General features: G+C 41.9%; 51 protein-coding genes, 1 tRNA gene, 6 pseudogenes and 1 other annotated feature. Of the genes and pseudogenes, 55 read left to right on the plus strand and 3 right to left on the minus strand.

The window, feature by feature from the left end; translation table 11 throughout:
* Positions 1-191: 191 nt before the first annotated feature.
* The 10 genes and pseudogenes from JCM19038_RS17910 to rsmI all read left to right on the plus strand — a co-directional run bounded on the left by JCM19038_RS17910 (position 192) and on the right by rsmI (position 7,051).
* Complete coding sequence (locus JCM19038_RS17910) at positions 192-380, plus strand: sigma factor G inhibitor Gin (protein WP_052361949.1); 189 nt, start codon at positions 192-194, stop codon at positions 378-380.
* Between the two features lie 180 nt (positions 381-560).
* Positions 561-1,322: pseudogene (locus JCM19038_RS21360) on the plus strand (aminotransferase class I/II-fold pyridoxal phosphate-dependent enzyme); the annotation flags it as partial.
* Positions 1,298-1,843 carry a hypothetical protein gene (locus JCM19038_RS21365; protein WP_052361953.1) on the plus strand — a complete coding sequence of 182 codons (546 nt, stop codon included), beginning with the start codon at positions 1,298-1,300 and terminating at the stop codon, positions 1,841-1,843. The pseudogene JCM19038_RS21360 and the gene JCM19038_RS21365, both read left to right, overlap by 25 nt.
* Before the next feature lie 9 nt (positions 1,844-1,852).
* On the plus strand, positions 1,853-2,497 hold the full coding sequence (tmk, locus tag JCM19038_RS17920; protein WP_042420608.1) for a dTMP kinase: 645 nt from the start codon (positions 1,853-1,855) through the stop codon (positions 2,495-2,497).
* 75 nt (positions 2,498-2,572) lie between these two features.
* Positions 2,573-2,902, plus strand: a complete 330-nt coding sequence (locus JCM19038_RS17925) for a cyclic-di-AMP receptor (RefSeq protein ID WP_042360968.1) — start codon at positions 2,573-2,575, stop codon at positions 2,900-2,902.
* A 24-nt stretch (positions 2,903-2,926) separates the two neighbouring features.
* Positions 2,927-3,913, plus strand: a complete 987-nt coding sequence (holB, locus tag JCM19038_RS17930) for a DNA polymerase III subunit delta' (RefSeq protein WP_042420609.1) — start codon at positions 2,927-2,929, stop codon at positions 3,911-3,913.
* Positions 3,914-4,729, plus strand: coding sequence for a stage 0 sporulation family protein (locus tag JCM19038_RS17935; protein ID WP_042420611.1), 816 nt, complete (start codon positions 3,914-3,916; stop codon positions 4,727-4,729).
* A gap of 28 nt (positions 4,730-4,757) precedes the next feature.
* Complete coding sequence (gene yabA / locus JCM19038_RS17940) at positions 4,758-5,117, plus strand: DNA replication initiation control protein YabA (RefSeq protein WP_042420614.1); 360 nt, start codon at positions 4,758-4,760, stop codon at positions 5,115-5,117.
* A 76-nt stretch (positions 5,118-5,193) separates the two neighbouring features.
* The gene (locus JCM19038_RS17945) at positions 5,194-6,264 is read left to right on the plus strand and encodes a GIY-YIG nuclease family protein (RefSeq protein WP_042420616.1); all 1,071 of its coding nucleotides are present in this window, start codon (positions 5,194-5,196) and stop codon (positions 6,262-6,264) included.
* Positions 6,215-7,051: a 16S rRNA (cytidine(1402)-2'-O)-methyltransferase gene (gene rsmI, locus JCM19038_RS17950; protein ID WP_042420617.1), complete on the plus strand. Its 837-nt coding sequence runs from the start codon at positions 6,215-6,217 to the stop codon at positions 7,049-7,051. Before JCM19038_RS17945 ends, rsmI begins: the two co-directional genes overlap by 50 nt.
* A gap of 69 nt (positions 7,052-7,120) precedes the next feature.
* Here the strand turns inward: rsmI and JCM19038_RS17955 are convergent, their stop codons facing one another.
* Positions 7,121-7,423: an AbrB/MazE/SpoVT family DNA-binding domain-containing protein gene (locus JCM19038_RS17955; protein WP_042360973.1), complete on the minus strand. Its 303-nt coding sequence runs from the start codon at positions 7,421-7,423 to the stop codon at positions 7,121-7,123.
* A 256-nt stretch (positions 7,424-7,679) separates the two neighbouring features.
* Positions 7,680-7,968 (plus strand) — a binding site (T-box leader).
* 49 nt (positions 7,969-8,017) lie between these two features.
* On the opposite strand from JCM19038_RS17955, the gene metG reads away from it, so the two are divergent.
* The 19 genes and pseudogenes from metG (at position 8,018) to JCM19038_RS18050 (ending at position 26,352) form a co-directional block, all read left to right on the plus strand.
* On the plus strand, positions 8,018-9,985 hold the full coding sequence (gene metG, locus JCM19038_RS17960) for a methionine--tRNA ligase (RefSeq protein WP_304412591.1): 1,968 nt from the start codon (positions 8,018-8,020) through the stop codon (positions 9,983-9,985).
* Between the two features lie 69 nt (positions 9,986-10,054).
* The gene (locus JCM19038_RS17965) at positions 10,055-10,831 is read left to right on the plus strand and encodes a TatD family hydrolase (protein WP_042420621.1); all 777 of its coding nucleotides are present in this window, start codon (positions 10,055-10,057) and stop codon (positions 10,829-10,831) included.
* Entirely contained in the window at positions 10,828-11,379 is a 552-nt protein-coding gene (gene rnmV, locus JCM19038_RS17970; RefSeq protein WP_042420623.1) for a ribonuclease M5, read from the plus strand. Before JCM19038_RS17965 ends, rnmV begins: the two co-directional genes overlap by 4 nt.
* Positions 11,379-12,254: a 16S rRNA (adenine(1518)-N(6)/adenine(1519)-N(6))-dimethyltransferase RsmA gene (gene rsmA, locus JCM19038_RS17975; RefSeq protein WP_042420677.1), complete on the plus strand. Its 876-nt coding sequence runs from the start codon at positions 11,379-11,381 to the stop codon at positions 12,252-12,254. Before rnmV ends, rsmA begins: the two co-directional genes overlap by 1 nt.
* 41 nt (positions 12,255-12,295) lie before the next feature.
* Positions 12,296-13,167: pseudogene (gene yabG / locus JCM19038_RS25630) on the plus strand (sporulation peptidase YabG).
* Between the two features lie 252 nt (positions 13,168-13,419).
* The gene (veg, locus tag JCM19038_RS17985; protein WP_042360976.1) at positions 13,420-13,671 is read left to right on the plus strand and encodes a biofilm formation stimulator Veg; all 252 of its coding nucleotides are present in this window, start codon (positions 13,420-13,422) and stop codon (positions 13,669-13,671) included.
* A 128-nt stretch (positions 13,672-13,799) separates the two neighbouring features.
* Positions 13,800-13,982: a small, acid-soluble spore protein, alpha/beta type gene (locus tag JCM19038_RS17990; protein ID WP_081831894.1), complete on the plus strand. Its 183-nt coding sequence runs from the start codon at positions 13,800-13,802 to the stop codon at positions 13,980-13,982.
* 162 nt (positions 13,983-14,144) lie between these two features.
* A complete protein-coding gene (gene ispE, locus JCM19038_RS17995) occupies positions 14,145-14,999 on the plus strand; it encodes a 4-(cytidine 5'-diphospho)-2-C-methyl-D-erythritol kinase (protein WP_042420625.1) in 855 nt (284 codons plus the stop codon).
* Between the two features lie 68 nt (positions 15,000-15,067).
* Entirely contained in the window at positions 15,068-15,895 is an 828-nt protein-coding gene (gene purR, locus JCM19038_RS18000) for a pur operon repressor (protein WP_042420627.1), read from the plus strand.
* 22 nt (positions 15,896-15,917) lie between these two features.
* Positions 15,918-16,294 (plus strand): annotated as a pseudogene (locus JCM19038_RS18005) (RidA family protein).
* A 253-nt stretch (positions 16,295-16,547) separates the two neighbouring features.
* On the plus strand, positions 16,548-16,841 hold the full coding sequence (gene spoVG, locus JCM19038_RS18010; protein WP_042420629.1) for a septation regulator SpoVG: 294 nt from the start codon (positions 16,548-16,550) through the stop codon (positions 16,839-16,841).
* Between the two features lie 150 nt (positions 16,842-16,991).
* Positions 16,992-18,365: a bifunctional UDP-N-acetylglucosamine diphosphorylase/glucosamine-1-phosphate N-acetyltransferase GlmU gene (gene glmU, locus JCM19038_RS18015; RefSeq protein ID WP_042420631.1), complete on the plus strand. Its 1,374-nt coding sequence runs from the start codon at positions 16,992-16,994 to the stop codon at positions 18,363-18,365.
* 19 nt (positions 18,366-18,384) lie between these two features.
* The gene (locus tag JCM19038_RS18020; RefSeq protein ID WP_042420632.1) at positions 18,385-19,329 is read left to right on the plus strand and encodes a ribose-phosphate diphosphokinase; all 945 of its coding nucleotides are present in this window, start codon (positions 18,385-18,387) and stop codon (positions 19,327-19,329) included.
* A 141-nt stretch (positions 19,330-19,470) separates the two neighbouring features.
* A complete protein-coding gene (locus JCM19038_RS18025) occupies positions 19,471-20,118 on the plus strand; it encodes a 50S ribosomal protein L25/general stress protein Ctc (protein ID WP_042420634.1) in 648 nt (215 codons plus the stop codon).
* A gap of 87 nt (positions 20,119-20,205) precedes the next feature.
* The gene (gene pth, locus JCM19038_RS18030) at positions 20,206-20,766 is read left to right on the plus strand and encodes an aminoacyl-tRNA hydrolase (RefSeq protein WP_042420636.1); all 561 of its coding nucleotides are present in this window, start codon (positions 20,206-20,208) and stop codon (positions 20,764-20,766) included.
* Positions 20,767-20,829: 63 nt separating this feature from the next.
* Complete coding sequence (locus tag JCM19038_RS18035) at positions 20,830-21,060, plus strand: anti-sigma-F factor Fin (RefSeq protein WP_042420638.1); 231 nt, start codon at positions 20,830-20,832, stop codon at positions 21,058-21,060.
* A 71-nt stretch (positions 21,061-21,131) separates the two neighbouring features.
* Positions 21,132-24,683: a transcription-repair coupling factor gene (gene mfd, locus JCM19038_RS18040; RefSeq protein WP_042420640.1), complete on the plus strand. Its 3,552-nt coding sequence runs from the start codon at positions 21,132-21,134 to the stop codon at positions 24,681-24,683.
* 199 nt (positions 24,684-24,882) lie between these two features.
* Entirely contained in the window at positions 24,883-25,422 is a 540-nt protein-coding gene (gene spoVT, locus JCM19038_RS18045) for a stage V sporulation protein T (protein ID WP_042420641.1), read from the plus strand.
* A gap of 267 nt (positions 25,423-25,689) precedes the next feature.
* Positions 25,690-26,352, plus strand: coding sequence for a GntR family transcriptional regulator (locus tag JCM19038_RS18050; RefSeq protein ID WP_042420643.1), 663 nt, complete (start codon positions 25,690-25,692; stop codon positions 26,350-26,352).
* A 37-nt stretch (positions 26,353-26,389) separates the two neighbouring features.
* Here JCM19038_RS18050 and JCM19038_RS18055 read toward each other — a convergent pair whose 3' ends face one another.
* Together JCM19038_RS18055 and JCM19038_RS18060 are read right to left on the minus strand one after the other, a co-directional pair.
* Positions 26,390-27,583, minus strand: coding sequence for an MFS transporter (locus JCM19038_RS18055; RefSeq protein WP_042420644.1), 1,194 nt, complete (start codon positions 27,581-27,583; stop codon positions 26,390-26,392).
* A 212-nt stretch (positions 27,584-27,795) separates the two neighbouring features.
* A complete protein-coding gene (locus JCM19038_RS18060; protein WP_042420647.1) occupies positions 27,796-29,388 on the minus strand; it encodes a glutathione ABC transporter substrate-binding protein in 1,593 nt (530 codons plus the stop codon).
* A gap of 103 nt (positions 29,389-29,491) precedes the next feature.
* Between JCM19038_RS18060 and mazG the strand changes: the two genes are divergently transcribed.
* The 26 genes and pseudogenes from mazG to lysS all read left to right on the plus strand — a co-directional run bounded on the left by mazG (position 29,492) and on the right by lysS (position 50,362).
* Entirely contained in the window at positions 29,492-30,991 is a 1,500-nt protein-coding gene (mazG, locus tag JCM19038_RS18065) for a nucleoside triphosphate pyrophosphohydrolase (protein ID WP_373903348.1), read from the plus strand.
* The gene (locus tag JCM19038_RS18070; protein WP_042360990.1) at positions 30,992-31,252 is read left to right on the plus strand and encodes an RNA-binding S4 domain-containing protein; all 261 of its coding nucleotides are present in this window, start codon (positions 30,992-30,994) and stop codon (positions 31,250-31,252) included.
* Between the two features lie 129 nt (positions 31,253-31,381).
* The gene (gene yabP / locus JCM19038_RS18075) at positions 31,382-31,687 is read left to right on the plus strand and encodes a sporulation protein YabP (RefSeq protein ID WP_042420649.1); all 306 of its coding nucleotides are present in this window, start codon (positions 31,382-31,384) and stop codon (positions 31,685-31,687) included.
* A complete protein-coding gene (gene yabQ / locus JCM19038_RS18080; RefSeq protein ID WP_052361956.1) occupies positions 31,684-32,250 on the plus strand; it encodes a spore cortex biosynthesis protein YabQ in 567 nt (188 codons plus the stop codon). Before yabP ends, yabQ begins: the two co-directional genes overlap by 4 nt.
* Positions 32,251-32,295: 45 nt before the next feature.
* On the plus strand, positions 32,296-32,715 hold the full coding sequence (locus JCM19038_RS18085; protein ID WP_042420651.1) for a septum formation initiator family protein: 420 nt from the start codon (positions 32,296-32,298) through the stop codon (positions 32,713-32,715).
* 101 nt (positions 32,716-32,816) lie between these two features.
* A complete protein-coding gene (locus JCM19038_RS18090) occupies positions 32,817-33,218 on the plus strand; it encodes a S1 domain-containing RNA-binding protein (protein ID WP_042420653.1) in 402 nt (133 codons plus the stop codon).
* A 168-nt stretch (positions 33,219-33,386) separates the two neighbouring features.
* Positions 33,387-33,463, plus strand: a tRNA-Met gene (locus tag JCM19038_RS18095).
* Positions 33,464-33,763: 300 nt separating this feature from the next.
* The gene (gene spoIIE / locus JCM19038_RS18100; RefSeq protein WP_052361958.1) at positions 33,764-36,253 is read left to right on the plus strand and encodes a stage II sporulation protein E; all 2,490 of its coding nucleotides are present in this window, start codon (positions 33,764-33,766) and stop codon (positions 36,251-36,253) included.
* Positions 36,254-36,327: 74 nt separating this feature from the next.
* Complete coding sequence (locus JCM19038_RS18105; RefSeq protein WP_042420655.1) at positions 36,328-37,068, plus strand: VWA domain-containing protein; 741 nt, start codon at positions 36,328-36,330, stop codon at positions 37,066-37,068.
* Positions 37,028-38,008, plus strand: a complete 981-nt coding sequence (locus JCM19038_RS18110; protein WP_042420657.1) for a hypothetical protein — start codon at positions 37,028-37,030, stop codon at positions 38,006-38,008. Before JCM19038_RS18105 ends, JCM19038_RS18110 begins: the two co-directional genes overlap by 41 nt.
* A 24-nt stretch (positions 38,009-38,032) precedes the next feature.
* Positions 38,033-38,791 carry a threonine/serine exporter family protein gene (locus tag JCM19038_RS18115; protein ID WP_042420659.1) on the plus strand — a complete coding sequence of 253 codons (759 nt, stop codon included), beginning with the start codon at positions 38,033-38,035 and terminating at the stop codon, positions 38,789-38,791.
* 16 nt (positions 38,792-38,807) lie between these two features.
* Positions 38,808-38,999: a threonine/serine exporter family protein gene (locus JCM19038_RS25180; RefSeq protein ID WP_307190063.1), complete on the plus strand. Its 192-nt coding sequence runs from the start codon at positions 38,808-38,810 to the stop codon at positions 38,997-38,999.
* A complete protein-coding gene (locus JCM19038_RS25185; RefSeq protein ID WP_307190064.1) occupies positions 38,974-39,249 on the plus strand; it encodes a threonine/serine exporter family protein in 276 nt (91 codons plus the stop codon). The genes JCM19038_RS25180 and JCM19038_RS25185 overlap by 26 nt, the downstream gene beginning before the upstream one ends.
* Positions 39,233-40,195, plus strand: a complete 963-nt coding sequence (tilS, locus tag JCM19038_RS18125) for a tRNA lysidine(34) synthetase TilS (protein WP_042420661.1) — start codon at positions 39,233-39,235, stop codon at positions 40,193-40,195. Before JCM19038_RS25185 ends, tilS (JCM19038_RS18125) begins: the two co-directional genes overlap by 17 nt.
* Before the next feature lie 17 nt (positions 40,196-40,212).
* Positions 40,213-40,611 carry a tRNA lysidine(34) synthetase TilS gene (tilS, locus tag JCM19038_RS18130; protein WP_152549509.1) on the plus strand — a complete coding sequence of 133 codons (399 nt, stop codon included), beginning with the start codon at positions 40,213-40,215 and terminating at the stop codon, positions 40,609-40,611.
* Between the two features lie 35 nt (positions 40,612-40,646).
* Positions 40,647-41,189: a hypoxanthine phosphoribosyltransferase gene (hpt, locus tag JCM19038_RS18135; protein ID WP_042420665.1), complete on the plus strand. Its 543-nt coding sequence runs from the start codon at positions 40,647-40,649 to the stop codon at positions 41,187-41,189.
* A gap of 66 nt (positions 41,190-41,255) precedes the next feature.
* Positions 41,256-43,313, plus strand: coding sequence for an ATP-dependent zinc metalloprotease FtsH (gene ftsH / locus JCM19038_RS18140; protein WP_042420666.1), 2,058 nt, complete (start codon positions 41,256-41,258; stop codon positions 43,311-43,313).
* Positions 43,314-43,447: 134 nt separating this feature from the next.
* Positions 43,448-44,215, plus strand: a complete 768-nt coding sequence (locus JCM19038_RS18145; RefSeq protein ID WP_042420669.1) for a type III pantothenate kinase — start codon at positions 43,448-43,450, stop codon at positions 44,213-44,215.
* Between the two features lie 21 nt (positions 44,216-44,236).
* Complete coding sequence (gene hslO / locus JCM19038_RS18150) at positions 44,237-45,112, plus strand: Hsp33 family molecular chaperone HslO (protein ID WP_042420671.1); 876 nt, start codon at positions 44,237-44,239, stop codon at positions 45,110-45,112.
* Between the two features lie 93 nt (positions 45,113-45,205).
* Positions 45,206-46,135, plus strand: a complete 930-nt coding sequence (gene cysK, locus JCM19038_RS18155) for a cysteine synthase A (protein WP_042361002.1) — start codon at positions 45,206-45,208, stop codon at positions 46,133-46,135.
* Positions 46,136-46,248: 113 nt separating this feature from the next.
* Positions 46,249-46,837, plus strand: a pseudogene (locus JCM19038_RS18160) (aminodeoxychorismate/anthranilate synthase component II).
* 14 nt (positions 46,838-46,851) lie between these two features.
* Positions 46,852-47,696 (plus strand): annotated as a pseudogene (gene folP / locus JCM19038_RS18165) (dihydropteroate synthase).
* Complete coding sequence (folB, locus tag JCM19038_RS18170) at positions 47,689-48,048, plus strand: dihydroneopterin aldolase (protein WP_042420673.1); 360 nt, start codon at positions 47,689-47,691, stop codon at positions 48,046-48,048. The pseudogene folP and the gene folB overlap by 8 nt, the downstream one beginning before the upstream one ends.
* Positions 48,045-48,578: a 2-amino-4-hydroxy-6-hydroxymethyldihydropteridine diphosphokinase gene (gene folK / locus JCM19038_RS18175; protein ID WP_042420675.1), complete on the plus strand. Its 534-nt coding sequence runs from the start codon at positions 48,045-48,047 to the stop codon at positions 48,576-48,578. Before folB ends, folK begins: the two co-directional genes overlap by 4 nt.
* Positions 48,530-48,745, plus strand: a complete 216-nt coding sequence (locus JCM19038_RS18180; RefSeq protein ID WP_042361400.1) for a helix-turn-helix domain-containing protein — start codon at positions 48,530-48,532, stop codon at positions 48,743-48,745. Before folK ends, JCM19038_RS18180 begins: the two co-directional genes overlap by 49 nt.
* A 102-nt stretch (positions 48,746-48,847) precedes the next feature.
* Positions 48,848-50,362, plus strand: a pseudogene (lysS, locus tag JCM19038_RS18185) (lysine--tRNA ligase).
* Positions 50,363-50,587: the final 225 nt, after the last annotated feature.

Genomic DNA, 50,587 nt, shown 5'->3' on the forward strand with positions numbered 1-50,587 from the left:
TTTTTTTAAAGGGAGCTTCTTTTTATTATCTATACAGGCACTTTTATTGATTTTTAACCATAGACTAAATTAATGGGCTCTGATTTAACGTCTTTTTATTATAAACAGCACTCTCATACCTTTGACTAAGTATATTTCTATGAATTTAGGAAACACTAAGATCGAATACGGTCGTAAAGGGAGAGATGGAGATGAGGATTTCAAGACAAGAGTGCGGGGTTTGTAAACATGAGTCCGTTCAAGGGATGTACTTAATGTCCATGTGGCTTTGCAAAGACTGTGAAAGAGCAATTGTAGAGTTAGAGATTGAAGATGCGAGTTATCAATGGTATGTGGAACAGTTACGTAAAAGCAAGATGAACCTGCTGTTGACTCATTAATGAGCTCACTTCTAACTTTGTTATAATGAAAATGATAACGTTGTAGGGGAATGTCCAGGAAATGATGAATACGAAGTCTACACCTTTACTTGATCATCTGGTACAACATGCTAATATCGATCCGATTTCTTTGCATGTGCCTGGTCATAAAAATGGGAAGTTAACACAAGGACCTATCAAAAGTATTACGAGACGATTATGAGGCTTGATCAAACCGAGTTGCCTGGGTTTGATGATTTACATGCACCTATCGGTGTGATCCAGCAAGCAGAAAAGCTGACGGCAGAGCATTATCAAACGGGAGCGTCAATGTTTTTAGTTGGAGGCTCTACGGTTGGGAATTTGGCGATGTTGTCAGCATTTTGTCTTCCAAGGGTTCCTGTCATTGTGCAACGAGACGTACACCAATCAATCATACATGGATTAGAGATGATTGGTGTCGACGTTGTATTTGTTAGTCCTACGTTTGATGAGCAAACGGGACTTTCTAAAGGTGTGTCTTTACAAACACTCACTGCAGCGATTGATGCTTATCAAGAGGCCGAGGTTGTTGTTCTTTCATCACCGAGCTACTTTGGGAATGTTGGCGAGATTGAACGTGTTGTTCAGTATGCAAAAATGAACAACAAAAGAGTCCTCGTTGATGAAGCCCATGGCGCTCATTTACATAGTGATGAACAGTTTCCATTATCATCTTTGAAAGCAGGTGCGGATGTTGTTGTACAATCGGCACATAAAACGTTACCAGCATTAACGATGGGTGCGTATTTACACGTACGAAACAAAGATGATGAGCAAAGAATTCGACCGTGGTTACGACGTTTTCAATCAAGCAGCCCATCTTATGTGATTATGGCGTCGTTAGATGCTGCAAGAGCTTATGTTGCAGAGGTTGGTTCTAAAGAGCTGCAAGGAGATTGTGGGCGTTTCATGATGAATTAAAGGTAAGACTTCCTAAAGATACATACGTACGAAATGAGGACCCTTTAAAGCTCGTATTACGAGCACCTGAACAGCTTACAGGTTTACAGTGGGAAAAGGTGCTTCAAAAACAACAAATTTATGTTGAGTTAAGTGACCATGACTATGTTTTACTTTTTCTTCCTCTACACTTGGGAGCTGAAGAAGCGATGGATTTAAAAAACCGTCTCATTCATGCGTATGCGGATCAACGAGTGGCGATAAAAAAACGTCAAATCCCTTATTATCCAACGTATACACGTGCAACAATTGAGAAAGCGTTCTTGGTTGATCATGACGTTAAGTTATGTTCAATGGAAGTTTCAGTAGGTGAGATTATTGCAGAGAACATTGTTCCATATCCACCTGGAATTCCTTTGTTTATTGCTGGAGAAACCATTGATGCTAAACGATTGCGTTACTTATTAGAATGGGTCAGTCATGGTGGTAAGTTACAAAATGAAGAACATGTTAGAAACGGACAAGTTCTTGTTCGTAAATAGAGGTGAACGATGAATCAATCAGGTTTATTTATTACATTTGAGGGTGGCGAAGGAGCAGGGAAATCTACAGTCCTTCAAGTGGTTGCAGAACAATTGCAACAAAAGGGGCATTGTGTAGATACAACGCGAGAACCTGGTGGTGTCGCACTTGCAGAGAAGATTCGGCACTATTTGTTAGACGATCAAACGATTGAAGTTGAAGCACGAACGGAAGCATTGTTGTTTGCGGCTGCAAGACGACAACATCTAATCGAGCGTATACTTCCAGGCTTGAAAGGCGGGAAGATTGTTCTTTGTGATCGCTTTGTTGACAGTAGCATTGCGTATCAAGGTGCAGCACGTGGCATTGGTGTTGAAGAAGTCCGACAAATTAATGATTTTGCTATACAAGGAAGAATGCCTGACATCACTTTGCTTTTTGACTTACCAGTAGAAGTTGGACAAGCGAGGATTCACGGTAATGCAAGGGAGACGAATCGTTTAGATGATGAGAAGGTTGATTTTCATTTAACAGTGAGAAAAGCTTACCTTGAACTTGCGTCACAAAACAATGAACGGTATCGTATCATAAATGCAGAAGCGCCTATTCGTTCAGTTATTGAAGAAGTGACTCAAGTGATTGAGGACTTTATCGTCAATAAAAACAGAGACTAGTTTTTGTTGACGTCATCCAGTATGATTAAGACAGTTAAAAATACGTAATGATCTATTGCAAAGGGGGAAACGGCTGTGAAATTAATTGTATCCGTTGTTCAAGATAAAGACAGCAACCGACTATCAACAGCGCTTGTAGAGAACGATTATCGAGCTACGAAACTTGCGTCAACAGGTGGATTTCTTCGGGCAGGGAATACGACGTTCCTCATTGGAGTTGAAGATGAACAAGTAAGTGACGTATTAGACATTATTAAAGAGAATTGTGAAAGTCGTGAACAGCTCGTTGCACCTGTTTCTCCAATGGGTGGCAATGCAGATTCTTATGTTCCTTATCCGGTAGAAGTACAAGTTGGTGGAGCAACAGTATTCGTATTGGACGTCGATCAATTTGAACAGTTTTAATGATTAAGAGGAGGGCGCTCATCAATGAAATGGGAACAACTGCAAACGAGGCAACCTGTCGTTGCTAAGTTGCTCCGACATGCGGTCGTAAGAGAGCGGCTTCCTCACGCATATATATTTGAAGGCGAAGATCGTTCTGAGCAAGTATCAGCGGCTTCGCTCCTTTGTCGTGCCTTTTTATGCCAAAAAGATGCGATTGACAAGCCGTGTGGAGAGTGTAGTGATTGCAGACGTGTAGAATCTGGAAATCACCCTGATGTGACATCGATTAAGCCTGACGGTCAATCGATTAAGAAGCATCAAGTCGAACGACTTCAAAAAGAGTTTACGTACAAAGGAATGGAGTCGGTTCGAAAAGTTTACATCATTGAGGAAGCCGATTTAATGACCGCAAGCGCGGCGAATAGCTTGCTTACGTTTCTTGAAGAACCCGAAGGAGAGACGTTAGCAATTCTAATAACGTCAAACTTACATTTTTTGTTACCTACGATCGTATCGAGGTCTCAAGTGTTAACATTTGCCCCATTGTCTGAAGTTGAACGACAGAAAGTTTTTCAAAACGAAGGGGAAACCGAAGTGCTTGCAGCAATCAAAGCAAGGATTCGTGAAATTCCAGCAGATATTCCTGAAGAAGAGCGGTCAACGTGGATTGTACACGGGCGCCAGGTAGTGATACAATTGGCGGAAGAGGTTTTATTACGACCTCGTCAAGCAAGGCTTTTTTTACAAGAAAAATGGCACGTCCATTTTAAAGATAGGAACCATATTGAGACGGGGCTAGACCTTATCCTATTCTGGTACCGAGATGTACTTTATACAAAGTGGAACAGAGAAGATCTTGCGTATCCAGATCAGTTGGAACGACTACGCACCGAGGGTCTGCATCGTTCAGAATTAATGCTTGCGGCAAATATGAAAGCTGTTATAGAAGCGAAACGATATTTGTCCGCGAATGTTAACCCACAACTGATCATGGAGCGTCTTTTGTTCCGAATTCAGGAGGGATCATAATTGCACCAAGTGATTGGGGTTCGTTTCAAGAAAGCAGGAAAGATCTATTATTTTTCCCCAGCAGGTCACAACATACAAGTTGGCGATTCAGTCATTGTTGAAACCGCGCGAGGTGTTGAATATGGAGTCGTCGTCCTAGGTGTCAAGAGTGTGGAAGAAGAAGATGTTGTCCTTCCATTAAAGAAAGTACTTAGGATTGCGACAGACGAAGATACAGCTAGAGTGCTTGAGAACGAAACGATGGCACAGAATGCACAAGATGTATGTTCAGAGAAGATTAGAGAACATAAATTGGACATGAAGCTTGTTAGTGTTGAATATACATTTGATCGTAACAAAGTGTTGTTTTACTTTACTGCTGATGGAAGAATTGACTTTCGAGAATTGGTCAAGGATCTAGCGGCGGTATTTCGAACGCGTATAGAACTTAGGCAAATCGGTGTTCGTGACGAGGCTAAAATGCTCGGTGGTGTAGGACCGTGTGGGTTAATTCTCTGTTGCTCAACGTTTCTTGGCGATTTCGAACCAGTGAGTATTAAGATGGCTAAAGATCAGAATTTATCGCTAAATCCAGCGAAAATCTCAGGTCTTTGTGGTCGTTTAATGTGTTGCCTGAAATACGAGAATGATGAGTATGAACAAGCCAAGAAAGAACTTCCTGATGTCGGTGAAAAGATTGTGACCTCAGAAGGCAAAGGTCGTGTCGTTGGTTTGAACATGCTTGAAAGACTTGTTCAAGTCGAGTTGTTTGATGAAGAGCGAACGGTTGAGTACTCATTAGAAGAATTGATTGAGCAAGGTTCATTAATCGGCTAAAGCTGCCACAAGAGGGTGGGAGACGAACGTGGCGAAGAAAGAAATGTTTTCACAAGTGATTCATATGGAAAAGAAGCTCCTTGCTTTTCACGAAGAACTCCGTGAATTAAAAGAGCAGCTTGCTTCGCTAATTGAGGAGAATCAAGCATTAGTAACAGAGAACCGTCTGTTGCGAGAACGAATGGAAGCAGAAGAACTCCATGAACAAAAGGACGAGCATGCTAACCATTCGAATCAAGACAAACAAGATACGGTCCCACCTGGTGAAGGCTATGATAATTTAGCAAGGCTGTATCACGAAGGCTTTCACATTTGTAACTTGCACTACGGTAGCTTGCGTACAGATGGAGATTGCTTGTTTTGTCTTTCGTTTTTCCAGGCAAAATAATCGTGGTTTGCTTAGAAGCCCGTCACCAAGGTGTCGGGTTTTTTCTTTGGTGAACGCAGGTTGAAGGTGAAGGCTTTTGATATTGCATGAAGAAGAACGGATCGATTATATTTTTAGAAACCGATTGAAGATTATACAAAGTCGGGAACGCTTGGCGTTTTCTATTGATTCAATTCTTTTGGGACAGTTTGTTTCAGTTAAGAAAACGAGAGGAACAATGGTTGATTTGTGTTCAGGAAATGGCGTAATCCCTCTCGTCATGTCAGAGCGGAGTACGGTGCCGATTACAGGAATTGAAATCCAACCCGATGTTGTAGAAATGGCTAAGAAAAGCATGAGGCTCAACAATCGCAAAAATCAAATTCAAATGCATTGTGGGGATCTACAAGAAGCGATAGAGGCATTCGGTCGTGCAAGCTTTGATGTTGTCACGTGCAACCCTCCTTATTATCACTCGTCTCTTACAAATCAGAACGAGCGGCTAACGTTAGCGAGGCATGAAACTGAACTCACGATTTATGACATTGCTCAAGTAGCCTCAGCGCTATTAAAGGACAAAGGCAAAGCAGCGTTTGTTTTTCGTCCTGAGCGAATTCATGATTTATTTGAAGCGTGTACGCGCGCGAATTTGGAACCGAAACGACTTCAGTTTGTTCATCCAAAGGCCGGTGTACAAGCGAATATCGTATTGCTTGAAGCGAGTAAAGGCGGCAAACGAGGGTTAACTGTACAGGAGCCGATCTTCGTATACGGTGAAGATGGAAAGCATACCGATGCCTTTCAAAGGTCTTACAACGGACAGCAGGTCACGTATGAGCGTAGTGTCAATGAAAAAGAGCAGACCGATCATTACGTCTATATGATTCAATGCGCGGACAATACGCTTTACACCGGATATGCACGAAACGTGTGGGAGAGACTGCAGTTACATGAAAGTGGAAAAGGTGCAAAGTATACTAGAGGACGAGGGCCGTTTACACTTGTCCATATGGAAGGCTTTGAAACCAAGCGTGAAGCGTTACAAGAGGAATGGCGTTTAAAGCAGCTTTCTCGTGTAGAAAAGCTCCAATACATTGAAGAGAGGAGGCGAGGCGTTTATGCAAGCGGGCACATTATACCTGGTTCCTACACCGATTGGCAATCTTGAAGATATGACGTACCGCGCAGTAAGAACGCTACAAGAAGTCGATCTTATTTGTGCGGAAGATACTCGTCAGACTGTGAAGCTGCTCAATCATTTTGAAATTACGACGAAAATGATTAGTTTACATGAGCACAACGAACGAACTCGTTCAGAGCAGTTGTTGGCTGACTTATACGATGGAAAGAACCTGGCACTCGTAAGTGATGCAGGAACCCCACTCGTGTCTGATCCTGGGGAGTGGTTCGTTCAAAAGTGTATTGAAGAAGGAATTACCGTTATCCCATTGCCAGGTGCAAACGCAGCAGTAACAACGTGGATTGCCTCAGGGTTTGAAGGGGGGCGGTTTTACTTTCACGGGTTTTTACCTCGTAAGAAAAAAGAAATCGAAGAAGTACAACAGTCTCTGGAAGCTATTACTGTTCCAATGATCTTTTATGAATCACCTCATCGAATGAAACAAACGCTTGAGCGGTTGCAAGTTGTGTGGGGAGATCGTCAAATTGTCATTGGGCGTGAAGTGACGAAACGGTATGAGTCGTTTTACCGTGGAACCATCACTGAATTAATCGATCTTGACCATGAATGGCGTGGAGAACTTTGTTTTATCGTTGAAGGCGGCACAGGTAATGGTCAAGAAGAGGCTTGGTGGCAAACGTACTCGGTACAAGAGCATATCCAGTACTATGAAGAGCAAGGGGACGATCATAAGAAAGCACTCAAGCAGTGTGCAAAAGATCGTGGTCTTAGCCGTAACGAGATTTATAAAGCATTTCATGAACTTCAGCAATAAGAAAAGGGCAACCTGTCGCATCGACAAGGTAGCCCTAGTTGTTGAAATAAGTATATAGAAGGTATTAAATTAAACCGTTGTTGCTTTTTGGTTCGATTGTGATAAATAACCTTGAAGAGATTCGACTACTTCTTTAGCGCCTTCTGGGCTAAGAATAATTTTACCGTCTGCAATGGAGATGTTATCATCAGACACCTCTCCAGTGACTTGGCAAGTCATATTCGGTTTGTATTTCTTTAAAATGATGCGGTCGTGGTCTACATAGATCTCTAGTGCATCTTTCTCTGCAATATCTAAAGTCCTTCTTAATTCTATGGGGATAACTACCCGACCAAGCTCGTCAACCTTTCTTACGATTCCAGTTGATTTCATTGCTTAGAATCTCCTCCTTGAGTGTACTGTATATTCGTGTCATTTTTTGACACATTTTATCTCTATGTGTGCAATCATACCAGTATAGTAAAATCAAGTCAATATAATAATCTTAAAATTCAAATGAAGGAAACGGGCGTCATATCAGGTTTTTTCCGCGTTTTCACTACTGGGTATGCTCCTCGTCACTGGGTTTATCATTGACTTTTCACTACTTATAAATTATAATTATTAACTAAGTTTGTCTGTATAATCATGTAAACTGATGAATGGATAAGTAAACGATCACGTATGTTCAGAGAGCCGGGTTGCTGGGAGCCGGTCGTAAACGAGTCGTTGAATATGGTCCTGGAGGTTTAATTTTCGAGTGCAGTAATTGTGCATAAGGGAATTACGTGTGTCAGCGTTAATGACAAGTTGCTAACGATTAATGTTAGTGCTGTTGAGCTTCTTAGAAGTAGGTGTAGGAACGAGTATGTTCTGGCGATGCTATGGATAAGAAGGAAGCAGGGTGGTACCACGTGAGTAATCCTCTCGTCCCTTCGATTAAGGGCGAGGGGTTTTTTTATTAGAGATTGGAAGGAGCAGATTGTTTTGAAACCTACGTTCTATGTAACAACACCTATTTATTATCCAAGTGGAAAGCTTCATATTGGACATGCTTACACGACGGTTGCAGCGGATACACTCGCTCGTTACAAACGCTTGAAAGGTTATGACGTTATGTTCTTAACAGGGACAGATGAGCATGGTCAGAAGATTGAGCGTAAAGCAGAAGAAAACGGTGTAACGCCAATTCAATTTGTTGATGATATTGTCGCTGGAATTAAGAAGCTTTGGGATGACTTGGACATTTCGTATGACGACTTTATTCGTACGACAGAAGAGCGTCATAAACGTTCTGTACAAGAAGTTGTTGAGCAACTTAAAGATCAAGGGGACATTTATCTAAGTGAATACGAAGGTTGGTATTCCGTGCCAGACGAAACGTATTACACAGAATTGCAGCTCGTGGATCCAATTAAAGAGAACGGCAAGATTGTCGGTGGAAAGAGCCCTGACAGCGGTCACCCTGTTGAGCTTGTTAAAGAGAAGTCATACTTCTTCAAAATGAGTCGTTACGCGGACCGCTTACTCGCTTTTTATGAAGAAAATCCTGATTTTATCCAACCAGAAGCTCGTAAAAATGAGATGATTAATAACTTTATTAAGCCAGGGCTTGAAGACTTAGCCATTTCACGTACAGCTTTTTCTTGGGGAGTTCCAATTAAGAGTGACCCTGAGCATGTTGTGTACGTATGGATTGATGCGCTCATGAACTACATTACAGCACTCGGTTACGGCACTGATGAAAATGAAAAGTACAACAAGTATTGGCCAGCAGACGTTCATATCGTAGGTAAAGAGATTGTTCGTTTTCATACGATTTATTGGCCGATCATGTTGATGGCTTTGGACTTGCCATTACCGAAGAAAGTATTTAGTCATGGACATTTATTAATGAAAAACGAGAAGATGTCGAAGTCTAAAGGCAATGTTATCTATCCAGAAGCACTCATTGAGCGTTACGGTCTTGATGCTGTTCGTTATTATTTGCTTCGTGAAGTGCCATTTGGCGCGGATGGTGTATTTACACCAGAAGCCTTTGTTGAACGAATTAACTATGACCTCGCAAACGACTTAGGGAACTTATTAAATCGTACAGTAGCTATGATTAATAAATACTTTGACGGTGAAATCCCAGCGTACATTAAAGACGGGACGAGCTTCGATTCAAGTCTCTTAGACGTGGCAGAAGCGACCGTTGAAAAAGTCGGTTCCCATATTGAGTCAATGGAATTCTCAGTATCGCTTACAGCCATTTGGCAATTTGTAAGCCGTACGAACAAGTATATCGATGAGACGCAACCATGGATGCTTGTAAAAGAAGGTCAAACAGAGGAATTGCAAGCTGCGATGTATCATCTTGCTGAGTCACTCCGCTATATTTCGGTGATGTTACAACCGTTCTTTACGAAAACCCCAGCGGCAATCGCTGAACAGATCGGTTTCGTGGACGATGAAGAACTAAAAACGTGGGAGTCGATTCAACAATTTGGTCAGCTTAAAGGCGGTTCAAAGGTCATTGAAAAAGGAACACCTATTTTCCCTCGTTTAGAAATTGAAAAAGAAGTCGAGTCCATTAGCGCGCTTATGGCTCCTCCAAAAGCAGATGATGACGAGCAGGAAGAAGATGCAAATTTGATTACGATTGATGACTTCAAGGCAGTTGAGCTACGTGTTGCAGAAGTCGTTCAAGCCGAGCCCGTGAAGAAGGCAGATCGACTGTTGAAATTGCAACTGGATCTCGGTGATGAAAAACGTCAAGTTGTATCTGGCATTGCAAAAGATTATTCAATTGAAGAAATTACAGGCAAGAAGATTATTTGTGTAACGAACTTAACGCCAGTAAAACTGCGAGGCGAGCAATCCGAAGGAATGATTCTTGCCGGTAAAGCAGATGGTACGTTAAAAGTCGTAACCGTTGATGGTGATCTTCCGAATGGTACGCTAATTTCTTAAACAAAAACGGTCAAGTTCCATACTAACGTATGGGACTTGACTCATTTTACGATATAGAAGGAGTACAAAATGGTTGAATTATTTGATACACATGTACACTTAAATGTTGAACAGTTTGATGAGGATCTTGAAGAAGTCATTGAACGTGCCAAGGAAGCCGGAGTTAAGTGGATGAATGTTGTCGGGTTTGATCGGGAGACGATTACAAAGGCAATGAATTTAATTGACCGATACGAATTCATGTATGCAACGATTGGCTGGCATCCAGTGGATAGTGTTGATATGAAACGAGAAGACTTGGAGTGGATTGAATCACTTGCAACTCATGATAAGGTTGTCGCAATTGGTGAAACAGGCCTTGATTACCATTGGGATAAATCCCCAGCTGACGTTCAAAAACGTGTGTTTAAAGACCAAATTGATCTTCATAAACGAGTGAATTTGCCACTCGTTATTCATGGTCGTGATGCTCAAGAAGACATTGCAACATTGTTAGAAGAGGAAGGCGTTGGTGAAGCGGGAGGCATTATGCATTGCTTTAGTGGTGATGTTGCAACTGCAGAACGATGTTTAGCTCAAGGGATGCACATTTCATTCGGTGGACCTGTCACGTTTAAAAATGCGAAGTTGCCAAAGGAAGTAGCAAAGATCGTTCCTCTTGATCGATTACTCATTGAAACGGATTGTCCATTCTTGTCTCCACACCCGTACCGTGGAAAGCGAAATGAACCTGCGCGTGTACGTATTATTGCGGAGCAATTAGCGGAGTTGAAAGGGCTAACTCTTGAAGAATTAAGTGAAATAACGACAGAGAATGCGAAGCGGTTATTTAGGATCTCATCATGAAGATTAAAGAATGCATTGTCGTTGAAGGCCGAGATGATACGGTAGCCATTAAGCGCGCAGTTGATGCGGAAACGATTGAAACCATTGGTTCATCAGTTCCTAAGCATGTGATTGAACAAATCAAATTGGCAGACGAACGACGAGGAATTATTGTTTTAACAGATCCTGACTATCCAGGAGAGCGTATTCGTAGAATTGTTACAGAAGCAGTACCCTCTGCTAAACATGCGTTTATACCGAAGCATCTAGCGATCTCTGCGAACAAGAAGAGTGTCGGTGTTGAACATGCTTCTCCAGAAGTCATTCGTGAAGCATTGCAAAATGTGAGAGATGGTAGCGTCTTAGACGAGTATGATCCGGTCTTGCTTGAAGACATCCATGCAGTCGGTTTAATGGCAGGATCAGAAGCACGTAACAGGCGTGAGCTGATCGGAAATGAACTGCGTATTGGTAATGCAAACGGTAAGCAGTTTTTAAAACGGATGCACAAGTTCAGAATTTCCAAGCGTGAATTTTATGATGCTGCGAAGAAAGTTGGTCTTAAATGATGAAAGACATTGCAACGCCCTCAAGAACGAGGGAGATTGTTGAACAGTTTGATTTAAAAGCAAAAAAAAGCCTCGGTCAAAACTTTATGACTGACGTTAATATTTTGCATAAGTTCGTTGATGCGACGGGAATGACTGCTGAAGATGGAGTCATTGAAGTCGGTCCTGGTATTGGTGCGTTAACTGAACAATTAGCAAAACGTGCTAAGAAAGTCATCGCATATGAAATAGATCAACGCTTATTACCTGTATTAGATGAGACATTGAAGCAATATGACAATGTGGAGATTCGTCATGAAGACTTTCTAAAAGCCAATTTAAATCATGTATTTAGCGAAGATTTCCAGTCAGTAGAACACGTTTATGCAGCTGGGAACTTGCCTTATTATGTGACAACGCCAATTCTAATGCGCTTTCTAGAAGAGCGCTTGCCGATTAAGACGTTAACGGTATTGATTCAAAAAGAAGTCGGTGATCGCCTAGCAGCAAAGCCTTCTACGAAAGCATATGGTTCCTTATCCATTGCAACACAATATTATGCAGAAACTGAAGTAATTAGCCACGTACCAGCCAATGTTTTCGTGCCCAAACCGAATGTTGAATCATCGATTATTCGGTTCACGATTCGAAGTGAGAAAGCTGTACAAGTAAAAAATGAAGATGCGTTCTTTAAACTGATTCGTGCTTCCTTCACACAAAGGAGAAAAACACTTCGTAATAATTTGCAGTCGTGGTCTGGGAATAAAGAAGCGGTTGCTCAAGCATTTGAATTGTCAGGCATTGACGGCGGGAGAAGAGCCGAGTCGTTATCAATTGAAGAGTTTGCAAAGCTTGCAGATGCTTGGGAAATTGCACGAACCTCCTCACCTCTCTAAGGATCGTTGCATAAGGTAACGATATAAGAGGAGGAATCACGATGTCCCTACAGGTCGGCGATTTAGTTACACGGATTTCCTATGGGGAGGACGTATTATTTCGCGTTACATCGGTTGATGATGAGGCGAACATTGAACTGAAGGGTGAGGAGCTACGCCTTGTTGCAGATGCCCCGCTCTCGGATTTGAAAAAAGTAGATGAAGATGAACGAACGGAGTTTGAAGAAGAGCAAAAGAAAAAAGAAGAGCAATGTTACCGATTGTTTCGGCAAGATTATCGGCTAATGCGAGAAAAAAATGAATATGAATTGTCTTCAGCGTATACGACCCCGAATCCCCAATATTTTGAGATGAGGGTCGTGTTTTGCATATGGATGGAGACGCCTCTTATTTACAAAAATGCACAGCCATGTACGATCGGCTAGGAATTCCTGTGTACGGCGCCCACATGCGTGAGACAGATATGCCTCATCAAGTTGCTTCTCTTCTAGAGATGGTTCAACCCGATATTCTAGTCATTACAGGGCACGATGCGTTTACTCGTTCTAAAGGAACGGATAAAGACTTAAAGGCGTACCGACATTCCAAAGCGTTTGCCCAAACGGTTCGAGAGGCACGAAAGGCAATTCCGAACTTAGATGATCTTATTATTTTTGCTGGTGCTTGTCAGTCGTACTTCGAAGGGTTAATTCGTGCTGGGGCAAACTTTGCAAGCTCTCCATCGAGAGTGAATATTCATGCCCTGGACCCTGTATATATTGCATCGCGTGTTAGTATGACGCCATTTTTGGACCGGGTACAGCTAAGCGAAGTGTTGCGTAATACGATTACTGGTGAAGATGGCCTTGGTGGAATCGATACAAAAGGAGTTCTACGTCGAGGGATTCCTCTGAAGAACCAAGATGATTTGTAATGAGAAAACCTGTCGTAAACGTTCGTTCGACAGGTTTTCATGTATTCCGTAATCAATTCATAGTAAACGACACGTTAAAACATACATGTATAGTCTTACCAAAATGAGGCATCCTAACGAGAAATCTTCAGATTCGACATTATTAATGGTTGACAGCCTATACTTCTGGCTGTTAAAATTTTAATATTTTGTATTTCATTGACCAATTGTTGGATTTGTGATAAAATTAGCTTAGTGAGGTGGGGTGACAAGATGGGTAAAACGTTAGTAGAAATTAAGCAGTCGCTTGAAGAGAACGTAGGTAAGCGGATTACACTGAAAGCTAATGGCGGACGCCGCAAGATTGTGGAGCGTTCAGGAATGTTAGAAGGCACGTACCCCTCAGTATTTATTGTGAAGTTAGATCGAGACAAACACAAAGTAGAACGTGTGTCTTACAGTTACACGGACGTATTAACGGAAACCGTACAACTTACGGTTTGCGAAGATCAAGAATTAGCGTAATATAACAGAGAATGATAGATTGACCTTACTTATGCTGCTTAGTTCTGTAAAGACTGGCAGCTATATTTTTTTGTCTGCAGAGCATCATAAAGGTTGTACGGTAAAGCTTAAACAGGGAGCTGGTTCCGTTGAGCCGTCATCGAAGTATAATGTCAGATGCACTCAAAGAAGAAATTGCAAAAGAACTAGGCTTTTATGATACGGTCCAACGAGAAGGTTGGGGCGGCATTAAGTCAAGAGATGCCGGGAACATGGTCAAACGCGCCGTGCAAATGGCAGAAGAGCAATTAGCCAGCAAGTACCAGAAGTAACAGCCGTACAAAGAAGGGGCACCGCAGTTCATCTGCTGGTGTCTCTTTTTGTATAAGAACACTCGTTAGAAGCTATGGGTCCGCATCCTGTACATAGGTAAGTATTTCGACTAAAATAAAGGAATACAATTCGTGTAGATTGCGAGAAAGAGGAGAAAGCTGTTGAAATGTTCGCTGAAAGCACCAGCAAAGATTAATCTTTCGTTAGATGTGCTGGCAAAACGCGAGGATGGATTTCACGAAGTGGAAATGATTATGACAGAAGTTGATCTTGCTGATCGAATTGATTTAACGATTCGAAATGACCAACAAATTGTTATACAAACATTAGCGGGATACATTCCTGCTGATAGCCGTAACCTCGCTTACCAAGCCGCACGTTTAATTAAGGATCGATTTCGAATTGCTGCCGGTGTAACGATTTATATCCAAAAAAACATCCCCGTAGCTGCAGGTCTTGCTGGAGGCAGTAGTGATGCAGCAGCGGTGTTACGAGGATTAAACCAAATGTGGGATTTAGGGCTTTCAAAAGCACAATTGGCTGCTCTAGGTTCAGAAATCGGCTCAGATGTTGCATTTTGTGTGTACGGTGGTACGGCAAAGGCAACGGGGAGAGGCGAGAAGATTGAACGGCTACCTGCTCCCCCTCCGTGTTGGGTCGTCCTAGCCAAGCCTCCAATCGGTGTGTCAACGGGAGAGGTGTACGGAAGGGTTCAAATGTCATCAAATGCTGCAGCTCCTAAAAGTGAAACGATTAAGCAAGCAATTCTTGCAGGAGATTACAACCAAATCTGTCATCATCTCCATAACGATTTGGAGCCTGTGACGATGTCGTTGCATCATGAGGTACTACAAATTAAAGAGCGTATGCTTGAATCAGGTGCAGATGCCTCCTTAATGAGCGGTAGTGGTCCAACTGTGTTTGGCCTTATTCGTAACGAAGGGCAAGTCCACCGGGTTTACAATGCCTTGCGAGGATTTTGTGATCAAGTGTATGCAGTCCGAACGATTTCCTAAGCTACTTGTGAAAATACGTATAAAAGTGGTATCATACTCTTGAAATATTCGTGTTTTCGGAGGTCGTCATGAAAAAGCTAAAAAGAAGTGGACGTCTTGTTGATATGACGTACTTTTTATTACAAAATCCGAATCAATTGATCTCGTTAACGTACTTTGCAGAACGTTACCAATCTGCAAAGTCATCGATTAGTGAAGATCTAACGATCGTTAAGTCCATTTTTGAAAGTGAGAAGATGGGTTATTTGACAACGGTCCCTGGCGCAAGTGGTGGTGTTCGTTATGAGCCTGCGGTTCCACTAGAAGAAGGGGAGCAGCTTGTTCAATCTCTTTGCGAACGTTTAGAGGACGCTAGTCGATTGCTACCAGGTGGGTACCTTTACCTTATGGATATTCTTGGACAACCCCGATTTATGAATGATATTGGACGATTGTTCGCTGGTATTTATCGTTCAAGGGAAGTGGATGGGGTAATGACTGTGGCAACGAAAGGAATTCCTCTCGCTTATGCGATTGGAAATCACCTTGATGTTCCGGTTAGTATTGTTCGAAAAGACCATCGGGTAACGGAAGGTTCTGTCGTAAGTATCAATTATGCATCAGGCTCATCAAATCGGATTCAAACGATGTCAATTGGACGTCGTAGTATATCCGAAGGAGCGAACATGCTCATTGTTGATGACTTCATGAAAGGCGGAGGCACCGCTCAAGGGATGGCAGAGCTATTAAAAGAGGTGAAGGCTAACCTTGTTGGTATTGCCGTACTCGTTGAAGCTGCAACAGATGAAAGAGTTATAGATGATTACATTTCGCTTGTTCGACTTGAAGAAGTGAACGAGAAAACGAAACAAATCAAAGCCGTTCCAGGGAATTACTCAAAACATCTCAAATTCTAGGTTGATCTTGGAGGGAAAAGCAATGAAAAAGGTATTTACGAAAGAAGCACCTGAAGCCATTGGCCCATATTCTCAAGGAATCATCGTGAATAACATGTTTTATAGTTCAGGTCAGATCCCCCTTACAAAAGACATGACGATTGTTGACGGGGTATTCAAGAGCAAACACACCAAGTGATGGCAAACGTTAAGGCCGTGCTACAAGAAGCGGGTGCAACGCTTGAATCGGTAGTGAAGACGACAGTGTTTATTAAAGATATGAATCAATTCCCTGAGATTAACGAAGTGTACGGACAGTATTTTGATACTCACCAGCCTGCGCGTTCATGCGTAGAAGTGGCACGTCTTCCTAAAGACGTCCTCATTGAAATCGAAGTGATTGCGCTAGTGCAAGCATAAAACGAACCTTTCGGTTCGTTTTTTGTTCGTCACGCTAGTAATTCTAAAAGCCCATGTTTTTCATTGGTAATCCGTAACACTCAGTGAAAAACGACGTTCTAGATTTGATTCAAAACATTAAACGAACAAATATTAAATATTTTTAGAAATTAAGCAGGAATATGCAATCTTGATGTGGAAAAATATTCCCCAGAGCCAAAATAAAAACGCTCACAACATGAAGATGTGAAGAGTTAGTGAAGGTGGTGAAAGGATGGAAGTAACAGACGTAAGACTTCGTAGGGTCAATACAGCTGGTCGGATGCGTGCCATTGCATCGATTACCTTTGATCAGGAATTTGTTGTACATGATATTCGTGTTATCGACGGCAACAACGGGTTGTTCGTGGCAATGCCAAGCAAGCGTACCCCTGATGGAGAATTTAGAGACATCGCCCACCCAATTTCTTCCCGTACACGCGAGAAGATCCAAACAGCAGTGTTGGATGAGTACGAGCGTCAAGGACAATATGAAAATGTTGAGTATGAAGAAGCGGGTGCTTCTTAATCATGAAGGCTCTGCACAACGATGTGCAGGGTCTTTTTTCGTGATTGAAAAACCCCTCGAGATAAGATATATTCATACAAGATCATAAGTCATTACTAAAGTGCAGACGTCTGTACTTTTTGGATAATGAATTCAATCGGAGGTCTTTGAATGAGTAACCGATACGCAATTATTCTTGCTGCTGGGCAAGGTACACGTATGAAGTCAAAACTGCCTAAAGTTTTACACCAAGTTTGTGGAAAGCCAATGATTTCACATGTCTTAGAACAAGTGCAATCGGCTGGTTTTGAAAAGTCGACTGTCGTCATCGGTCATCAAGGTGAAGAAGTCAAAGAAACGCTAGGAGATCGTTGTCAGTTTGTTTGGCAGCATGAACAGCTCGGAACCGGTCATGCTGTGAAACAAGCAGCACCCCACTTAGCTGATCGTTCAGGAACGACGCTAGTCATTAGTGCAGATACGCCAATGATTTCTGCTGAGACGATGAAAGCGCTGAGTGATTATCACGAAGATCGCGGGGCGAAAGTAACGGTACTTACAGCGCGCGTAGATGACGCAACTGGGCTCGGAAGAATTATCCGTGATCCTGAAAGTGGCGATGTCCTACGTATTGTTGAACATAAAGATGCAACACTAAAAGAGCGTGGAATTTCTGAGATTAACACAGCGACGTATTGTTTTGATAACGAAGCCTTATTTGCTGCTTTAGAAAAAGTCACAAATGAAAATGCACAAAACGAATACTACCTTCCTGACGTATTAGAAATTTTAAAGAATGAAGGCGAACGGGTTGCAGCGTTTGAAACCCATGATGGCGCAGAAGCAATGGGTGTTAATGATCGTTTAGCACTCTCGCAGGCGGAGCAAGTCATGCGAAAGCGGATTAATGAACATTGGATGAAGCAAGGCGTCACGTTTATTGCGCCTGATCAGACGTATGTTTCGGCAGATTCAGAGTTACACCCAGATACGATCCTCCACCCTGGTACGGTTATTCGTGGAAAATCAATTGTTCACGAAGGAAGTGAAATCGGACCAAACTCAGAGATTGAAGATAGTACAATTGGTTCTTATTCAACGATTAAACAATCGGTCGTTATAAAGAGTACAGTTGGTCGAGACGTTAACATCGGTCCTTTTGCACATGTTCGTCCAGAATCAACAATTCATGATGAAGCAAAGCTCGGCAACTTCGTTGAGGTGAAGAAATCGACCATTGGCAAAGGGTCAAAAGCTAACCATTTAAGTTATTTAGGTGATGCGAGTATCGGGGAAAACGTCAATGTTGGTTGCGGTTCAATAACCGTGAATTATGATGGGAAAGAAAAGCACGTAACGACGATTGAAGATGGTGCTTTTATAGGCTGTAATGCGAACCTTGTCGCACCTGTCACGATCGGCAAAGGCGCATTTGTAGCTGCCGGTTCGACCATTACAGATGATGTGCCAGGTGATTCTTTAGCGCTTGCAAGAGCGAGACAAACGAATAAAACGGGCTATATGAACAAAAACGATAAAAAATAACCTTTAGGAGGTTCGTTCAATGAGCTATGTTGACTCAACATTAAAGATTTTCACATTGAACTCAAATCCTGCACTGGCTGAGGAGATTGCTTCTCACATCGGTGTAGAAATGGGAAAGAGTTCTGTTAAACGATTTAGCGATGGAGAAGTACAAATCAACATTGAAGAGAGTATTCGTGGAGATGATGTCTACTTAATTCAATCAACATCTGAACCCGCAAATGAGCATTTGATGGAACTATTAATTATGATCGATGCTTGTAAACGTGCCTCTGCAAAAACGATTAACGTGGTTATTCCCTACTACGGCTATGCAAGACAAGATCGTAAGGCACGTTCAAGAGAGCCTATTACAGCAAAGCTCGTAGCAAATCTTTTGGAGACGGCAGGCGTGACTCGCGTATTAACGTTTGATTTGCATGCGTCACAAATCCAAGGTTTCTTCGATATTCCAGTTGACCAACTACTAGGGTCAAGAATTCTGTCCTCTTACTTTTTAGAGAAGAACTTAGAAGATCTCGTAATCGTGTCTCCAGATCATGGTGGTGTTGTGCGGGCAAGAAGAATGGCTGACTTAATGGATGCACCGATTGCAATCATTGATAAGCGTCGACCTCGTCCTAATGAAGCTGAAGTCATGAACATTGTTGGTCATATTGAGAACAAGACGGCAATTATTATTGATGACATCATTGATACAGCAGGTACGCTTCAACTAGCAGGAGATGCCCTTATGAAACACGGCGCAAAAGAAGTGTACGCGTGTGCCACTCACCCTGTTTTATCCGGACCGGCAATTTCGAGGCTAGAAGACTCGCAAATTAAAGAAGTTGTTGTTACAAACACCATTGCTTTGCCTGAAGAGAAGAAGATTCCAAAGCTCGTTCAATTGTCAATTGGCTCGTTAATGGCAGATGCAATTATTCGTGTCCATGAGCAAACATCAGTGAGTACGTTGTTTTAAGGAAAAGGGGCATCATTTGCATGAGGGTTCAAATCATGCTAGCATATAGCCTTAGAGGGTGAGTTTATCGTACGTACAAACGTTAACAGGATGCATGAGCAGTAATGTACGTGAAAATAATCGATGAGGTGACTATAGACAATGGCTAAATTACAAGCACATTCTAGAAATGACTTACGACGTTCAGTAACACGTAAGCTAAGAGTTGACGGGTTTGTTCCAGCTGTTCTTTACGGAAAGAAAACCGAGAGCATTGCGGTTTCTGTACCAAGCATCGAATTTATGAAGACATTGCGTGAAGCAGGACGTAACGGTATTATTGATCTTTTTGTCGATGGCGATGGTAAGAAGCATCAAGTAATGGTACACGATCTACAAAATGATATTCTCAAAGGGAACACAACACACATTGATTTCTTTGAAGTCGATATGAAGTCAGAGCTCGATGCAGATGTTGCTGTTAATCTTGTTGGAGATGCACCAGGTGAAGCAGAAGGTGGCGTACTTTCTCATATGCTTTACACGATTTCCGTTCGTGCACTACCAACAGAAATTCCAGAATCAATTGAAGTTGATATCTCTCAATTAGGTGTTGGTGATTCAATTTCAGTTTCAGACTTGAAATCAGGAAAGAACTTTGAATTCAACAACGATGATGAAGAAACGGTTGTTGCAGTTCTTGCCCCAACTCTTGAAGACGAAGGCACTGAAGAAGAAGCTTCGGACGAGCCTGAGCTTGTAGAGAACGATGAGGCTTCTGATGAAGGGTCTGACGATAGCGAACAATAATGAAAAGCGAATGAAGGACAAGGCATAGCCCCTCGGTTATGCCTTTTTTCGCAGTTTAAGTAAATGAACTGAAAGGAAGTTACATCCTTGAAGGTAATTGTAGGCCTAGGTAACCCTGGGAGAAAATATACGAAAACGAGACACAATGTTGGTTTTATGGCAATCGATGATCTAGCAAAGAGCTGGGGCGAAAAGCTAAAAAAGCATACTAACTTTAGGGCTGAATATACTGAAGTGATTCGTGATGGCGAGAAGTTAATTCTGTTAAAACCGCTTACATTCATGAACCTTTCTGGAGAGTCCGTTCGAGCGGTTGCTAATTACTACGATCTTGATTCAGAAGATATTCTTGTTGTCTATGATGACCTTGATTTACCGGCAGGTACTGTAAAATATCGTAAATCTGGTGGTCATGGCGGTCATAATGGAATCCGTTCTCTAATTGATCAATTAGGGACGAAACAGTTTAACCGAGCAAGAATTGGCATTGATCGTCCGCCAGAAGGAAAAGCTGTTGTCGATTACGTCCTATCGAAATTCGATAAACGGGAAATGGATGACATTCAAGATGCTCGTGAAAATGTTGTACGTGCATGTGAAACTTGGGTTAACGATGATTTTGATCGCGTCATGAATCAGCACAATTAAGAGGTATAGGTATAGCGCTCTCCTTACTCGTTGAAACTAGTAGTAAGAAAGTGAGGAGAGAATATGGTCGTTTATTATCATTGTAAGCAGTGCAACGCAGAACTTGGTACAGTCTCATCTCGTGAGGCAATGGACTATGATTTAGGTTTTTCGGTACTCAATCAACAAGAGAAGAAAGAAGTTCTAGAGACTGATGAACAAGGGAATTTACACGTACATGCGCTATGTGATACGTGCTATGAAATGAGTCAATCTTCACCGCGCGTTCATGAGCAAGATCATTGGTACCATTAAGATGAACAAGGACATGAACGAGTGACATATAAATGGAGAATAGTTTGAATCATTAGGGGAGGATCGGCTTCATGAAAGCGATCGAGCATAAGCTCTTAAATAATCAACAAATCCAAAGCATTAAAGATGGTTTGGAAAAAGGATTAAAAGAGCAACTTTTAACGGGGTTGAGCGGATCGGCTAAGACATTATTATTGTCTGGTCTTTATGAGTTGGGGCATAAGCCGCAAGTTCTCGTTACGTACAATTTGTTGCAGGCTCAAAAATGGCAGGAAGATTTAAGTGATCTCATTGGTGAGGATCACGTCTATCTTTATCCGGTCAATGAATTGATCTCTTCAGAAATCGCTGTAGCGAGTCCAGAAATGAGATCTCAGCGCATTGAGGTTATGAATGCGCTTTTTGCTGATTTCAAAGGAATTATTATTATCCCAATCGCAGGATTACGTCGCTTGCTGCCGCCGAAAGAACGATGGGAAAAAAGTCAATATGAGTTGCATGTTGGTCAAGATTTAGATGTTGAGGCGTTTTTAGCTCAGCTTCAAGCAATGGGGTACGTACGTGCAGACCTAGCGTCCACGCCGGGTGAATTTAGTGTGCGTGGTGGAATTATAGATATTTATCCTTTAACTGAAGAACATCCGTTACGGATTGATTTATTTGATACTGAAATTGATTCGATGCGCTATTTCAATGCAGAAGACCAACGTTCTCTTGAAGCAATTGAGTACATTACAATTGGACCAGCTGAAGAGACAATCTTAACTGAGGTTGAATGGCAACGAGCTGCTGAAAATCTCACAGAACAAATGCAAAGCAGCCTTAAAAAAGTAAACGATGAAGAAACACGGGATAAGCTCGAGAAATCGTTATCGTTTGAACTTGACCAAATTAACGAAAGAATTCGTTTCCAAGGACTATACAAGTATATTTCGTATATGTATGAAACGCCTGCAACAATGCTTGATTATTTACCGAGCGAAACGAAAATTTTCGTAGACGAAATTAGCAGGGTGCAAGAAACAGCCGTTCGTTTGGACCGAGAAGAGTCGGATTGGCACATGACGATGCTTGAACAAGGGGAAGCTCCCCATGACTTACGTTTATCAAAGCATTATGAAGATATTATTAAGTCAATCGACCAATCTGTCATTTATTTCTCGATCTTTTTACGTGGCGTACCCGGTGTTCAGCCTGCAAATGTTGAAAGTATCAATTGTAAGGCGATGCAACAATTCCACGGTCAAATGCCTGTGTTGCAAAATGAGGTGGAGCGCTGGTCGAAAGCAAACTTCACCATCGTCTTTATTGCATCAGATGACGATCGTGTAAAGCGTCTAAAAGGGATTCTTCAAGATTATGACATCGAAGCAACTCCAGTTTCTCGGGACGAACCCCTTGACCAAGGGAAGGCATATATTGTACAGGGAGACTTGCACAATGGCTTTGAGCTGCCGTTTGAGCATCTTGCTGTGATAACAGAGCGTGAAACGTTCACGAAAAAAGTAACAAAAGCTAGACGTCGACAGAAGTTATCGAACGCTGAGCGAATCAAAAGTTACTCTGAACTTAATGTCGGTGATTTAGTCGTTCATGTTAGTCATGGGATCGGTAAATACCTCGGCGTTGAAACGTTGTCTGTAAACAATATGAATCAAGATTACGTTCATATTTCTTATGCGGGAAATGACAAGTTGTACGTTCCTGTAGAGCAAATTGATCAAATTCAAAAGTATGTTGGTTCTGAAGATAAAGACCCGAAGATCTACAAGTTGGGTGGTCAAGACTGGAAGAAAGTTAAACGGAAAGTACAGTCGTCTGTAGAAGACATTGCTGACGATTTAATCAAGCTTTATGCAGAACGTGAAAGTTCGAAAGGACATGCGTTCTCAGAAGATAGCGCGGAGCAGCGAGAGTTTGAGAGCTCATTCCCTTATCAAGAAACTGAAGATCAAGTAAAAGCGATTGAAGAGATTAAAGAGGATATGGAGAAAGAGCGTCCGATGGACCGCCTACTATGTGGTGACGTAGGATACGGGAAGACAGAAGTAGCCATTCGTGCAGCGTTTAAGGCCATTATGTCAGGCAAACAAGTCGCACTTCTCGTTCCGACAACAATTCTTGCACAGCAACATTATGATACATTCTTAGAGCGTTTTGGCGATTACCCAATCAACGTCGGTGTACTTAATCGCTTTAGAACACGTAAAGAAATCAATGAAAATGTCCGTTCCCTTGAGACCGGTGGCTTGGATATGGTCATTGGAACGCATCGTATTTTGTCGAAAGACGTAAAGTTCAAAGATTTAGGGTTACTGATTGTCGATGAAGAGCAACGATTTGGCGTCACCCATAAGGAAAAAATTAAGCAATTGCGTTCAAACATTGACGTACTAACGTTAACTGCGACACCAATTCCGCGGACGCTTCACATGTCGATGCTCGGTGTACGGGATTTATCCCTCATTGAAACGCCACCAGAAAACCGTTTCCCTGTACAGACGTATGTATTGGAATACAATGCCTCTCTCGTAAAAGAAGCCATTGAGCGTGAAATCAGTCGTGGTGGCCAAGTATATTTCTTGTACAACCGTGTCGATAACATTGAGCAGATGGCAGAACAGATTTCAATGCTCGTACCAGATGCTGACGTCACCTATGCACACGGCCAAATGAATGAGCGTGAGTTAGAATCAGTGATGATTGATTTCTTAGAAGGTCATAAAGATGTTCTCGTAACGACGACAATTATTGAAACGGGTGTAGACATTCCGAATGTAAATACACTCATCATTTACAATGCCGATCAAATGGGATTAAGTCAGCTTTACCAAATCCGGGGTCGAGTTGGACGTTCAAATCGCGTTGCATATGCATACTTTACGTATAAACGTGATAAAGTTCTAACTGAAGTGGCGGAAAAGCGTCTACAAGCGATTAAAGAGTTTACAGAGCTCGGTTCAGGATTTAAGATCGCAATGCGTGACTTATCCATTCGAGGCGCGGGGAACTTGCTTGGAGCTGAACAACACGGCTATATCGATAGCGTCGGCTTTGATATGTATTCACAAATGCTCAAAGATGCAATTGAACAGCGTAAGTATAAAGGAGGCACCAAAGAGCGTGAACTAAAAGCCGAAGACATTCCATTGGATATTAAAGTTGAAGCGTACATTCCTGAGACGTACATTCATGATCCAAAACAAAAGATTGAAATGTATAAGCGTTTCAAAGGGATCAATACGTTTGATGAGCTAACCGATCTACAAGATGAGATGATGGATCGATTTAGCGAATATCCAGATGAAGTGCGAGCGCTCTTCTCGATTGCAACGATTAAATTGTATAGTTTACAAGAAGGTGTTGCTTCAATTTCTGAATCAGGCGGTAAATGCACAATCTTGTTTACTGAAGAAGCATCGAATAACATCGATGGTGCTGAATTGTTCCGTCTAGTTAATGAGCTTGGTCGAGACGTTGGCGTTGGGACAGAGGGTAGTCAAATTAAGCTCAATATCCAAAAGAAACGCATGGGTTCTCTCGTTTATGTAACGTTACTTGAGAAGCTAATGTCAAGAATACCAGAAGTGAAAAAGAAAACCGTTTCCAAAACGGTTTCTTAGCAAATGAAGCACTCTTTATCACGGAGTGCTTCATTTTTTTATGGAATTAACCCTGTAATCTACGGGATGAGGATGTGTAAGGTAAACTTTTTTTATTATGGGTGAATAGTTCTTTTTTGGTTACGGATACTAAAAACAGTCATGAGAGAAGGAACATCATTGATTAGATAGTACATCGACATGAAAGTGAGGCACACCAATGAAAGCTACTGGTATTGTTCGTCGAATTGACGATCTAGGCAGAGTGGTCATCCCAAAAGAAATCAGACGTACGTTACGGATTCGTGAAGGAGACCCATTAGAAATCTTCGTCGACCGAGACGGCGAAGTCATTTTAAAGAAGTATTCACCAATCTCTGAACTAGGGGACTTTGCAAAGGAGTATGCGGAAGCACTTTACGACAGTCTAGGACATCCTATTCTTGTAGCAGATCGTGATTCATACATTGCTGTATCTGGTGGATCGAAAAAAGACTATGCTAACAAGAGCATTGGGGAAATCGTAGAGGATGCGATTAATACGCGAACGACGAAAGCGGAGTTTCAACACGGTGAGTATAACTTAGTGAGTGATCATCGAGATACGATGGAAGGTTATGTTGTTGCGCCAATTATTGCAAACGGTGATCCAATCGGAGCTGTTGTGATGATTTCAAAAGAAAAACCACCTGAAGAAAGCGTGGCACGAATGCTTATTGAAACAGCGGCAGGTTTCTTAGCAAGACAAATGGAACAATGATACCGAACTAATTTAAATTTATAAGCCGGTATCCCTTTACAGATTCCGGCTGTTCCTTTATCATTGTAAGTAACATATCGATTCACCCCAAATATCATAACCTACGGAAAGCAGGCCATTGTCATCGTGGTCTGCTTTTCTAACGTTAAAGAACCTTTTCCCGGTTTTTATAGATTTAAACGTAAACAATTAGAAACCGTAGCGTTATCATTGGGTTGAATAACGGACTCGATGCATTGTCGATCGATTAAAGGATAGGTGAATGGCATGTGCGCTGCAAAGATTGATAAACCAATTCCATATTATCTCCAACTATATCGAGAGATCAAGCAACGCATTTATGATCGTACGTACCGTGCTGGTGACAGAATAAATGAGAGTCAGCTCTCAAAAGAAATGGGTATTAGTCGTTCACCGATTCGAGAAGCAATGCGATTGCTTGAGAAGGATGGTTTGCTTGTTGCCGATGAGAAGCTTGGATTTGTCGTCTACTCGCTAACGGTAAACGACGTAGAGCACATTTATGAGCTTAGAATTGCGCTTGAAGTATTAGCAGTTGAATTGGCAGTTCAACACGCAAGTGAACAAGAATTAGTGGTTGTTTCAGATATTCTAGATGAAGTTGATCGACTGATTCGTGATAAAGCCGATGACGAACGCATTATTGATTGGAATCAAAAGTTCCACCAAGAAATCGCTCAATGTAGTCATAACCCATACTTAGCGAGACAACTCAGTACAATTGAGGCTTTAATCTTTTACTGTCGAGTCATGAACTTTGAAGGAAGTGGGCGTGCTACGCATATTCAGGATGAACATCGACAAATCTTTAAAGCCTTAAAAGAACGAGATGCGCAAACAGCAAGCGCTATGATGGAGAAACATCTCAAACATGATTTAGAGCACTTATATGAAGTACTTACATCATAAATAAATCCCTCCAAATTTTTGGAGGGATTTATTTCATTTATTTTTGCCATTCTTGTTTAAAAGCTCTAAACCAAAGAAAGCTAGCCAAAACGATGAGCAGTGCTGAGATCAAATAGATAAACATTAAATGCAAATGGTCCGCTGAAAAGCCAACGAGCAAGGAGCCTAGTGCAAACCCTAACATGGCAACAGTACCTTCTGCAGCATAGACGTAAGGAAGAACGTTTACGTCGATTCGCTCTTGATACAGCGTCTGTGATGCGACGGCCTCTAGCTGTAAAAAGAACCCGAGACAAGCAATGATAAGAAGCGCAACAAAGGGCTCAACGGTTAACGCAAACAGTAGTGTAAACAATGCAGTGCCAACCAACCCCACAAAAACCGTCTTTGATTGGTTTTGTTGAATAAGGGAATGATGCGTTCTCAACACGAGACTCGCTAGGAGCAACCCAATTAACAGGCTTGCATTCAAAAACCCCCACCAGCCTTCACTCACCATAAGAACTTGTTCAACAAAAAGGTACGTGATTGCTGCAATCCATACGACACTTGCGAATGACGTGAGAAATGACGCCAATACAGCATGCAATAGCCAGCGAGACGAGACCATTACCGAGAAGCCACGGCGCATCTCTGTGTGCCAGCTCTTTGGTTCGCAGTCGTTCGCGAACGTCTTGTTCACTCGTTGATGTAAAAAGGTGCAGGAAGCGGCGGTGAACACGGCGTTAAGCACAACGAGTAGGAATAAAAAAGGTGCATGAACATAGGCAAGCAATAAACCTCCTAGCGCCCAGCAAATAAATTCAACACCTTCACTAACGAGGCTAATCGTACTATTCGCACGGACGCGCTCTTCTTTAGCAATGATTCTCGGTACAAGCGCTTGGCTGCTCGGGTCGAACCAAGCGTCCATCATCGATACAAAAAAGACAATAATATAGGCTAAAAACAATAAATCATAGAATATGCATGCAAAGACGAGCACAAGAAGTAAGACTTTCGTTCTCGTAGCGAATATAAGAATTGTCGTTAAAGAGAAACGAGCAAACAGTAACGGAGCGATAAGATTTGCACCGAAGCGGGCCAAAGTAATCGTAACCGGAATAAAGCTCATGAATAAAGCTGATGCAGTTTCTATATAAATTACGTGCATGAGAGCTACTATGAATAGCACAAATCCCGATTGATGACAAGCTCTGCCCGCGACTAAAAAAACAAAATTCCAATGCACGAAAACGTAAGCCTCCTTTTCTAATCAGTTATTTACTGAAGAAAAGGAGTGATTCACATTGGATAACCCCCTTCATTGAATTCCATATGGACGGGTGGTTGTTTTACATTGGAAACACCTCAGTTTTTTATTTATTCAGATTATATAGGAGTGTTCGAAAGAACACAATAAACCCATCTATACAAAAGTACAGATGGGTCATAAACTCGGAATTAATATCCTGCTTCTTCTTCGTTGATTGAAACTTCACTTAGGTCATAAATGCCTGTAGCTAGGTGGTTAAACCCTTCTACAGAGTCAGCAATACCGGTGATGTAGTCATTATGAACAGTAAAGATCATAGGAGCTTCTTCAATAATGATTTGCTCTGCTTGTGCATAAAGGTCTGCACGAGCATCATTATCAGATTCGCTACGAGCTTCTGTTAATAATGTGTCGACTTCTTCGTTATCGTAAAATGTTGAGTTTCCTTGAGAACCATGATTTCCAGAATAGAAATTAGGGTGTAAAGCATAGTCTGCATCAGCTGTTACAGTAGACCATCCAAGAACGAACATTTCTGTATTTCCTTGGTCAGTGGCATCTAAAAATGCTCCCCACTCCATCATTTCAATTGAAAGATCTACTCCAACTTCTTGAAGGTAGTCTTGAGCAACTTCTGCAATGTGAATACGTGTAGGGTTTGCATCGTTTGTAAGAATCGATGCAGAGAAGCCATCTTCGTAACCCGCTTCTGCTAATAATTCTTTCGCGCCTTCTGGATCGTATTCAATTCCTTGTGTATCTTCACTATATCCGAATGTGTACTCGCTTAATGGACCTGATGCAACTGAACCAAACCCACCATAAAGGCCTTCAAGAAGCACTTCTGAATCAATAGCCATTGCGATTGCACGACGAACATCAGGGTCATCAAAAGGCTCAACATCTGTGTTAAAGCCGATGTATTCAAACCCAAGTTGTTCTTGTGTAAGAAGACTTGCGTTTTGCATGTCGTCAACAATGCCTGAGTTCGCGGATTCTACTTGATCAATAAAATGCACTTCACCTTGGTCAAGCATTCCAATACGCGTGCTTTGTTCAGGAACAACACGGAGTGTTACTTGTGATACTTGAGCTTCTTCGCCCCAGTAATTTTCATTTTTGCTTAAACGAATTTCATTACCTTGAACCCACTCGTCAAGTTCAAAAGAACCTGTACCTGCTGCATTAACACTTAACAGTGCATCTCCACTTTCATCTGCATCAATGGCTGCTGGACTAATAATTGCTGCTGCACTATGAGCAAGATGTGCATCAAGTGGTGCAAATGGTTCACTCGTTGTAAATTCTACTGTATACTCATCAATTGCTGTAATTTCTTCCACTAATTCAAACATGTTTGCACGAGGTTTGGCGTTGTCTGGATCTAATAGACGCTCGAAGTTCTTAACAACTGCATCTGCATTCAACTCTTCACCATCATGGAATGTAACGCCTTCACGAATCTGGAATTCCCACGTTAAATCGTCAACCATTTCGTACGATTCTGCAAGTACAGGTTGAAGTTCCATGTTACTGTCATGCTCTAGCAAGTTTTCATAAATGTTTGTCGAAACTTGAGATGATGGAACATCTGTTGTTTCTTGCGGATCCAAAGACACAATGTCTGAAGAGAGCGCTAACACAAATTGGTCTCCTCCAGCACTACCTGTTGATGTACCTCCGTCGCTTCCTTCTTCAACTGCACCAGGATCTGATGAACAACCTGCAAGAAGTACTGTGGCTCCTGCGAAGCCAGCGACATAACGTTTTAAGTTAGCCAAAACTCATTCCCCCATTAATAAATGATGTGTAAAGCTTCTAGATTGTAGAGGTATTGCCTATGATATAATAACATAGACAAGCAAGAGAAACGAGGAGTTGTCATTGGTGAATTTACCAACAATTTGTGTATTTGGCTTAGGAGCGGGGACGCTCGACCAAATGACACTTTCAACGTATAAACGATTAAAAAATTCAAATAAATTGTATGTAAGAACGAAAGCACACCCGGTAATGGAGGAATTGGAGCTAGAAGGACTAACGATCCACCCATTTGATGATGTGTATGAGGCACATGATACGTTCCAACCGGTATACGAAGCCATTGTTGAGCGTTTAGTTAACGAAGCATCAAGTCAAGATGAACCGGTTTTATATGCTGTGCCAGGTCACCCACTTGTTGCTGAAGAAACCGTACAACGATTACTAGAAAAGGAACGACAAGGTGTTATTCAGCTTCAAATTGAGGGCGGACAAAGCTTTCTTGATCCAGTTTTTACAGCGTTACGAATGGATCCTAGTGAAGGTTTTCAGCTTCTTGATGCGACAAGCTTTTCTAGCTCAGATTGGTCATTGAACCAACATTTGATTTTGACACAAGTGTACGATTTCTTTACAGCCTCTAACGTAAAACTTTCGTTAATGGAGCAGCTGCCAGATGATTACCGTGTAAGAATTGTAAAAGAAGCTGGTGGAGCCGGGGAATCGGTTGTAGAAATGCCTCTATATGAGTTGGACCGGGCGTTCCAAGAAACCTCAAACTTAGCTGTCGTCTACGTACCACCGGTGCGCGAAGAAAAGCTAACACGTCATACGTTCCGTCGTCTACGAGAAGTGATTCACGTATTACGAAGCCCTGACGGATGCCCGTGGGATCGTAAACAGACACATCAATCGCTCAAAAAATACTTGCTAGAAGAAGCGTATGAAGTGCTAGAAGCGATCGACGAAGACGATGATGATCATCTTATTGAGGAGCTTGGTGACGTGTTGTTGCAAGTGATGCTTCATAGCCAAATTGGTGAAGATGAAGGGTACTTTACGATTGATGATGTAATTAAGACACTTACAGATAAGATGATTCGTAGACATCCACACGTCTTCTCAACAGCTACTGCTGAAACGAGCGAGGACGTCGTCACGAATTGGGACGAAATTAAAAAGCAAGAAAAGCAAGGCCTAGAAAACGACCAATCGGAGCTTACCGGAATTCCGAAATCGATGCCTGCACTAATGGTTTCTTATGAATTGCAAAAGAAAGCTGCAAAAGTAGGGTTTAGTTGGGAAACAGCAGCGCCGATGTGGCAAAAGCTCGAAGAAGAGATTCGTGAGTGGAAAGAAGCGATTAGCGAACAACACGACGAATCAGACATTAAGAAAGAATTAGGCGATGTGCTGTTTATTGTCGTTAACCTTGCTCGGTTTTATCGATTACAACCTGAAGAAGCATTGCAGATGACGAATACGAAATTTAAAAAGCGGTTTATGCACATTGAAAAGCGTTTATTAGAACAAGGACAAACGATGAATGACGTATCGCTAGAAGCGATGGACCGCTTTTGGGACGAGGCAAAGCAATTGGAGAGAGAAAGTGAGGATGAATAAGTGAGAATCGATAAATTTCTAAAGGTATCACGCATTATTAAAAGGCGTACTGTAGCGAAGGAAGTTGCAGGTGCAGGCCGTATTACGGTAAATGGTCATGCTGCTAAGGCTGGAACTGAAGTGAATCCAGGAGATGAAGTGTCCATTCGTTTTGGAAAAAAGACACTTCGTGTGAAGATCGAATCGGTTAACAGTGCGGCTCAAAAGAATGAAGCCGCACTGATGTATACGACAATTGAAGAAGTCTATCACGATGATTGATAAACGTGTACTTTAAAGAAGCTCTATAATATAGGGCTTCTTTTTTAGTGGTGGGGAATGGCTTGTTCTTTTTTAATTCGGCGAGGCATAAGATAAGACAACGAGTGGATTATGTTAGGAGGAATCGATATGTCTGAATATGTCACGAATCAACGGTATCAAAACAGCACGAATAGTGATCATGAAGTGATTATGAAAGGTCGTAAACTTCTCGAGATTAGTGGAGTGAAAGAAGTCCAAAGTTTTGATAGTGAAGAGTTTCTATTAGAGACTGTAATGGGTTTTTTGTCCGTTCGAGGCCATGACTTGCATATGAAGAATCTGAATGTTGAAGAAGGCATCGTTTCAATCGTAGGGAAGGTGGATGATTTGATCTACGTAGATAGCAGTGGATCAGGAAAACCAAAAGGCTTGTTTGGGAAGTTATTTAAGTGACACTCGTTGTACAGTTCCAAACCTTCTTCGCTATGATTGCTGCAGGTTCTGCCATTGCGATCCAGCTAGATGTGTATCACCGATGTTTGCTTTTACGTTCGAAGTGGACACAGGCAGTAATGGATTTAGCTTTCTGGATTGTACAGGCTCTACTCGTTTTCTATCTGCTGTTTTATATGAATTTTGGAGAGCTTAGAATTTACATTTTTATTGCGATTATTCTAGGGTTTGTAACGTATTGGCATACGGTACGTCCTTTCTTTTTGCGATTGCTCGAACGAATCATTCAAATGGTACAATGGTTGATCATGGCAATAAAGAAAACGATTTACGTCTTAATCATCACACCCATCCTCGGTTTATATAAACTAATTTCCAAAATAGCAATTTTTCTCTTGACAATTGTCCAGTGGAGTGTGATTCAATTAAGTAAACTTCTGTTTTTCTTTATTCGGCCTGTGTATTTACTTTTACAAGGTCCGAAAATTGTTAAACAAGTAAAAGCCATGTACTCACGATTGATTCGTTGGTTCTCGAAAAAAAGTGATGATGAGGATTCCTAGCAATCCTCTCATTGCGTTTCTCATATGATGAGAGAGAGGTGCGACATGCCGAAATCAAACGATCGAGAAAAAGTAACGACCATTCATAAGGACAAGCCATTTGACAAAGAACAAAAGCGTTTGCAAATGAGAGAAGAAAGACGTCGTAGAGGATTAAAGCGAAGACTTATTTTTATTGGAATCGTTGGTGCGTTTGTGATCGTGTTTGCAGCGGTCGGGCTTATCTCTCAAAAGTCAATGATTGACGCTAATGATCAAGAACAAGAGCAACTTGAAGAGCGGTACGCTGAGTTAATGGAAGAACAAAAGAAGCTCGAGCAAGATATTGTCAATTATAATGATATTGATTATATTGCAGAAGTTGCGAGGCGCGATTTATACTTAACTAAACCAGGTGAAACGATTTTTAAGGTTCCTGAGAGTCATGACGATCAGGAAGAAGAAGAAGATGAGGAAGACGACTAATCACAAAGTAACCTTTGCAACATAGAATAGTAATCGTGTAAGCTTTATCTACATACGTTTATCGTATGGTTTAAGAAAATATGAGGAGGAACGTTTCACCAATGTCGATTGAAGCTGGCAGCAAGTATCAAGGGAAAGTCACCGGTGTAACAAACTTTGGCGCTTTTGTAGATTTACCAGGAGGTCAAACAGGACTCGTTCACATTAGTGAGGTCGCTGATCAATATGTGAAAGACATTAAGGAATTCATTAAGGTTGGCGATGAAGTAACGGTTAAAGTTCTAAAGATTGAAAGCGACGGGAAGATTGGGCTTTCAATTCGTAAAGCAACAGAGCGACCAAAAGAAGAGAAGCCGCGTCGTAATCAAGGAGGCGGGTTTAAGAAGCGTGAGCAAACACTCTCATTTGAAGATAAGATGAGCCGCTTCTTAAAAGATAGTGAGGAGAATCTCTCAACCTTGCGTAAGAAGAGCGACAACCGAAAAGGCGGTGGCCGTAAGTAGTTAGATCCCTTCTGCAAACAGAGACATGGTGATTCGTCTCAAATAGATGTATAAATAAAGGCAGAACAGGAGCTTTCCTGATCTGCCTATTTTATTCTTACAAGATTTTTCGGTTAACCATTGACTTTACTTTATGTAGTCGATATAATAACTCTTGTCTTGTTAAATGGCGGTGTAGCTCAGCTGGCTAGAGCGTACGGTTCATACCCGTGAGGTCGTGGGTTCGACTCCCTCCGCCGCTACCATTTATATGATAATCTAACCATGTTGCTTGCGAGCAACATGGTTTTTTTGTCGTTCGCTTTATTTCGCACGGTTTAGAGGTTTGTTTTTGTAGCTTCTGTCGGAAAATGATTGATGATTATGGCGAATTTTTGTGAGCATAACAATCACTTATGATTACAAAAAGGCTAAGGAACAATGATTTCTGTTCTTTCAAGAAAAGAGTCGAACGATTTTTTTTACGTCGTCGTCATTCTGACAAACACTGCATCAAAACCTCGATATACTCATCACCAAGAAAAACAAAACGGTGGTGGGCATAGATGATTCATAAAGAGACGGGCCAGGGAACATTTGCAAGAGTCACAGTTGGAACAGACGGGTTCATTCCTCTAAAACAGAGATGGATGCAACTCATGAGTAAATTCGAGAAAGGAACGGAACTTGTTTTTCTTAAATGGGGCGTCTTGTTATTTATCGTTGGGGTCATGCTCGGTCGAGCTGCAATCTTATCGGATTTATATCCGTTTGCATTACCCTTTTTCGCAGCCGTCTTCGTTCTAAAGAAGAATCGAGCATTACTAGCTGCAACTGCTATACTTGTCGGAACGATTTGGGGCTTAACCTTTAACTTGCCTCATGTACTGATCGGGATGGTCGGTTTTCTCGTTTTGTACAAGCTGTTTAAAACATTAATGATACAAACGCGTTGGGCATTGCCAGTTGCTGTATTGGTTACTTCGTTTCTAACACGAATAGCAATCACATATGTAAGCATGGGGACGGTCACTCAATACCATTGGATGATGGGTGCGATCGAAGCAGGTCTTGCACTAATGCTTACGATGATCTTTTTACAAAGCCTGCCTCTTATTACACATAAAAGAAAACAACGCTCGTTAAAAAGCGAAGAGATTATCTGTTTTATCATTCTTATTGCATCGGTCATGACAGGGGCGATTGGTTGGGTTATTTACGGCCTAGGTGCAGAACATATTCTTGCTCGGTATTTAGTTTTATTGTTTGCGTTGGCAGGAGGCGCAACGATTGGGGCAACTGTCGGTGTTGTCACGGGTCTCGTTTTGAGTTTGGCCGCCGTTGTGAACTTGTATCAGATGAGTTTACTCGCATTTGCAGGTCTTCTTGGCGGGCTTCTTAAAGATGGTAATAAAATTGGGGTCAGTGCAGGTCTACTTGTCGGTACAGCGTTAATTGCATTATATGGACAAGGACTAAGTAGTGCAGGAATTACTGTCATGGAGTCGGTCGCAGCGATTGCGTTATTTTTGCTGACGCCAAAAAGTGCCATTCAATATATGGCGAAGTATGTACCTGGGACGACCGAACATTCGAAGGAACAACAGCGGTATATGCGTAAGATTAGGGATGTTACAGCTGCGCGTGTTGAGCGATTTTCAGATCTTTTTCAGACATTATCATCTAGTTTTACAAATGATCGGGAAACGACGTATACAAATGAGAAAGACCTTGAAGGTGATCGGTTCTTAGCGACGATTACAGCAAGTACATGTCAAAAGTGTTTCCGTAAAGAGACGTGTTGGGCAGAGCGTTTTGATACAACCTATGATGTAATGGAAGACGTTATGACAGATATTGAACAAGGAGATGTTCAAAAAGGCTCTTATGACCGTCTAAAGCGGCATTGTATTTATCCTGATCGAATTGTTAAAACGATGAAAGAACAGTGGGGACCTCATGAACTTCGCAAAACGTATGCTAAGCAACTTGAAGAAAGCAGAAGGCTTGTTGCTGATCAGTTGCAAGGGGTATCGCAAGTGATGGGGGAATTTGCGCGAGAAATTCAAAAGGAAAAAGAAACACACGATAGTCAAGAGGAACAAATTCACGAAGCGATTCAAGAAGCAGGGATTGATATCGGTCAAGTCGATGTTTATAACTTGACGCCTCGTGACGTGCGAGTAGAAATTGAACTTGGGGAAGATGTAGGTAGGGAAGAAGCGGAAAAGCTAATTGCGCCGATGTTATCAGGGATCTTAAATGACCACATTATCGTCGATCCGGAAAATGACGAGGATGTGGAGGACGGCAAAGTAATGAATTTCGTTTCTGCAAAGACCTATACAGTTGACTCAGGAGCGGCAACTGTTGCACAAGGCGGTGCGTGGTTATCGGGGGACAATCATGCTGCGATGCAACTTGGATTCGGGAAGTTTGCAGTTGCCATAAGTGATGGCATGGGCAACGGCAAAAAAGCGCACGATGAGAGCAAAGCAACACTAAAATTATTAGAAAATTTATTGCAATCAGGCATCGATGAGAAAGTAGCGATTCAATCCATGAATTCTGTACTTTCACTTCGTGCAGACGAAGAGATGTTTTCAACACTGGATTTAACGATTATTGATTTGCAAACGGCAGATACGTCATTTATAAAAATCGGCTCTATGCCAAGTTTCATTAAACGAGGTGGGCAAGTCTCTTCTGTTGAATCTGGTAATTTGCCGATGGGCATTATTTCGGAAGCTAATTTTGATGTCGTATCAAGAAGTATGCAAGATGAAGATTTATTAATTATGATGAGTGACGGAATGTTCGATGGGGTGAAGCATGTGGAAAACAAAGAAAGGTGGATGAGACGAATCATTTCTGAGATGGAGACGGAAGATCCTCAGACGATGTCAGATTTATTATTAGAAGAAGTCATTCGTGTTAGCGACGGTAAGATTGATGATGACATGACCGTTGTTGTAACGAAGATACGTCGGAATACGCCACGTTGGGCGAAGATCCCAATGCAAAAGTGGGTTCCACAAATGTATAAAGAAGCATAATTGGTATATCTCTTAGTGAAATCGTCAACAATGCTAGATACAAAGTTTAAGATTCACTAAGGGAGGACTAAGCCATGAGTAAAGGAACGCTAAAACAGATTCTATTGTTAACCGATGGTTGTTCAAATGATGGCGGTGATCCAGCTGCAATCGCGGCTCTTGCACGTGAAGAAAACATAACGGTCAATGTGATAGGTGTTCTTGAAGAAGGGTCGTTAAACGAAGAAGCTTATGATGAAATTGATAAGATTGCGACTGCTGGTGGAGGTATTAGTCAAGTTGTTTACATGAAACAACTCGCCAAAACTGTCCAGATGGTAACAAGACAAGCGATGACACAAACACTACAAGGGGTCGTTAATAAAGAGTTGTCCCAAATTCTTGGGAGAGAACAAGAATGGGACGACCTTTCTCCAGAGAAACGTGGAGAAGTGATGGAAGTCGTTGATGATCTTGGTGAACGTGTCGATTTTGAAGTCGTCATTCTTGTGGACGCCAGTGCAAGTATGAGAAATAAATTACGCACTGTACAAGAAGCGCTTGTCGATTTGTCTATATCAATGGATTCTAGGGGGGGAAGCAACTACTACACGTTGCTCACTTTCCCAGGCAAGCGAAACGATACAGACATTATTAAAGGTTGGACATCTGGCATTACAGGGTTGAGCGGTTTATTCGATAAAATATCAGTTGGTGGCATTACACCGACAGGGCCTGCGATTCAAGCGGCAATTCAACAATTTCAGTCTCGGAAAAGAAGGAGCATGATCTCTTATGGAGAAGACGAATATGAACTCGAGGAACGAGGCTCCTAACTTTCCGAGGGGAACGAAATTGCTCGGGAAATGGAACCGCAATGTTTATCATATTCTAAAGCCTTTAGGACGCGGTGCAACTGGGATCGTTTACCTCGCTGATTCGAAATATGGAAAAGTCGCATTAAAGATCGGGCATAACAGTATGTCGATTACGTCTGAGGTGAATGTACTAAAGCATTTTGGGAAGGTCCAAGGACAAATACTTGGACCTTCTTTTATCGATACGGATGATTGTATTGTAAGAGGCCAAAAGCATCCATTTTATGTGATGGAGTATTTACAAGGTGTGCCTGTTTTTGATCATCTAAAAGAACATGGCAACGAATGGGCGCCTGTATTTATGGTGCAATTGCTGGGTGATTTATCACGCTTGCATCGCGCTGGCTGGGTTTTTGGTGATTTAAAGCCTGAGAACTTGCTCATTACTGGCCCACCGTACCGAGTACGTTGGTTAGATGTTGGTGGAACGACAATAAAAGGCCGGGCGATTAAAGAATATACGGAGTTTTACGATCGAGGGTATTGGGGGATTGGCGACCGAAAAGCAGACGAACAATACGATTTATTTGCAGCGGGTATGATTTTTATCCATCTCATCGAAAAGAAACGTTTTGAAAAAGGCAATGACGGAAAGCAAACGTTAATGACTTGTTTAGAGCGAAATGAACAGCTACGTCCTTATCGACATTGGTTAAAAAAAATGGTCCAAGGTTCGTTTCAAGATGCAGAAGCTGCACGTACAGATCTAATGAAATTTATTGCAAAACGAGAAGATCGTCATAGGAAAGTTGATCAATCAGCTAGGCCAAAAAGAAGAAAGAAAATGAGGAAAAAGGCACAAAAACAGCCGGCGCTCGTCGGCATTGTAGATCTTGTGCTAGTCATCGCTTTTCTCTTAATCACTTCTGTCTTATACTTGGTAGGACAGATGATTTAAAGCCCGATAAAAGGACGAAGATACATGACCACAAAAAAGGACAAATTAATTGATTTGTGTCTACTTGCGGGTAAGTTGATGCTCATGTATGGTGCGGAAACCTATCGGGTTGAGGACACAATGAAGCGAATGGCCATTGCTGGTGGAATGGACAATGTGAATAGCTTTGTGACAACGACGGGCATTTTCTTATCCGGTGTATTAGAAGACGATGATGATATTATGCAAATGATTCGGATTGTTGACCGTTTTCAAGACCTTAGTAAGGTAACGGAAGTCAATCACATATCAAGAGAGTTCGTCGCTGGTCGTATGTCAATCACAGATGCAAGGCAAGAACTTAAGAGGGTTGAGAAGCAACCGATGAACTATCCGTTATGGTTGATTTACATTGCTTCAGCTATCGGTGGTGGTGCATTTTCATACCTTATTGGTGATTCACTGTTTGATATGATCCCAGCTTCAATTGGTGGGCTTGTGTCGACGCTTGCTTTAGTGCTTTTTCAACATTATTTACAGGCAAAGTTCTTCTCTGAATACTTAGCGGCATTTTTTGGAGGAGTAACGGCGTTAATCCTTGTTCATAGTGGATTTGGGACGAACATTGACCAGATTATTATCGGATCATTAATTCCGCTTGTTCCTGGGGTTCCTTTAACGAACTCCGTTCGTGACCTTATGGCGGGTGATTTAATATCAGGTCTTGCACGGGGAGCGGAAGCCGCATTAACTTCACTTTCCATTGCGGCTGGTGTTGCGACGGCAGTTTCGTTATTTTTATAGATAAGGAGCGAGTGTTATGGTTTGGGAGCTAATCATTTGTGGCATTGCAACAATTGCCTTTGCCATAATTTTCAACATTCCTTATCGATTGTTATGGATGATTGGACTCATTGGAATGCTTTCATGGTCTGTTTATAGTCTATTGCCAATCACTGGTGTTGGTCCTGTTCCAGCAGCCGCGGTTGCGGCGTTCATCCGCGTTAATTAGCCATTTTGCAGCGAGGAAGAAAAGAGTACCGGTTACAACGTTTACGATTCCAGGAATTATTCCGCTCGTGCCCGGTGGCCGAGCTTATGAAACGATGCTTGCCTTCGTTCAAGGTGATTACATCGAAGGACTGTCTCAAGGAGCAGGAACTTTATTGCAAGCAGGTGCAATTGCAGGCGGACTAGCCTTTGCACTTTCTATTTTCTCAATCGGTAGAGGAGTCGGGCAACGATATGAAACAAATCGATAACTTCGTGAAGCGACATCAATTGTTACAACATGACGAAGTCGTCGTCGCTGCCGTATCTGGTGGGGTAGACTCGATGTTAATGTTGCATTGGTTAATTCATCATACGAGTCACCGTGTCATCGTTGCGCACGTTCATCACGGGTTACGACAGCAATCGGACGATGAGCGACTAATGATTGAACAATATTGTGAAGCTCATAACATAAAGTTCTATTCTAAGCGTATCGATTTAAAAGGGGATCGCGTTTCTTCTAAGTCAATTCAAAATGATGCTAGGGCGATACGCTATGCATTCTTCTCAGAAGTGATGCAAAAAGAAAATGCAGCTACACTTGTGACGGGTCATCACGGTGATGATCAAGTTGAAACGGTACTAATGAAGATTACAAGAGGGCATGTTGGTGGAAGTATTGGCATTAAAGCCAAAAGAAAGTTAGAAGAAGGAGTCGTTGTTAGACCGTTGCTCGGGTTAACGAAAGCAGAAATTGTCGCAGTCGCATCTGAAGAAAGAGTGCCTTGGTTTGAGGATGCTTCAAACGCAGATCAAAGCTATACGCGTAACCGCTATCGAAGCCGTATCTTACCGGAGATCCAAAAAGAGAACGAGCGTTACGTGCAATCGTATCAACAATTTGTGGAAGAATACGATGAACTGCGTGCATATGTCACTCAAGAAGCGGAAAATCTATTACGTGATTGTGTGGTGTATGAGCAAGGGCAAGCGATTGTAGCATTGACACGATTTCGTAAACACGCTATTCCTTTACAACGACAGGCGATTCACTTACTATTGAACTATCTATATCAATCCCAAGCTGTCTATGTTTCAAGAGTACATATTGATGACTGCTTGCGTTTAGTTTTCTCCTCGACTCCCTCTGCAGAGATTGCCTTACCTAATGGGTATATTTGCAAAAGGATTATGAATCGTTATGTTTTCTTTTAGAAGATGAGCCAACTGACTTGCTCGAACTCAACCAGAGAGTTGAGGAAGTTCCAAGTGCGATTACGACGTCTTATGGCATTCTCACGTTTGAGAAAAGCTTGGAACAACGTCAAGCGAGTGAGCGCGAGTGTTTTATTCCAATGAAGGACGCATCGTTTCCGCTCATTGTTAGAACGAGAAACCGAGGAGATGTTATTGAACCGAAAGGTCTAGACGGAAGGCAGAAACTAAATAGAATCTTCATCGATCAGAAAGTGACAAGAAGAGCGCGTGATCAATGGCCAGTCGTTACGGATTCACAAGGGAATATTCTTTGGCTACCGCTTTTAAAGAAAAGTCGCTTTACAACAGAACGTGCGGATTCCTATGTGTTAATAACATTGCAGCGATCATTAAAGGACGCAGGTCTTTTCTGAAATTTTTTGTATGGAAACGAGGGTGTTTAGTTCACATGAGAAGTGAAATACAAGAGGTATTAATTAGTGCTGAACAAATTGGTGAAAAGTGCCGGGAACTTGGAACGACGATTACAAACGAGTATGATGGTAAGTTCCCATTACTCATCGGAGTGCTAAAAGGAGCATTGCCATTTATGGCAGATCTTACGCGCGCAATTGATACTCACGTTGAAATTGATTTTATGGATGTTTCAAGTTACGGAAATAAAATGCGATCATCTGGAGAAGTTAAGATTGTAAAAGATCTTGATGCGTCTGTAGAGGGTCGTGACGTATTAATTATTGAAGACATTATTGATAGTGGCTTAACACTAAGCTATCTTGTCAATTTACTTCGACACCGCGGAGCGAATTCTGTAAAGATCGTAACGCTATTGGACAAACCTGAAGGACGTAAGGTAGACATTGTCCCAGATTTAGCTGGATTTACGGTGCCAGATGAATTTGTTGTAGGATATGGTCTTGATTTCGCTGAACGATATCGCAATCTCCCATATATTGGTATTTTGAAACCTGAGGTGTATCAAGGCTCTTAATTATGGCTTTTCAAGTAAATGTGATAATATTACCTGTATTGTGTGACATGCGGGAGGAGGTCTCGAATGAGTCGGGCGGTTAGATATACGATTTTCTGGGGTGTAATAGTCCTGATTCTCGTCGGTATCGTTAACATGTTTAATAATGACACCGGTGATTCAGAGGTTATGACGACTCAGGAATTTTTACAAGCATTAAATAATGATGAAATTGTTTCGATGACTGTTCAACCAGAGCTAGATGTTTACTATATTGAAGGTGAACTCACTGGAGGTACAGAAGAAGAACCGAACTTGTTCCAAGTTCATGTTCTCCAGTCTCAAGAAATGACAGATATGCTACTTAGCGAATTTGAAAATAATCCTAACCTCGTATCAGGTGATTCTGAACCTGCACCTGAGTCTGGTGGTTGGTTGCAATTCCTAACAGCGATGCTTCCGTTTATTATTATCTTCATTCTCTTCTTCTTCCTACTTAGCCAAATGCAAGGTGGCGGTAGCCGAGTCATGAACTTCGGTAAGAGTAAGGCGAAGATGTATCAAGAAGATAAGAAGAAAGCACGCTTTAAAGATGTTGCCGGTGCTGAAGAAGAGAAGCAAGAGCTTGTAGAGGTTGTTGATTTCTTAAAAGACCCTCGTAAGTTCTCAAACATTGGTGCGCGTATTCCTAAAGGTGTACTTCTTGTTGGTCCTCCGGGTACTGGTAAGACTCTACTCGGTCGAGCGGTTGCAGGTGAGGCAGGAGTGCCTTTCTTCTCCATTAGTGGTTCCGACTTTGTTGAGATGTTTGTTGGTGTCGGTGCTTCTCGTGTTCGTGACTTGTTTAACAATGCGAAAAGCAATGCGCCGTGTATTATCTTTATTGATGAGATCGATGCGGTTGGTCGTCAACGTGGCGCAGGTGTAGGCGGAGGCCACGATGAGCGTGAGCAAACGTTAAACCAACTACTCGTTGAAATGGATGGATTTGACGGTAATGAAGGAATTATCATTATCGCAGCGACAAACCGTGCCGACGTTCTCGACCCGGCATTACTACGTCCAGGACGTTTTGACCGCCAGATTACAGTAGGAGCTCCAGACGTAAAAGGCCGTGCAGAAGTTCTTGCTGTACATGCGAAAAACAAGCCATTAAACGATGATGTAGATTTGGAAGTCGTTGCTCAACGAACACCAGGATTCTCCGGTGCAGACCTTGAGAACCTTCTAAATGAAGCAGCGCTCGTTGCGGCTAGAGCTGATCAAACAGAGATTCGCATGATTCATATTGAGGAAGCGATCGACAGAGTAATTGCTGGACCTGCTAAGAAAACAAGAGTCATCTCGAAGAAAGAACGTAATATCGTCGCGTTCCATGAAGCGGGACACACCGTCGTTGGTGTGAAACTGCAGAATGCAGATATGGTTCACAAGGTGACGATTGTTCCACGTGGGCAAGCAGGCGGCTATGCAATGATGTTACCGAAAGAAGATCGTTACTTCATGACAAAACCAGAGTTGCTTGATAAGATTGTCGGGTTACTTGGTGGCAGAGTGGCTGAAGACGTTATTTTCGGGGAAGCAAGTACAGGAGCTCACAACGATTTCCAACGAGCAACAAGTATTGCTCGTAAGATGGTTACGGAATATGGAATGAGCGAGAAGCTCGGACCGTTACAATTTGGCTCATCAAGTGGAGGCCAAGTATTCTTAGGTCGCGACATTCAAAATGAACAAAATTACTCCGATGCCATTGCATTTGAGATTGATCGTGAGATTCAATCGATCATTAAAGAATGTTATGATCGCTGTAAACAAATTCTTACTGAGAATAAAGATAAGCTTGAGCTAGTTGCAGAGAGCTTACTTGAGCTTGAAACACTAGATGCTGAGCAAATTTATTCACTCGTTGAAGACGGTAAATTACCGGACAATCACCATTCCAATCGAAAAGACAATGAATCTGACGATGTGAAGGTGAACTTCAATTCTAAGCAAGATGAAGATCGTGAAGAAGAAAGCGAGCAAGTAGATCAAGCTGAACAAGCAGAGGAACGTACAGACGAATCGGAAGAAGAACGTAAAGAAGAGCAGTCTGAACCGACCGATGATCAAGAAGATCACAAGGACGATCGTAGATCGTAACGATATTAAACGTGAAGGGAGCCCATTACAGGCTCCCTTCATTCTTATGTTAAAAAGCAAATGGTTTGTTTAATTGATAGCAATTGGTTACGATTAAGTGCGTTGGACTTGTTGTAAAAAGGGGGTAAATAGCGATGATTCTCGTAATCGATGTTGGGAATACCCATATTGTATTTGGGGTATACGATGATAATGAACTTCTCCATTATTGGCGAATGACGACGTCCCTTGAACGAACAGAAGATGAATACGGGATGTCTATGCAGACGATGCTAAACAACAAAGGTGTTCAATCATCTGAAGTAAAAGGAGTTATTGTTTCTTCGGTCGTGCCGTCATTGATGTTTACGTTAGAGCATATGACAGAGAAATACTTCAATCAGAAAGCCATGGTTGTTGGACCGGGTATTAAAACCGGATTGAACATTCTTTACGACAATCCTAAGGATGTAGGGGCAGACCGCATCGTAAATGCTGTTGCTGGAATACATGAACATGGCAGTCCTCTGGTGATTGTTGATTTTGGTACAGCGACAACCTTTTGCTACATCGATGAGAAAGATCGCTATCAAGGTGGCGCGATTGCTCCAGGAATTGTAATCTCGACCGATGCCCTTTATACACATGCGTCCAAATTGCCTCACATTGAAATTCAAGAACCTCAATCTATCGTCGGGAAAAATACGGTCCATGCGATGCAGTCAGGTATTTATTATGGTTATGCAGGGCTCGTAGACGGAATTGTGATGAGAATGTCGAAGCGAGGAAGTAAAAAGCCTAAGGTCATTGCAACAGGAGGACTGGCTAGGCTGATTGGAAAGGCGACAACTTCAATTGATGTTATTGATCCTTTTTTAACGTTAAAAGGATTAAAGCGGATTTACGATAAAAATATACTGTAAGGATAAAAGGAGTAATGTAGGATGACGGACTATTTAGCGAAGGCAACAGCATATGATGGAAAAGTAAGAGTGTATGCGGCGACAACGACAAATATGGTCAATGAAGTCGTACAACGTCACCATGTGTTGCCAACAGCGGCTGCGGCACTTGGACGAACGATGATCGCAGGGACGATTATGGGTTCGATGCTTAAAGGTGAAGATAAAGTAACTCTTAAAGTTGAAGGCGATGGTCCACTAGGTCCGATCATTGTTGATAGCGATGCACATGGTAATTCTAGAGGGTATTTATATAATCCAAGTGTGCACTTTGAACTCAATCAACACGGTAAGCTAGATGTAGCTCGTGCTGTCGGTACGAGCGGTTCAATTGCGGTCACGAAGAACTTAGGTATGAAAGAACAATTCACAGGACATTCTCCGATTGTCTCAGGAGAGCTAGGTGAAGATTTTACGTATTACTTCGTAACGTCTGAGCAGATTCCTTCTTCAGTTGGAGTTGGTGTTTTAGTCGATACAGATAACACCATTAAAGCTGCTGGCGGATTTATTTTACAAGTGATGCCTGGGACAGATGACGCAACTATTGATCGACTTGAAAAGCAAATTGGCAACATGCCGCCAGTTTCTATGCTGATTGAGCGTGGTGATACACCTGAACAAATGATTGCGACGGTTACGGGTGATGATTACAAGGTGTTGGAAACGATGCCTGTTCAGTTTAAGTGTGAATGCTCAAAAGAACGGATTGGAAGAGCAATTGTAAGTCTTGGCAAAGAAGAAATCCAATCGATGATTGAAGAAGACAAAGGTGCAGAGACACAATGTCATTTTTGCAATGAAGTGTACACGTTTAATGAGGTGGATTTAGAGGAACTAAAGCAAGAAGCGGAATAGTGAAAATATTAATTGACAGAATTTAGTCGTTCCAGTAGAATATTTAATAATACCAATAAAATTACTTGGGATTAACTTGAGGAGGTCTACTGAATGAGTAGAGTTGCGAATTCTGTTACGGAGTTAATAGGGAATACACCTCTTGTAAAGCTCAACCGCCTAACTGGGGAAAATGATGCAGACGTTTATCTAAAGCTTGAATATTTCAATCCAGGGTCTTCAGTAAAAGATCGGATTGGACTTGCGATGATTGAAAAGGCAGAACGTGAAGGTAAGATTAAGCCAGGGCAAGATACAATCATTGAACCAACAAGTGGGAACACGGGAATCGGCTTAGCGATGGTTGCAGCAGCGAAAGGATACCGCACGAAGCTCGTGATGCCAGAGACGATGAGTCAAGAACGCCGGAATTTGTTAAAAGCATATGGTGCAGAACTTGTTCTAACACCAGGACCTGAAGGAATGGGAGGAGCCATTCGTAAGGCGCAGGAATTAGCGGATGAAAATGGTTATTTTATGCCTCAGCAGTTTGAGAATGATGCGAATGTAAATGTTCATCGTGAGACGACAGGTCGCGAACTGCTTGAACAAGTTGACGGTAAACTTGATTCGTTTGTTGCAGGTGTTGGAACAGGCGGTACAATAACTGGAGCTGGAGGATTTCTTAAAGAAAACTTCCCGAACCTAAAAATTGTAGCTGTTGAACCGGCAGACGCACCAGTATTATCAGGAGGACAGAAAGGGCCACATAAGATTCAAGGCATTGGGGCTGGTTTTGTTCCTGCAATTCTAAACACAGATATCTATGATGAGATTACACAAGTTTCAACCGAGCAAGCGTTTGAATTTGCTAGACGTGCTGCAAGGGAAGAAGGAGTACTCGGAGGCATATCATCTGGTGCTGCGATCTATGCCGCACTAGAAGAAGCGAAGAAATTAGGCAAAGGTAAGAAGGTTGTTGCAATTATACCTTCTAACGGTGAGAGGTATTTAAGTACACCGCTTTATCAATTTGAAGACTAATAACGAAAAGCGATCTCTTCTATAGAGGTCGCTTTAGTTTTTATAGCTAGATGATAAACTAAAAAAGAAGAAAGAGAATAGTTGAGTTAAGCTGAGCTGAGGAGGAAGAGTAGATGTTGTTAATGATTGATAATTATGATTCATTTACGTATAATTTAGTCCAATATTTTGGTGAACTCGGGGAAGAATGCCACGTTTACCGTAATGATGAAATAACGCTTCAAGAAATGGAGAAGCTAAACCCGGATCGCCTCGTTATTTCACCAGGACCATGTGACCCAGACCAAGCAGGAATTAGTTTGGCTGCAATTGAGCATTTCTCAGGGAAAATTCCTGTTTTAGGTGTTTGTTTAGGGCATCAAGCGATTGGGCAAGTGTTTGGTGGTCGAGTCGTACGTGCACCTAGGTTAATGCATGGTAAAACATCGAAGCTGATGCATGACAATCAGTCGTTATATAAAGAAATTCCACAAGGAACTGAGATTATGAGGTACCATTCACTAACGGTCGACGAAGCGTCATTACCAAGTTCCCTTATAGCAACTTCCCGTACTGAGGAAGGAGAATTGATGGCTTTCGCCATCGAACACATCCGACCGAAGGGGTGCAATTCCACCTGAGTCCATTATGACTTCATATGGGAAACAAATGATGCAACAATGGTTATTACAGCATCAAGAGCGAGTCGTAACATCCATTTAGAAGGGAAGAAAAGCATGATACAAGAGTTAGAGATGAGTTGGGGTCAGTGGCGGTTGGACTTTACTAAGAAAACGTATATTATGGGAATTTTGAATGTCACCCCTGACTCATTTTCTGATGGTGGGCGCTATAACAAGCTAGATGCTGCGGTCGAAAGAGCGAGGCAAATGGTTGAGAATGGTGCGGACATTATTGATGTTGGTGGTGAATCGACTCGTCCGGGGTTTACGCCAGTCAGTGTGGAAGAAGAGATTGCTCGTGTCGTGCCGATTATTGAAGCGATCTCTTCGTCAGTCGAAGTACCAGTAAGCATTGACACGTATAAAGCGGCTACAGCTGAAGCTGCGGTAAAAGCGGGAGCTGCAATCATTAATGACATTTGGGGTGCGAAGTATGATTCGCGAATGGCATCGGTTGCAGCAAAACATGAGGTTCCAATTGTGTTAACGCATAATCGCAACCAGGCGGAATATCATGACTTTTTGCAAGATGTGGTAGACGACTTATTAGAAAGTGTGGACGTTAGTATACAAGCCGGTGTGCCAAATGAGCGAATTATTCTTGATCCTGGTATTGGGTTTGCCAAATCGCATGAGCAGAATTTGGAGTTAATGAGACGTTTAGATGTTATTACGTCGTTAGGCTTTCCTGTCTTACTAGGTACATCAAGGAAGTCTTTAATTGCCAATACACTTCAAACGCCACCCAATGATCGTTTAGAAGGGACAAGCGCTACAATCAGCTTAGGTATTGAAAGAGGTTGCCATATTGTACGGTCCATGACGTGAAAGAGATGAGTCGTACATCTAAGATGATGGATGCGATGCTCGGTAAAGGGAAGGTGAATCCTGTTGGATAAAATCTTTGTTAATGGCATGAAGTTTTACGCTTATCATGGTGTCTATAAAGAAGAAAATACATTAGGTCAACGTTTCGCAGTGGATGTCGTATTAGAAGCAGATTTAACGAAGGCATCGTTAAATGATGATATAAATTATAGTGTGAACTACGCTGAAGTTTATGAGAAAACAAAACAAGTCGTTGAAGAGAATACATTTGACTTAGTAGAAACAATTGCAGAAGAAATTGCGAAGACGTTACTCGGTGACTTCGCAATTGTTCAAAGTGTAACGGTAAAAGTTATTAAACCGGACCCGCCAATTCCCGGCCATTATGATTCTGTAGCAATCGAATTGAAGAGGTCAAGATGAAACATACTGCATATATCGCTTTAGGATCGAACATTAATCCAAGAGAAGAGTTTTTAAAGAGTGCTTTACAGGCAATGGCAGTTCATGAACAGATCGCGATCTGTTCAGTTTCTTCAATTTATGAAACTGAACCGGTCGGATACTTAGATCAAAGTCAATTTTTAAATATGGTTTGTAAAGTTGAAACAACACTACAGCCGATGGACTTGCTTTTGGAACTTCAACGCATTGAACGAGAACTTCATCGTACTCGTGAGATTTTAAATGGTCCGAGAACAATTGATCTTGACATTCTATTATTTAACGATGAGAATATTAAGTTGGAACAGTTGTGTATCCCACATCCTCGTATGGAGGACCGGGCGTTTGTGCTCGCTCCACTACAAGAAATTGCTCCTTTAGAACAGATACCAACTCTTAAAACGTCGGTGCATGACTTATTCATGGCTTTGCCGGAAAGATTAAGAAAAGGGGTACTTCTATGGAAACAACAAAAGCAGGTGGAAGAGTTCGTGCCTTTCGAAAGTTGAAAGGTTACACGCAACAGAGTTTCGCTGATAAAATGCACATGTCGGTTTCCGTTGTTGGTGAAATTGAACGTGGGACGCGGGCCGCAGAAGAAGACTTCATAGAACGAGCGTCGCATCTATTAGATATATCGGTTGAAGAGTTGCTCGGACAGGATATAAAACGCTAGTAAAGAAATTCGCAAAGGTAGTAGACGAAGTTTTTTGTCTGCACGGACTGTCAGTCTTCACTGGCAGTTTTTATGTATGTAGAGGAGCATTAAACAAAGGAGATGAACGTCATGACAGAATCTGATTTACAACAAGGAGACCAAAGACTCGTTAGGCTTGAGAAATTAGAACGTTTGCAAGCAGAAGTATAACCCATTTGGAACGCGTTTAGATCGCACACATAATACGGTCGAGATGCAAGCGCAATACGACCAGTATTCTAAAGAAGAATTAGTCGAGTTAGAAAGTGATCATGTGGTCACGATTGCAGGAAGGCTAATGACAAAGCGTGGTAAAGGGAAAGCGGGCTTTGCGCACATTCAAGATTTACGTGGTCAAATCCAAATCTACGTGCGTAAAGATCAAGTAGGTGAAGAGGCGTACGAAAAGTTCCAGACGTGTGATATCGGTGATCTTGTAGCCGTATCTGGTGTGCCTTTTAAAACGAACGTTGGGGAGCTTTCAGTGAAAGCTACTACATTTACACTAATGTCCAAATCATTACGCCCCCTTCCGGACAAGCATCACGGGTTAAAAGATGTAGAGCAACGCTATCGTCAGCGCTACGTTGATCTAATTGTAAATCCTGAAGTAAAGGATACCTTTATTACTAGAAGTAAAATTCTTCAAACGATGCGTAGATACCTTGATGACCAAGGGTTCCTAGAAGTAGAAACACCAACAATGCACAGCATTGCAGGTGGGGCTTCTGCACGACCGTTTGTCACGCACCATAATGCACTCGACATGGAATTATACATGCGAATTGCTATTGAGCTTCATTTGAAGCGCCTCATTGTAGGTGGAATGGAAAAGGTCTATGAAATTGGACGAGTGTTCCGTAACGAAGGAGTATCAACGCGTCATAACCCTGAATTTACGATGATTGAGTTGTATGAGGCATATGCTGACTATAACGACATCATGAATTTAACAGAGAACCTTGTTGCTCATATTGCACAAGAAGTGCACGGCACAACGAAAGTTCAATACGGTGAAGATGTCATTAATTTAACCCCAAATTGGCGTCGTGTGCACATGGTAGATTTGATTAAAGAAGAGACAGGCGTAAACTTCTGGCAGATTTAAGTGATGAAGAAGCGAGACAACTTGCGAAGGAACATAATGTACATGTAGAAAGCTACATGACGTTTGGACATGTCGTAAATGAGTTCTTTGAACAACTAATTGAAGAAAAGCTTATTCAACCTACATTCGTCTACGGTCATCCCCTTGCGATTTCACCACTCGCTCAAAAGAATGCAGAGGATCCTAGATTTACGGACCGCTTTGAATTGTTCATTGTTGCACGTGAACATGCTAATGCGTTCACAGAGTTAAATGATCCTATTGATCAACGGGCTCGATTTGAAGATCAGTTAAAGGCAAAAGAGATGGGTGACGATGAGGCGCATCCATTAGATGAAGATTTCCTTGAATCACTAGAGTATGGAATGCCACCTACAGGCGGTCTAGGAATTGGGATTGATCGACTCGTGATGTTGTTAACAAATTCAGCGTCAATTCGTGATGTACTCTTGTTCCCACAAATGAAAAACAGGGGATCAGAAGAGTAGAAATAAAGGTTGAGCAACGAATTTTTCGTTGCTCAATATTTTTTTAAAATAATACTTGCAAGTTGTCCGGGGAGATGGTATATTTCTATTTGTGCTTAACAGAGCGCAAATATCACATCGCAAATCGCGAAAAAAACTTTTAAAAAAAGAGTTGACGCGAAACGCGAATGGTGATAATATACTAAGAGTCGCCACAAGAGATGACGGCGCTTAAAACAAACAAAA

Origin of the sequence: Geomicrobium sp. JCM 19038, assembly GCF_000698125.1 — a bacterium.
GTDB lineage: Bacteria > Bacillota > Bacilli > Bacillales > Marinococcaceae > Geomicrobium_A.

Excerpts from the sequence above, each read along its gene's own strand:
- JCM19038_RS17910 (WP_052361949.1), top strand. The coding sequence starts at position 192 with ATGAGGATTTCAAGACAAGAGTGCGGGGTTTGTAAACATGAGTCCGTT.
- tmk (WP_042420608.1), top strand. The coding sequence starts at position 1,853 with ATGAATCAATCAGGTTTATTTATTACATTTGAGGGTGGCGAAGGAGCA.
- holB (WP_042420609.1), top strand. The coding sequence starts at position 2,927 with ATGAAATGGGAACAACTGCAAACGAGGCAACCTGTCGTTGCTAAGTTG.
- rsmI (WP_042420617.1), top strand. The coding sequence starts at position 6,215 with ATGCAAGCGGGCACATTATACCTGGTTCCTACACCGATTGGCAATCTT.
- JCM19038_RS17955 (WP_042360973.1), bottom strand. The coding sequence starts at position 7,423 with ATGAAATCAACTGGAATCGTAAGAAAGGTTGACGAGCTTGGTCGGGTA.
- JCM19038_RS17965 (WP_042420621.1), top strand. The coding sequence starts at position 10,055 with ATGGTTGAATTATTTGATACACATGTACACTTAAATGTTGAACAGTTT.
- rnmV (WP_042420623.1), top strand. The coding sequence starts at position 10,828 with ATGAAGATTAAAGAATGCATTGTCGTTGAAGGCCGAGATGATACGGTA.
- rsmA (WP_042420677.1), top strand. The coding sequence starts at position 11,379 with ATGAAAGACATTGCAACGCCCTCAAGAACGAGGGAGATTGTTGAACAG.
- veg (WP_042360976.1), top strand. The coding sequence starts at position 13,420 with ATGGGTAAAACGTTAGTAGAAATTAAGCAGTCGCTTGAAGAGAACGTA.
- purR (WP_042420627.1), top strand. The coding sequence starts at position 15,068 with ATGAAAAAGCTAAAAAGAAGTGGACGTCTTGTTGATATGACGTACTTT.
- spoVG (WP_042420629.1), top strand. The coding sequence starts at position 16,548 with ATGGAAGTAACAGACGTAAGACTTCGTAGGGTCAATACAGCTGGTCGG.
- glmU (WP_042420631.1), top strand. The coding sequence starts at position 16,992 with ATGAGTAACCGATACGCAATTATTCTTGCTGCTGGGCAAGGTACACGT.
- JCM19038_RS18020 (WP_042420632.1), top strand. The coding sequence starts at position 18,385 with ATGAGCTATGTTGACTCAACATTAAAGATTTTCACATTGAACTCAAAT.
- JCM19038_RS18025 (WP_042420634.1), top strand. The coding sequence starts at position 19,471 with ATGGCTAAATTACAAGCACATTCTAGAAATGACTTACGACGTTCAGTA.
- JCM19038_RS18035 (WP_042420638.1), top strand. The coding sequence starts at position 20,830 with ATGGTCGTTTATTATCATTGTAAGCAGTGCAACGCAGAACTTGGTACA.
- mfd (WP_042420640.1), top strand. The coding sequence starts at position 21,132 with ATGAAAGCGATCGAGCATAAGCTCTTAAATAATCAACAAATCCAAAGC.
- spoVT (WP_042420641.1), top strand. The coding sequence starts at position 24,883 with ATGAAAGCTACTGGTATTGTTCGTCGAATTGACGATCTAGGCAGAGTG.
- JCM19038_RS18050 (WP_042420643.1), top strand. The coding sequence starts at position 25,690 with ATGTGCGCTGCAAAGATTGATAAACCAATTCCATATTATCTCCAACTA.
- yabP (WP_042420649.1), top strand. The coding sequence starts at position 31,382 with ATGTCTGAATATGTCACGAATCAACGGTATCAAAACAGCACGAATAGT.
- JCM19038_RS18085 (WP_042420651.1), top strand. The coding sequence starts at position 32,296 with ATGCCGAAATCAAACGATCGAGAAAAAGTAACGACCATTCATAAGGAC.
- JCM19038_RS18090 (WP_042420653.1), top strand. The coding sequence starts at position 32,817 with ATGTCGATTGAAGCTGGCAGCAAGTATCAAGGGAAAGTCACCGGTGTA.
- spoIIE (WP_052361958.1), top strand. The coding sequence starts at position 33,764 with ATGATTCATAAAGAGACGGGCCAGGGAACATTTGCAAGAGTCACAGTT.
- JCM19038_RS18105 (WP_042420655.1), top strand. The coding sequence starts at position 36,328 with ATGAGTAAAGGAACGCTAAAACAGATTCTATTGTTAACCGATGGTTGT.
- JCM19038_RS18110 (WP_042420657.1), top strand. The coding sequence starts at position 37,028 with ATGGAGAAGACGAATATGAACTCGAGGAACGAGGCTCCTAACTTTCCG.
- JCM19038_RS18115 (WP_042420659.1), top strand. The coding sequence starts at position 38,033 with ATGACCACAAAAAAGGACAAATTAATTGATTTGTGTCTACTTGCGGGT.
- JCM19038_RS25180 (WP_307190063.1), top strand. The coding sequence starts at position 38,808 with ATGGTTTGGGAGCTAATCATTTGTGGCATTGCAACAATTGCCTTTGCC.
- tilS (WP_042420661.1), top strand. The coding sequence starts at position 39,233 with ATGAAACAAATCGATAACTTCGTGAAGCGACATCAATTGTTACAACAT.
- hpt (WP_042420665.1), top strand. The coding sequence starts at position 40,647 with ATGAGAAGTGAAATACAAGAGGTATTAATTAGTGCTGAACAAATTGGT.
- ftsH (WP_042420666.1), top strand. The coding sequence starts at position 41,256 with ATGAGTCGGGCGGTTAGATATACGATTTTCTGGGGTGTAATAGTCCTG.
- JCM19038_RS18145 (WP_042420669.1), top strand. The coding sequence starts at position 43,448 with ATGATTCTCGTAATCGATGTTGGGAATACCCATATTGTATTTGGGGTA.
- hslO (WP_042420671.1), top strand. The coding sequence starts at position 44,237 with ATGACGGACTATTTAGCGAAGGCAACAGCATATGATGGAAAAGTAAGA.
- cysK (WP_042361002.1), top strand. The coding sequence starts at position 45,206 with ATGAGTAGAGTTGCGAATTCTGTTACGGAGTTAATAGGGAATACACCT.
- folK (WP_042420675.1), top strand. The coding sequence starts at position 48,045 with ATGAAACATACTGCATATATCGCTTTAGGATCGAACATTAATCCAAGA.
- JCM19038_RS18180 (WP_042361400.1), top strand. The coding sequence starts at position 48,530 with ATGGAAACAACAAAAGCAGGTGGAAGAGTTCGTGCCTTTCGAAAGTTG.